We start from the raw sequence: 41915 nt of genomic DNA, 5'->3' as shown, positions 1-41915 counted from the left end.
CATCACTCACCACAAGATGTCCATTTATCGATGATGGACATCTAGCTGATACTCCATCCAGTCGTCAGAGCGGGACAACCGGACGGATACCTTCAAGCACAGCGTCAGTGCCATGAAGCCATGCCGCCACCATCTCCCGTGTTTGCGCAATGGATGTCTCGGTCCGCAGGGCGCACTCCCAGACTGTTCCGACCCGCCAGCCCGCCTCCCGAAGAGCGGACTGAACTGCCGAGTCTCGCACTACATTTGCATCGAACTTGGTCATCCAGAACTCCGGGCGTGTCGCTGGAACTGTGGCATAGCGGCAGCCTGCGTGGCGATGCCAGAAGCAACCATGTACAAAGATGACTGCGCGGTACTTCGGCATCATGATGTCCGGCTTGCCGGGAATGCCCTTCGGGTGCAGGCGATAACGAAAGCCGAGCGCATGCAAGGAACGACGCAGCGCCAGTTCGGGCTTCGTGTTCTTTCCACGGATCCCGGACATCATGCGGGAGCGGGCCTGACTGTCGACGATGTCGATCATTTGCCTCCTGGCTTCATCTGTCGGACCTAGTATACAGCCAGTGATCTGAATTCGAGAGGACACTGATTTGCCAGAGACTTTCGGCATAGTCGATCTGTTTGCCGGGCCTGGTGGATTGGGCGAGGGTTTTGCTTCGCTGCGTGTTGGCGATCATTCTCCGTTTCAAATCGGTATTTCGGTTGAAAAAGAGACATCAGCGCACAGAACGTTGACCCTGCGCGCATTTGTTCGCGCTTACACCCAAAAGCATGGGGCTTTGCCGAAGGCCTATATCGATTTCCATTCTGGCCAGTCAGCCGAACCGGACTGGTCTAAGATTGATGAAACTTCGTGGGATCACGCCATAAGTGAGGCACGTTGCCTTGAACTGGGTACCGAGCCTGCCGCCGAAGCAATCGACAGCGTCGTCGCCCGACTGAGACAGGACTTCGACGACACGGTCCTGATCGGCGGCCCTCCCTGCCAAGCCTATTCCTTGGTCGGTCGTGCACGTGCCAACGGAAAGATCGGATATGTGCCCGAAGAGGACGCGCGGCACTATCTTTTCCGCGAGTACATTCGCGTGCTGGACCGACTGCGCCCTGCTGCCTTCGTGATGGAAAACGTTAAGGGCATGCTGTCATCGACAATCGAAAGCCGGATGGTCTTCGAGATGCTGATGGAGGATTTGACCTCGCTCGGCACCGGGCATGCGCATCACTATGAACTCCGGGCGATCCGTCTTTCAGACGGCAAGGCAACGCTGCAGGAACCGAACAAGCCGTCCGACTTCATCGTGCGCGCCGAGGACTTTGGGGTGCCACAGCGCCGCCATCGGGTCATCATCGTCGGTGTCAGGTCAGATTTGGCCCACCGACTATCAGGCACAAGTATTACCGTTTCTGGCTCCAGACGCACAGTCAGCGATACGATTGGCAACATGCCGCCCTTGCGCAGTGGTATCAGCCGAAGCCCGGACGATCCGGTGGCTTGGAAGCGTGAGGTCGTCGACGCCGCAAAGTTTCTCGCCAGGGTCTACAAGGTCAAGGAGGATGACACACTCCGGCAGGCATTCCTCGCAGCGGCAATGCATGTGAAAAGTGGCGCATACACTCAACGCTCTGGAAGAAGCCTGCCTGTTGGGTACGGGACCTCTAACGACGAACTGATGCGTTGGCTCGAACGACCGGAACTGCAGGCCCTCGCCCAGCACGAAACGCGTGGGCACATGGCGTCAGATCTCGGTCGCTACCTATTCGCGGGGGTCTTCGGGGATCAGCGCCGGTACAGCCCGAAGGCGGCAGATTTTCCCCTCGCGCTAAGCCCCGATCACAAGAACTGGCACAGCGGTATCTTCAGCGACCGTTTCCGGGTTCAGTTGGCCCATGAGGCTGCAACAACCGTGACCAGCCACATCTCCAAAGACGGGCACTACTTCATCCATCCAGACCCTGCGCAGTGTCGCAGCCTGACAGTGCGCGAAGCCGCCCGACTGCAGACCTTCCCGGACGACTACCTGTTCCTCGGCAATCGGACGCAGCAGTACGTCCAGGTTGGCAACGCAGTCCCACCGTTCCTCGCGCGGCAGATCGCAGCGTTGATCCACGCATCCCTGACAAAAGCGGACACCCATACGACTTGAGGGCCAGTTTGACCGCTCTGCGTGGCTTGTAACGTCGATGTGTTCCCGCCAATGTAGATCACAGTCGCTCCACCAAGGGTTAACATGGCAGAAATTGTTGTTTCAAGACGGGCGGATGCGACCCCACACGCCGCAGCATTGATCGAAGGGCTGCGGGATATCGGGTATTTCCTTGAAACCGCCATTTCCGACATTATCGACAATTCAATTACTGCAGGCGCACATCGTATTCAGGTCATCACGGAAACCTATTCCGATGAACCCTACATCGCCATTGTCGATGACGGCGATGGCATGGCTGAGGATGAACTGATTGCGGCAATGCGGCCAGGCAGCAGAAATCCCCTCGCAGCCAGAGATGAGCCAGACCTTGGACGTTTCGGGTTGGGCCTCAAGAGCGCAAGCTTTTCTCAGTGCCGAAGACTGACTGTCATTTCCCGGAAATCCGGCCAGACCTCTGCCGCCATCTGGGATCTTGATGATGTTGCCGAACGTAACGAATGGGCTGTCCAGTTGCCCGATGATCTTGCGGGACTTCCTGCCGTCGAGCAGCTTGGCCCGACCGGTACTGTCGTCCTTTGGCAGAAACTTGATCGGCTGACCGGCGGCTATTCCCATAATGCCGCCAAACGCGCCGAAGTCATCAACCAGAGGATCGCTGAAACTGAACGGCATCTCCGCCTCGTGTTCCATCGGTTCATGGAAGAAGCAAAGCCCATCCGCCTCTTGCTGAATGGGCGTCTCTTGCAGCCGCTGGATCCCTTTGCCCGCAAGAACCCGGCCACAATCACGGATCCGGAAGAGAAGCTGACTTTGATCCGGGGCGACGTTGAAATCCAGAGTTTCACGCTTCCGCACCACAAGCAGATGAGCAAGGCGGACTGGGAGGATATCGGTGGCCCGGAAGGCCACCTGAAATCGCAGGGCTTCTATCTCTACCGCGGCAAGCGGCTGATCCTACACGGCGCATGGTTCGGCCTGTGCCGACAATCCGAAATCACCAAGCTGTCCCGCGTAAGGATCGACATTCCCAACAGCATGGACGCCGACTGGAAGATAGACGTCAAGAAATCCTCGGCGCAGCTGCCACCCATCGTTCGCGACCGACTGAAGAAGGTGATCGAACGCATACTGGCGGGATCCAAGCGCACCTACAGCAAGCGCGGTCAGAAGCTGGTCGATCATGAACGACTTCCGATGTGGCACAGGATTCAAGCCGACGGGCAAATCCGCTATCGACCGAATGCGGACCATCCTGCGTTTGCAGATTTTGCAGAGAGCCTGCCACCGGATTTGCGGCGCGGTTTCTTCAACTGCGTCTCTCTCGTCGGGGCATCGCTGCCCATCGAAACCCTTTTTGCCGACATGGCAGGAACGGCAGAGCAGATCGTCCCAGACCACGTGGATGAGGACGCGTTGAGTCAGGCAGTGCAGGCAGTTCTGACACGCATGCTGAAAGCGAAGAAAGACATGAAGGAAATCATTGCCTTGATGAAGGACAACGATCCTTTCCGATCGGCTTGGGAAGACACCCAGCGCATCATCGCGGCAACGATTCAGACGAAGGAAGACAAGTGAAGCCCCTCCTGAGCAGCCTTGAAGGCATGACGTCCATGTACATGGCGTCGCAACCTGCGCCCCATACCGCACAGTCAATCCGCGACATCATCACGCAACTGCGCAGCACGCCCATGTTTGCGGGACAGGTCGAAAACAGTGAAGCGGAAGAGCTCGCCCGTCTGATCGAGGAAAAGTACGGCATCAGCATGGGCCTCGGCGCCATTGTAGACGCAAAGGATTTTCGCCCTTGGCTGCACGACGCGCGGATCAATGGCGAGGTTGGTGACTTTTACTGGGGTAGGTACCGCCAGTTGTTGAACCTGAAAGGTCTGCCTAAGTCTGTCGTCAACGCAACAGATGAAGTGACAGACAAGGTTCTCGACCGGCTTGGCGACCCGAACAACACCAGTGCGTGGAGCCGCCGAGGCATGGTCGTCGGGCACGTCCAGAGCGGGAAAACACAGAACTATACAGGTCTCATCTGCAAGGCGGCAGACGCTGGCTATCGCCTGATCGTGGTGATCGCGGGCATCCACAACAATCTGCGCAACCAGACACAGGCCCGTATCGACGAGGGCTTCATCGGTCGAGATACCGGTCGGCTCGCCCATGTCAACAAAGCCCAGCGCCAGAAGCTTATCGGTGTGGGACAATTCGACCAGCGCGAATTCCCGGTTTCACTTACCAACACGCTGCGCGATTTCAACAAGGCGACTGCCACTACCAACACCAGCCAGATCGGGCAATACAACGTACCGGTTGTTCTGGTCATCAAGAAGAACTCCAGCACATTGAAGAACTTGCTGGAATGGCTGAAGGAGCATTCGGTCCAGCAAGGGACGCAGATGGTCAACCAGCCCATGCTGGTCATCGACGATGAAGCGGACAATGCATCGATCAACACGGCTTATGCACGCGACGAGGTCACGAGGATCAACGGCCAGATCCGCGAGCTTTTGTCGATTTTCCACCGCAGCTGCTATGTTGGCTATACCGCCACGCCCTTTGCCAACATCTTCATCGATCCCGACACCGACGACGACGCGTTGAGGCAGGATCTGTTTCCGCGCCATTTCATCATCGGCCTTGATGCGCCGTCCAACTATTTCGGAGCACAAAAGGTATTTCTGGACGCCCGCGACCGCCACATTCGTCTGATCGAAGACAATGAGGACATCTTCCCGATGAAGCACAAGATCGACCATCCGGTCGATGTGCTGCCTGGCAGTCTGGTGCAGGCGGTGCGTGCCTTCATCGTTTCGCGGGCGATCCGTAACGCGCGGGGCCAGCAGGCTGCGCATGCCTCGATGCTGATCAATGCCTCGCGTTTCACCGATGTGCAGGGGCGTTTAAGGTCGCAGGTGGCTGATATAGTTGGCCGCATCCGTGACGCTGTGGCTGTCGAGGCTGGCAAGGGCCGGGCGGCACTGAACAATCCCGAAATAGCGGCGCTGCATTCGGTTTGGCAGCAGGAGTACGCAAAAGAGGCTGACTGGGCCGATGTGCAACCACGACTGCATGAAGTTCTGGTTGCTGCCCGTGTGGTTGAAGTGAACGCCTCAAAACGCTCTCAGGCGCTTGACTACGACCAAGGAGGCGAACACGGGGTGACCATCATCGCGGTTGGCGGCTTCTCCTTGTCGCGCGGCCTGACGCTGGAAGGGCTCACGGTTAGCTACTTCCTGCGCAACTCGATCATGTATGACACGCTGATGCAGATGGGCCGCTGGTTCGGCTATCGCCCCGGCTACGAGGACCTGTGCCGCGTCTGGATTCCGGCAGATGGGGTGGGCTGGTACGCACACATTCACGAGGCGATGGACGACCTGCAGGCCCAGCTGAAACGCATGGAACTGGCCAAGGCGACGCCCGAGCAGTTCGGGCTGGCTGTGCGCAGCCATCCCGAATCGCTGATTGTCACGGCACGGAACAAGATGGGCACGGGTAAGGAATTTCCTGTCCGCGTGGGTCTTGCCAACAAACTGGTTGAAACCACCCGCATCCGGGCAGATCACGACCAGCTTGACCGCAACCGAAAAGCGGGAGAACGGCTTGCCGCAGAAATCTTGAAGCTGGGTTTGGGGGGCGAAGACCGATCGCGGGGGGCGCTGTTCAAATCCGTTCCGGTTGACCTCGTGCGTGAGTTTCTGGGGGTGTTTCGGACCGATCCGACCGATCCACTGACGGACCCCCGCCTGATGAACGACTATATCGACGCCCGCGGTGAGAGCGAATTGCGGACATGGGACATCCTGTTTGCAAGCGCCCAGAAGGATGATGTTGGCGCGGACAGTTTGGGAAATGGCCCAATGAAGCCGTTTGACCGATCGGTTGGTGCGGCCGATCTACGTCAGGGTGTGCTGGCAATCAGCGGTACGAGCCGCCGTGTCGGATCGCCCGGGGATGAGAAAGAAGGGTTGGGGCCGGAGGAACTTGCCAGCGCTGAAGTCGAATTCCACCGTGAATATCCTGAGAGTAAAACGCCCAGTTCCCTGCCCGATCGTTTCTTCAGGTACGTCAGGACGCGGCCGTTGCTGATCCTTCGCTTTGTCTCACCGGACGCACCCGATGACCTGCAAAGTCTGTTGCCGCAGGGCAACCTCTTGGCTTGGACAATCTCTTTCCCAAGGAGCGAGATTGAAGGTGGCACCGTGGAATACATCGTCAACACTATCCGCATGCGCGAGATGTTCGGCGAAGAGGAAATCGAAGAGGAGGCGCTCGGTGATACCGACTGACACGCCATGGTCTGGCCTCGAGGCCGGAAAGACAGACACAAGGCGGGTCGGTGCCGCCGCACGCTGGAACTGGTTCTGGGCTGTGATGCCCCGCGCTGACGTCTGTCTTCTGCTTCAGCTGACCGACTTACCGAAACCGGTTCCCGACCTGCCCAAACTGAAGAACCTCGAAATCAGGTTCCAGACCTTGCCGGGCGGCCCCATCCTTTACATTCGGTTGAAGGATAACGCCCAGATGGAGCTGTTCGAAACTCTTTGTCGCGACGTCATGGCGGCCGGTGAACTTGCAGAGACCGAAGCGGAAGCGCTGGAGCGCGCCATCGGGCGGACCTTCCGCTGGCACTATCTGCTGCGCGGCGGAAAGCTCGAGGTTCTGTCGGAGGAAGCACAGAAGGGCTTGATTGGGGAAATCGAGGTCCTGAAACTTCTGATCGCCAATCTCGGCCCCAAACCTGCCCTCACCGCATGGACTGGGCCCTCGGGCGCACCGAAAGATTTTGAACTCAAGGCCGACTGCATCGAGGTCAAAGCCCGTCGCGGCGCGTCCCAGCCTTTCGTGAAAATAACGAATGAGCATCAGTTGGCTGATGTGCCTGATCGTCGCCTATGGTTGGCTGTCTTGGCTGTCGACAAGGTACAGCAGCCTCATGGCAAAACGCTGACCGAACACGTGGCCGAAGTCACTGACCTTCTCGAGAGGACAGAGCCTTCAACCATCATGGATTGGGATCTGCACCTTGCCGATGTTGGGTACGACTGTCTGCACGACTATTCAGCATGGCGCTGGATCGTTTCCGCCCCAGTCTTTCACACCATTTCAGAAGGTTTCCCACGCATCTCGGCCCCAGTGCCACTCGGCGTTTCTACCGTGTCCTATTCCCTTGCGCTATCTGCCTGCGCTCCATTTCGAACCGACTGGGCCGATGTACAGGCTAACCTGATCGAAGAGGTGCAACCGTGACCGAACTTGACGAGTACCATCAGAGCCTCATGGCAGACATTCGCCGCGAAGCTGATGCCAGTGGTGTTTTCCCGGTCGAGGCGTTTTTCGACCGGATGACCGAGCGATTGACCGAAGCGGGCGAACTGGAAGTGGCTGATCGCGCATATTACCAGAGCGGCGATGGCGGTCACAAACTTCGTATCGATGGTTACGCAGGCGACCCACGCGACAGCGAAGGGGTCCTCGGCCTGATCATTTGCGATTTCGCTGACAGTGAAGAGGTTCAGACCTTCGGCAAGGGCGATGTGCCTCCGATCCTCAACCCGCTGATCCGTTTCTTGAAGAAGGCAAAGACCGAAGACTTTCGTGACGCACTAAACGAGGCGAACCCGGCGTTTCAGGTTTCCGACCTGATCATTGCGACATGGTCTCAGGTTACCAAGGTCAAGCTGATCCTGATTTCAAACCGCCAGTACATCGGCCGGGACGACACGGTGAAGTTGGCTGACTTGGGCGAGGTGCCGATAACCTGGTCGGTGTGGGATCTGGCACGTTTTGAGCGCTTTGACCGCTCTGGTCAGGCGCGCGAGAACATGGTCATCGACTTTGCCACGGACTTTGGCGCACCTCTACCAGCGCTCAAGGCTTCGCAGACCGGCGCTGCGTTGGAAAGCTACCTGTTGATTGTGCCAGGGGAGCAATTGGCCGCGATTTACGACCGTTGGGGCGCGCGCCTGCTCGAGGCAAATGTGCGGTCTTTCCTTCAGGCGCGAGCGAAGACGAACAAGGGCATCCAGAAGACGATCAAGGATGAACCCGAGCTCTTCTTCCCCTACAACAACGGCCTTTCAGCGACAGCAGACGAGGTATTATGCGTCCGAACCGCTGACGGATTGGCAATCGCATCGATCAGCAACCTGCAAATCGTGAATGGCGCACAGACCACAGGATCGATTCACAGTGGTCTGAAATCAGCCAAGGACCAACTCGCGCAGGTCTTTGTTCAGATGAAACTGACCGTTGTGTCCCCGGCCAAGTCTGAAGAAATCGTGCCTAAAATCTCGGAGTATGCCAACACGCAGAACAAGGTGAACGCGGCCGACTTCTTCGCCAACCACCCGTTCCACATCCGGATGGAGCAATTCTCACGCGATGTCATCTTCACAGCCCGCGACGGTGAACGTCATGACAGCAAATGGTTCTATGAGCGTTCACGTGGGCAGTTCATCAATGCGCGACCGAAGGTGAAGGGCAAGGCTCAGACGAGCTTTGACATTGAATTTCCCAAGGCACAGCTTTTCAGCAAGACCGATCTTGCAAAGTTCGAGTTTTCGGCCGCGGGCCAGCCCCATATCGTGTCGCGCGGCGCACAGAAGAACTTTGCAGAATTCGCGAAAGAGATTGGCGAGGCTTGGGCGAAGAGTGACACGAAATACGACGAACTTTGGTATCGGCGGCTGATTTCCAAGGCGATCGTCTTTCGCTGGCTGGAGACCGAGGTTCCGAAGCAACCGTGGTACGAAGGCGGCTACCGCGCAAACATCGTCACCTATTCAATGGCCAAACTGTTCCATGACGCTAACGGCGAGAAACAGGTCCTCGATCTGGATGCCATTTGGCGACGGCAATCTGTGCCAGAGGCAATGCAGCGTGCACTTCTTCTTGCCGCAGCAGAAGCTCATGATGTGATCACTCACCCTCCGGCCGGCGTCCGCAACATGTCGGAATGGGCGAAACAGCAGGCGTGCTGGAACGGCATGAAAGGCCGCACGCTAGCCTATGATGACGACTTCGAAACCTGTTTGACGCTGGTGGAAACAGCTCGAACCGCAAAACGCGACGAAAAGGCCAAGAAGGCAATGACTGAAGGCATCAACGCCCAGTCCGAGGTTGTAACGCTTGGGGCCGATTTTTGGAAAGACCTCCTCTTCTGGGGGCGCGAAAGGAAGCGACTCACACCGAAGGACCAGCAGATCTTGGAGGTCTGCGCATCTATCCCACGACGGCTTCCATCCGATCTGCAATCACGCCATGCACTCGACGCCCTTGCGCGCATGCGGGATCAGGGTTTCGGCGACGGTTGATCCTCGGCAAGCCCCCCACGGCATGGTTCCTCCCCGGCCCCGAACGTATGCGGGGGGGCGCAGCGCGGCGTTTCGCTAGCGACAGGCAGTTTCACCGGGGAAGCCAAGCGGAATCCACCTGCCGGTTGATCTTGGAAAAACTGACTCATTATCAAAGGCTTGGTGAATCACGATCTCGCCGTGCTGGATTCTTTTGTGGAATCCAGGGAATCCACTTTGCGGAAGCCACCCTGCCAGAAGCCTGCCAGCGGAAGCCACCTGCAGTGAAGCTGTTGAATCCGCTTCATTTTTTCATTTGACAAAGCTGCCCATCTTGACCTACCCCTTGATCATCGAAGAATTGCGCCCGGAGGACACCCCTCCCGGGCGCTTTCGTTTTTCCCCACATCGCGGACCCTGATCCTGACGTTGGCATCGCCCAGCGCGCATCGGCTTGTCCGCCTACCCGAGAGAGCCACCCCATGGACCTGGTCTTTGCGCCGAGCCAGATCGAGACCTGGCCGCTTGACCGGCTGCGCCCTTACGCCCGCAATGCCAAGATCCACGGAACCGATCAGGTCGCGAAGATCGCCGCCAGCATGGCGAAGTTCGGCTGGACCGTGCCCTGCATGGTGGCCGACGATGGTGAGCTGATCGCGGGGCATGGCCGTGTGCTGGCGGCGGCAATGCTGGGGCTTAAGGACGTGCCAGTGATCCGGCTCAGCCACCTCGACGAGGCCGAGCGCCGGGCCTACCGCATCGCAGACAACAAGTTGCCCGAGTTGGGCGAGTGGGACGAGGCCATGTTGCGCGACGAGATCGCGGGGCTGCTGGCCGAGGATTTCGACCTATCACTGCTTGGGATTACCGACGAAGATCTGGATGCCCTGTTGCGCGATCCCGATCAGGTGAATGGTGGTGCGGTCGAGGGTGAGGACGACATTCCCGAACCGCCGGTCACGCCGGTATCGGTGGCAGGCGACCTTTGGCAGCTGGGATCGCACCGGATGATCTGCGGCGATAGTACGGCGGCCGATGTGGTCGGGCGGCTACTCGGCGATGTGCGGCCGCTGCTGATGGTGACCGACCCGCCTTACGGCGTGGAATACGATCCGTCTTGGCGCAACCAGGCGGGCGCGGCCAAGACCAAGCGCACCGGCAAGGTGCTCAATGACGACCGTGCCGATTGGCGCGAAGCGTGGGCGCTATTCCCTGGCGACGTCGCCTATGTCTGGCATGGCGCGCTGCATTCCTCGACCGTGGCCGAAAGCCTGATGGCGGCGGGCTTCAACGTACGGTCGCAGATCATCTGGGCCAAGGACCGCCTTGTTCTGAGCCGAGGCGACTATCACTGGCAGCACGAACCTTGCTGGTATGCGGTGAAGAAGACCGGCAAGGGCCATTGGGCGGGGGATCGCAAGCAGACGACGCTGTGGCACATCTCGGGCAAGGATCAGGATGCCGCGACAGTGCATGGCACGCAAAAGCCAGTGGAATGCATGCGTCGCCCCATCCTGAACAATTCCAACCCGGGTCAGGCGGTGTTTGAACCCTTCATGGGATCCGGCACCACGCTTATCGCCGCAGAAACTACAAGCCGCGTCTGTTTCGGGATCGAGTTGAACCCGGCTTACGTCGACGTGGCCATCGAGCGCTGGCAGCAATTCACCGGTGCCAATGCCGTTCTGGCCGACACCGGCGAAACCTTCGCCGAGCTGAAGGCCAAGAGGCTGGCGGCATGAATGCGCCAATCCTGCCGGGCCGGATCGAACATTGGCCCTTGGCCCGGCTGAGGCCTTACGCCCGTAACGCAAAGACCCACGACGCTGATCAGGTCGCGAAGATCGCCGCCAGCATGGCGGAGTTCGGCTGGACAGTTCCGGTGCTTGTGGCTGCTGATGGCGAGTTGATTGCTGGCCACGGTCGCGTCCTGGCGGCGGCCCATCTTGGGCTGACGGAGGCACCGGTCATCATTCTTGGCCATCTGACCGAGGCGCAGCGCCGGGCCTGTCGCATCGCCGACAACAAACTGACCGAGTTGGGCGGCTGGGACGAGGCCCTGCTCATGCAGGAGTTGCAGGCGCTGCTGGCCGAGGATTTCGACCTCGGGCTGATCGGCATCCCCGAGGACGAACTAGACGCGCTGCTGGCGGATGGGGACGACCGCCCTTCGATTTCTGACGATGCGGCCGATGCCATCCCCGCCCCGCCTGCCGAACCCATCACCAAGCCGGGCGACATCTGGGTGCTGGGCAAGCACCGCCTATGCTGCGGCGACGCCACCGATCCAACCGCTGTTGCCAGGCTGATCCAGGGCGAACAGGCTACGCTGATGTTTACCTCGCCGCCCTACGCCCAGCAGCGCGACTATGGCGCGGCCAAGGAAAAGGTGGGCGATTGGGATGCGCTGATGCAAGGCGTGTTCATCGCAGCGCCGGTCACCGCTGACGCGCAACTGCTGGTCAACCTCGGCCTCGTGCATCGCGACAGTGAGTGGCAACCCTATTGGGAAGGATGGGTGGAATGGATGCGCAAATCTGGCTGGCGGCGGTTTGGTTGGTATGTGTGGGATCAGGGGCCGGGCTTGCCGGGCGACTGGAACGGTCGCCTCGCCCCATCACACGAGTTCATTTTTCACTTCAACCGCGCGCCCCGCAAACCGCACAAGACCGTGCCGTCCAAGCACGCGGGCGAAACCCTCGGCGGCGGTGGGCTGCGCGGGGCCGACGGCATCGTCCATGCCAAAACCGGAACCGGCAATGCGATCCAAAGCCACCGCATCCCGGACTCGGTGTTCCGCATCATGCGTCACAAGGGCGGGCTGGGTGCCGCGGGATCGCATCCGGCCGTGTTTCCGGTGGCGCTGGTCGAGGCGGTGCTGACGCGTTCTCGGATCCGGGCGATCTGATCTACGAGCCGTTCTGCGGCTCCGGCACCCAGATCGTCGCCGCAGAACGCGCTAGGCAGCGGTGTTTCGCGATGGAGCTTGACCCGGCTTATTGCGACGTGGCGGTGCGACGGTGGGAAATGGCAACCGGAAAGTTGGCGCTTTTGGATGACAGCAACGAAAATACTGATGACATGGAGAGGCTGCAGCAATGATAAATAGCGACTATCTCTGGCGAAATGGTGATCTGGTCCGAGCTGTTCCGATCCAGTGCGCCGATCTGAACCAAGCCATATCGCGGTGCGGCTTTCGGCCGGAACACACACCGGAGCCGGGAAAGGGCCGCTGGTACACTTGGCGGGACGTGGTGGCCATTGCTGTGGCGCAGGATTTGCGCCGGATCGGCCTTGGTCCTTTAATGGCATTTGGGCTTGTGCAGGAGCATCTGTCGCAGTTTCTGCGCGCCCGCATCGATCAGCCGGGCGACTGTGCCGGGGTCGTCTGGGTGATCTATCAGAGTGACGACCACCTCGAGATCAACACGCCTTGCAAGTTTATGCGCCATGCCGAAGACGTAAAACATTTGACGGCATCAAATGAAGGCGCGCACCTTGTCGTCAATGTGGGTCAGATCGCAGGCCGCGTCTTCCGTGACCTGCAAGCGGTTAGAGAGGGGCAAGCGCTAGCTCTTTCTGAAGAATTGAATTTGGCAGAAGCTGAAGCGATGCATCAGGCGATTTCCAGCTTGTAAACGGTCCCCCGTCCTTCAATCTTTTCTGCTGTGACCGGGAGAGCGAGCTTCTTTTTCAATACCCCTGAGATTGCACCGCGCGCGGAGTGACCCAGCCAGCCGGTAGCCTCTACGATCTCCGCGATGGACGCGCCTTGGGGCCGCCGCAGCATCTCGATCAGCATACCCTGTTTCGTCCCGGCGCGCTGCTTGGGCTGGGCGGCGGTGGCCTCCATTGGCGCGGGAGTCTTTGCGGCGTGTTTGCGGATGGCGACCACGCTCTTGACGACCACCGGCTCGATCCCGATGGCCAGCAAGCCAGCATCCGTCACGATCAGCGTGGTGCCATGCCCATCGCCGGTTTCGCGCCAGAGGGGTTCTCCGCGCCGGAGGTTGGCGTCGACCTCCTGCAGCCAGCCGTGTTCGATCATCTTGGTCACGGCCATCTTCGCCGCCGCCCCTGCCAGCCCTTTGGGCAGCGGCAGGGCGATGTTCTCGGGGCGCTGGGCCCCGGCGGTCAGGATAATGGACTGGGTTTCGGTCATTTTGGTCATGGCGGTTTCCACTATTGATCGTGCTTGGCAAGGAAGGCGGCAATGCGCGACATCAGGTCGTTGTGGCCATCGGCGTCCGTGCCGATGATCACGTCACCATCGTCGTCGCGGTCCAGATCGGCGATCTCGCGCAGCAGGGCGATGGCGTCGTCGCAGGCGGCGAGGCGTTCAGCCTCCCAAGCGGCGGCGATCGCGTCCTGTTCGATCTGGTGGCGCTGGGCGGGATCAAGCGGCATGTTCGCCCTCCTTGAACGCAGCGTCGGTGATCTGGCGCAGAAGGCTGGCGTAATGGTTCAGGGTGCCGACATCGCCCCAGTTGATCTCGTCGGGGTGGGTCTCGAAATGGTCGTCGCTCAGGGCCTTCAGCCGCTCCAGCATCGCGTCGATCTGGAACTTGGTGGTCATGAAGGCGTCGAGGGCTTTGGTGTTGTTGGTGGCGGCGCGGCGGGTGGTCATGGCAGGGGTTTCCTTGGCTGAGTTGCATCGTTTTCGTATAATCACCATCGCTCTGGCGGGGCGGCTAGTGTAGGTAAATCCGAGCAATATCAGTGCTTTCTGATTACACTCAGGGCACATCGGCTTGCGGCACCACATGCACCCATTGGCATCCGATCCACATGTAGAGATGCGCAAACTCCCATGTCGGGAGGGGCAGGATGCGCGGCGCACGGGGAGGGCTGAAGCAATCTAGCGCCTCGGCCGTGACTTGCCGGATTTCTTGGGCGGTGAGGATATCCTCCGGCTTCCAGCGCGCCAGCGCGGGCAGCATGTGGGCGGGATAGCCCTCGAAATGGACGTAGACATGCGCTCATTCCTCCGGCCCGATCTGGATGGCGATCTGCGCGCGGGTGCTCATGGTGCTGCCTCAGATCAACTGCAGGTCGACCAGCACGGCGCTGGCGGCGGCCAGCTGTGCAGTCGGCAGGTCGATCTTGATGTGCAAAAACAGGTCCGAGCAGTCGGCCTTGATCCCGCTCTCGCGGAGCGCGGCCTCGATCGCCTCGGCCACGACAGTCGGGCGCGAGCGGTCGAGATCGTCGGGCAGCGTGGCAATGTCGATGCGGATGGTAGTGGTAGCCATGGTCATGTCCCTATCCTCCTTCAGCGCTTGGTCGCGGCGGCGTGACCAGCGGCGTAAGCCGCTTCGAGTGCTGCACGGATCGCCCAGACCGCCACGTCGTGGAAGTCCAGACGGTCGCTGTTCTGGGTCTCCAGCGTCTCGATGCTGTGGAAATGCCTGGTGGCGATCTCCAGAAGCAGGGCTTCGCTGGGGCCTTTGGCGGGGGTGGTCTTGTCAGGCATGGCGTCGTCTCCAGGGGTGAGTTGCATCGTTTTCCTGCCACCAGAATCGCTCTATCGCGGAGTGTAATCAACTGAATAAGATAGCTATTTCTGTTTATTTCCAATAACTTGAGGTCCGTTCAATCGCCATGGAAGGTATGTCCGAGCGGGAGTATTCCGCCCATTCCGGCCTCTCGCGTGGGGCGATCCAGAAGGCGCGCCGCGCCAGTCGGCTGGTGGTATACAGCGACGGGTCGATCAACGCGGCGGCGTCCGATGTGCGCCGTGCCGATATGACCGATCCGGACCAGCAACGCCGCAGCACCGGCGGGGATAGCGGGTTCAGCGGTCCCGCCGACAGCTCGTCCTATCTGAAGGCCCGCACAGCGCTGACCGTCTACCAGGCGCAGGACAAGCAGCTGGGCATCCAGAAGAAGAAGGGCACGCTGGTGGATCGCGCCCGGGCAGAAGCGCTGGTCTTCCGGTTGGCCCGGCAAGAGCGTGACACTTGGGTGACCTGGCCGAGCAGAGTGGCGGCGCTGATTGCGGCCGAAGTGGCAGCGGAGGTGGAAAAACAGACCGGCGCGCCGGTGATCATCGAGGCCGCGATCCTGCAGAGGGTGTTGGAAGCCCATGTCAGACAGCACCTCGACGACCTTGCCGACCTCCGGGTCAGCCTCGGATAGTGCCGACACGACAAACGACGATCTGACCGCCGATCTCGATCTCGGCTTTGACGGTGCCGAGGACATCCTGCGCAGCTGGCGTAAGGGCATGCGGCCCGATCCGGACCTGACGGTGTCGGAATGGGCGGATGCGCATCGCTGGCTGTCCTCGCGCGGTGCGGCTGAACCGGGGCGGTATCGCACGGCCCGGGCGCCATACCTGCGCGAGATCATGGATGCGCTGTCGCCGCGGCACCCGGCGCAACGCGTGACTTTCATGAAAGCCGCACAGGTCGGCGCGACCGAGGCTGGTAACAACTGGATCGGCTTTGTCATCCATCATGCGCCGGGGCCGATGCTGGCGGTGCTGCCATCCCTGGAACTGGCCAAGCGCACCTCGCGGGGCCGTCTTGATCCCCTGATCGCGGACAGTCCGGCTCTGCGCGAACGGGTCAACCCCGCCCGGTCGCGCGACGCGGGCAATTCGATGCTGTCGAAGGAATTCCCCGGCGGCATCTTGGTGCTGACCGGTGCCAACTCGGCGACCGGCCTGCGGTCGATGCCCGCGCGCTACATCTTCCTCGACGAGGTTGATGCCTATCCAGCTTCTGCCGACGAGGAAGGTGATCCGGTCACGCTGGCCGAAGCGCGGACCACCACCTTCTCGCACCGGCGCAAGGTGTTCATGGTCTCGACCCCGACGATCCGGGGTCTGAGCCGGATCGAGCGCGAGTTCGAGGCATCGGACCAGCGCCGGTATTTCGTGCCATGCCCGCATTGCGGCCATATGCAGTGGCTGCAATTTGAACGCCTGCGCTGGGATAAGGGACGGCCCGACACGGCGGCTTATCACTGCGAGGGCTGCGAAAAACCCATCGCCGAGCATCACAAGGCGCGGATGCTCGAGCGTGGGGAATGGCGGGCAACGGCTGTATCCGCCGATCCGCATTCCATCGGGTTCCATATCTCGGCCCTTTACTCGCCCCTTGGCTGGAAAAGCTGGCAACAGATCGCGCGCGAGTGGCTGTCAGCGCAGGGCTCGGAGGAGATGCTGCGCGCCGCGCGCAATACGCTTCTGGGCGAGACGTGGGTGGAGTCTGGCGACGCCCCCGAGTGGCAGCGACTGGCAGAACGCCGCGAAACCTATGGCGGCGTGCAGATCCCGGTGGGTGGGTTGTTCCTGACGGCGGGCGTCGACGTGCAAAAGGACCGGATTGAGGTCGACGTCTGGGCATGGGGTCGCGGCCTCGAGTCTTGGCTGGTCGATCACATCGTTATCTCCGGCGGCCCGGACGATCCGGCATGCTGGGACAAGCTGACGGCTCTGCTCGGCCGCACTTGGGCCTGCGCCAATGGAGCAGTGATGCTGATCGGCAAACTCGCCATCGACACCGGTTATGAAGCCCCGGCCGTCTACGCTTGGGCGCGCAAGCAAGGGTTCGATCAGGTGGCCCCGATCAAGGGCCTTGAAGGCTTCAACCGCGCGACGCCAGTTTCGGGCCCAACCTTTGTCGATGCAACCGTCGGCGGCAAACGCTTGCGCCGCGGCGCGCGGCTGTGGTCCGTGGCCACGGCCACTTTCAAAACCGAGACCTATCGCTTCCTGAGGCTGGAGCGTCCCTCGGACGAAGACCGGGCGCTGGGCGCCCTCGACGCCCCCGGCACGGTCCACTTGCCCGACTGGATCGACACCGAATGGCTGAAACAGCTGGTGGCCGAGCAGCTGGTGACCGTGCGCAACAAGCGCGGCTACGCCCACCAAGAATGGCAGAAAATGCGCGAGCGCAACGAGGCCCTCGACACCCGGGTCTATGCGCGGGCTGCGGCGTGGATCATGGGCGCAGATCGTTGGGATGAGGCGACCTGGCGAAGGCTGGAAGCGCAGGCAGGGGTGGAAACCCGACCAGCTGCGCAGGTTGCGACCCCAACAGAACCCGCCGCGCCCGCCGCGCCCAAAGCCGGAACACCGACAACGCCACGGCGCAAACGCCGGGCGTACACACCGAACTTCATGAGGGATTGAGATGGACCTGGAACGAATGCGCGCCCTGTTGGCGGCGCTGCAGGAGGCTCGTTACGCGGGCGTCCGGTTGGTCAGCTATGACGGCAAATCGATCAACTATGGCTCGGACGCGGAACTGGCGAACGCGATCAGCGACCTGGAGAGCCGGATCGCCACGGCCACATCCGGCACCCCGCGTCGTCGGCGCTGGGGCACCGTGGCCACGAAAGGTCTGTGATCCATGGCGTTTGAAGCGTTCCGGCAACGCATCGGCTCGATCATCGGCGGGTTTGACGCGGCCCAAGCGCATCGTCGTCTGCGCGGGTTCCGCGCGTCCCGCGCACATGTGAACACGCTGATCGCGGCCTCGGGCGACACTATCACCGCCCGCGCCCGCTGGCTGGTACGCAACAACGGCTATGCAGCGAATGCCGTGGAAAGCTTCGCCAGCAATGTCGTGGGCGACGGGATCAAACCTTCGTCAATCCTCGCGGATTCGGCCAAGAAGGAAGAGCTGCAAGCACTGTGGTTGGCCTGGACCGACGATGCCGACGCCGAGGGCCTGACTGATTTCTACGGGCTTCAGCGTCGGGCGGCACGCGAGGTGTTTCTGTCGGGCGAGGTCTTCATCCGCATCCGCCCGCGCCGGGCCGAGGATGGTCTGTCGGTTCCCCTTCAGTTGCAGATGCTGCCCGCCGAGATGCTTCCCCTCGACATGAACCGGACCGTGCCCGGCGCAGGGCTGATCCGGCAGGGCATCGAGTTCGACGGCATCGGTCGCCGCGTGGCCTATCACTTCCTGCGCCGCCATCCGGGCGACCTGACCGATCCGGGGCTTGCGGGCGAAACCGTCCGTGTCTTGGCTGGCGATGTGATCCATGTGCTGGACCCGGTCGAGGCTGGCCAGCTGCGCGGCGTGTCGCGCTTCGCGGCCGCCATCGTCAAGCTGTTTACGCTGGATCTCTACGACGACGCCGAGCTGGAGCGGAAGAAGATCGCGGCGATGTTCGCGATGTTCATCACCTCCCCAGCGCCAGAAACCCCGCTGGAACCGACCGAGGAGGATCTGGAGGTCGAACCCGGCCAGGTCGTGCGCCTCGATCCCGGCGAGGATGTCTCCACCCCGGCCACGCCAGACTCGGGCGGCACCTACGAGCCATTCCAGTACCGGACCTTGCTGCAGATCGCGGCCGCGCTGGGCGTGCCCTATGGCTATCTGACCGGCGACACGGCCAAGGGCAACTTCTCGAACACGAGGATCAGCCTGATCGAATTCCGCCGACGCATTTCAGCGTGGCAGCACGGCGTGCTGGTCTATCAGCTTTGCCGGGCCGTCTGGGTGCGCTGGATGGACACCGCTGTGTTGTCGGGCGCGCTGGACCTGCCTGGCTATGACAGCCAGCGCCGCCAATATCAGGCCTGCGCCTGGTTGCCGACCAAATGGGACTGGATCGACCCGATGAAGGACGCATCGGCCGAGATCCTGCAGATCGAAGCGGGCCTGAAATCCCGCACCCAAGCGCTGGCAGAGCGGGGTTACGACGCCGAGCAGGTCGACCGGGAGATCGCTGCAGAGCGGAAGAGGGAACTGGCGCTGGGCCTCGACTTCCGCCGCCCCGGGTCACCCGCACAGGGGCCGGGCGAAAGCGGCAAGACGGACGAGGGCCCCAACGCTGAAAAGGACGACGAGGCCGACGACACCGGCGACGAAAAACCCGACCCCAAGGAGGGCGCATGATGCACCACGCGCAAATCGCCCAGCGCGCCTTCAACACGCCGTTGATGGTCGACCCGGCCAAGGCGCTGGCCTTCCTGTCCGGGCTGGGGCCGCGCATCACCGGACAAGAGATCACTTTCCAAGGGCTGGACGTGCAACCAGCAGAACAGGCCACGGCCGCCCTTCCCGCCCGCGCCTCGCTTTTCGGCAATGATCTGGCCCAGCGACATCAGCGCAACGGAAGCCAACCCTTTGCGGTGGTCGATGGCATAGCGGTGATCGAAATCGCGGGCACACTGGTGCACCGTGGCGCCTGGATCGGGCAATCGTCGGGCCTGACGTCCTATGAGGGCATCGCGGCCCAGCTTAAGGCGGCGCTGGCCGATCCCGGCGTGCGGGGCATCGCACTCGACATCGACAGCTTCGGTGGTGAGGTCGCGGGCGCCTTCGATCTGGCAGATCGCATCCGGGCGGCCCGGGCGCAGAAACCGGTCCACGCATTCGTCGCGGAACATGCTCTGTCTGCTGGCTATGTTCTCGCCTCCCAGGCCGACCGCATCATCCTGCCGCGCACCGGAGCGGTCGGCAGCATCGGTGTCGTGGCGCTGCACACCGACATGAGCGGTGCCCTCGACCAAAAGGGGATCGCGGTCACGCTGATCCACGCCGGTGCCCACAAGATCGACGCCAATCCGTATCAGCCCCTGCCCGAGGCCTTGCACGACCAAATGCAGCGCGAGTTGGAGGTGGTCCGTTTTCTCTTTGCAGAAACCGTCGCGGCGGGTCGCGGGGATCGGCTGACCCAATCGGCCGCATTGGCAACCGAAGCTGCCATCTTCCGCGGGGCCGATGCCATTGCCGCCGGTCTGGCCGATGATCTCGCCGATCCCGTCGCCGCATTCCACGCCTTCGCCGCCGCACCTCGCGGCACAACTTCCCCCAGCAGAAAGGGTCCGCAGATGGCCACCACGCCCACCGAAACCCCGACCATGGCACCAGTTGCAGCTTCTCTTGCGGCAATGCCTATGGTCGCGGTCGCACCCGCCACGCCCGAACCGCCGGTGAACGCGGCAGCGTCCGTCATCACCACCATGACCACCGACGCCATTCGCGCCGAGGCCGCCGAGGTGGCGCAGGTCTGCGCACAGGCCGCCCGGCTGGGTGTGACCATCGACGCGGCCGATGCCGTCACGCGCGGTTTGAAACCCGAAGCCCTGCGCGCCCGGGTCCTGGCCGACCTCGCCGCCCGCAGCGACGCGGCTGGCATCATCGCGACCGCTCCGGCTGCAGCGGCCAAGGAAAGCCCCATCGTGGCGGCCGCCAAGAAAACCGCGACCGACGCCAAGCGCTGAACCAGCGCGTACTTCGACCATCTTCCCCATCCCCCAAACCATGGAGACTTACCAATGCCCGTCCTGACGGAACCGCCCAGCATGGGCGATGTCCTCAAATATGAGGTCAACCCGAACTACACCCGCGAGGTGATCACCTTGCTGATTGGCACCAACTATCCCTCTGGAGCCGTCCTCGGTCGCATCACCGCCAGCGGCAAATACACCCTGTCCGCCGCCACCGGCGCGGATGGTGCGCAGGTCGCCGTCGCTGTGCTGCTTTATCCGGTGAACGCCACGCTGGCGGATGCGGTCGGCATCGTGCTGGTCCGTGGCCCTTCCATCGTGACACGTGCGGGCCTCGCCTACGAGGGCAGCGTCAACGACGCGGCCAAGATCACCGCCAAGATCGCCCAACTCGCCGCCGTGGGCATCATCGCCCGCGACGGCGTCTGATCCTCCAATCCCCCTTCATTCCCCGGAGCGCCCCATGACCCTTGTCCGAAATCCCTTTGACGCTGGCGGTTACTCGCTGGCCGAGATGACGCAGGCCATCAACATCCTGCCCAACCTTTACACCCGCCTCGGCCAGATCGGCCTCTTCCGCTTCGAGGGCGTCAGCCAACGCTCGGTGATCATCGAGCAATACGAGGGCGTGCTGAACCTGCTGCCCTCCGTCCCGCTGGGCGGTCCCGCCACCGTCGGCACCCGCGAGGGGCGCTCGATGCGCAGCTTCGCCCTGCCGTGGATCCCGCATGATGATGTGATCTTGCCGGGCGACATTCAGGGCCAGCCCGCGCTCGGCGTCTTTGATGGCGCCGACCCTCTGGTCGAGGTGATGAACCGCAAGCTGCAGCTGATGCGGCGCAAGCACGCCCAAACCCGAGAATACATGGAGATGAACGCGCTGCGCGGCATCGTGAAGGATGGCGCGGGCACCACGCTCTACAATTACTTCACCGAGTTCGGGCTGGCGCAAATCTCGGTGGATTTCCTCTTGGGCACGGCAGGGACCCTCGTGCAGGCCAAGGTCCGCGAGGTCTTGCGGGCAATCGAAGACAACCTCCTCGGCGAAAGCATGTCGGACGTCCATGCCCTCGTCAGCCGGGAATTCTTCGACAAGCTGATCGCGCATCCGAAGACCGAGGAGGCGTACAAGTTCTACGCCGCCACCGGAGCGCAGCCCCTGCGCCAGGACGTGCGCCGCAACTTCCCCTTCGCAGGCATCGTGTTCGAGGAGTATTCCGGTACCGTCACCCTGTCCACCAAGGTCACCGAACGGCTGGTTCCTGCGAACGAAGGCATCGCCTTCCCGCTTGGCACGATGGACACGTTCACGACCTATGGCGGCCCGGCCAACCTGCTCGAGGCGGCCAATACCATGGGCCTGCCGCTCTATGCGCGCCAGCACCTCGACGAAAAGGGCCGCTGGATCGACCTGATGACCGAGGCCTCGATCCTGCCGGTGAACAAGCGGCCGCGCATCGCGATCCGCATCACGACCTCGAACTGACGCGTCATGACCGTCTTCGCCGCCGCCGTGGACCGGATCTATGCCAACCCGTCCATGGCGGCGGCCGCAGTCTGGATTTCTGCCACCACGTCCGAGGAACGCCCGATCCGCGCCATCCGCCGCGCCCCGGATCGCATCACCGAATTCGGGGCTGGGCGGTTTGTCAGCGACAGCATGATGGTGGACGTCCGCGTATCCGACCTGCCCGATCCCCGCCCCGGCGATCTGATCGTGATCGGCACTAACAGCTTCACCATCCAAGGCGAGCCAGTGCGTGACCGTGAACGCCTGATCTGGTCGCTGGACCTGCGCCCATCATGAAATTGAAGATCGCGTTCGACCCCGACCTCGTCGCGCTGATGCAGGCCGAAATCGCCGCCGGTGAAAAGGCGGTGTCCGCCGCAATGCGCGAGGCGGGCACCTCCTTGAAATCAGCCTGGCGCGGCCAAATCACCGGCGCGGGCCTCGGCACCCGGCTCGGCAATAGCATCCGCCTCGCCAGCTTCCCGAAATCCGGCGACAGCCTGAACGCAGCCGCACTGGTCTGGTCAAATGCCCCGGTCATCATTGGCGCGCACGACACCGGCCCGCTGATCCGGTCAAAGGATGGGTTCTGGTTGGCCATCCCCACCCCGGCGGCCGGGAAAAGCACCAAAGGCGGCCGCATCACCCCCGGCGAATGGGAACGTCGCACCGGATTGCGCCTGCGGTTCATCTACCGCCGTCGCGGGCCGAGCTTGCTGGTGGCCGAGGGGAGGTTGGATTCGAAGGGTCGAGCCGTAGCGTCGAAGTCGAAAACCGGACGCAGCCTCGCGACAGTGCCGATCTTCCTGCTGGTGCCGCAGGTCAAGCTGCGCAAGAGGCTGGATCTGGCGCGGGATGCGGAGCGGGCGGTGGACGGTGTGCCGGGGCGGATCGTGGCAAGGTGGGTGACAAATTCGGACAGGGTCTGACGCTGGCTCGGCGATGTTCGCTTGATGGTTGCATTGTGGATCGCTAGCCTGATTCTAAACAGACAATGGAAGAATTCTCAAAATGATGCGCAATTTCCTCCTTACGCTGACGACGACGGCACTCATCGCATTTCCTGCCGGTGCTGATCCGTCGCAGCAAGAGGTCGACACAGCGCGTTCAGAATGCCGCGATGCGTTTCTTGCTCGGGATGCCGAAGCCTATATGGACGCTGCGGCATCAATGATCGCATGGGGCTCCTTGCAGAACGCGGATTGGTCGAGGGAGGTCGAGCTGTGCCTTGCTTTTGCCGAAGCAATTGAAGGCGCGAGTCTGGACACCGCTCGTGAAAGGGCGGCGGGCCTATCCGGTGTAGTCGGCCCGACCTCTGCCCCGTCTTCGGAGGTACCGGCACCACAGGCAGATGGGCCTGCGGCCGATACGCGGCTCGCAGATTATATTTCCCGGATCGGAGCAGATGGGGCAGACGTGGAAGCAATTGCACGCGAGATAGCGGCGGACACGACCTTTGCGCCACCTCCAAGTCCTGAACGTGATGCGCTTGAGGCAGCACTCAATGCATACGTTCGACCCATTCCCGCCGCGCAAGCCGAACGCAATTTTGTCGCGTATCAAGCCTTGGCCCGGGTAAACGGCGAAAACCAGACTTACACGGACAAGGCTGCCAGTTACGAACAAGCTATCGAAGCGGAACGTGAGCAGCTGCAAAGAACGGCCCGTGCGCTCGAGGGGCGACTGGTGCGAACGACGGCCGAGTTCGACGGTTCCTCATGGGCACGGCACCCGTCGTCCCCGCGCTTTCAAGATATCCGGAACTACGTGACGCTTTACTTGATAGAAGCTGGCTCCGGCCAGAAAACCCTGGAGCTGTTCTTCAACTACACGTCCCGTAGTGGCTGGCTGTTCGTCGAGAGCGCTTCGATCAACATCGACGGACAGACAACACGGGTGCCGGTCGGACAATGGTTGAGGGATAACGACACTGAGATTTGGGAATTCGCAAGTTTGCGAGGCGACACTGCTGTTACGCTTGCCCGCAGCATTGCTGAAGCGGATCGCGCTGTTATCCGGTTCAATGGGCAGCAATTCTACGATGATTACGTCGTGTCGGATGGGGACAAGCGTGTCATCCGAGAAATGCTGGCAATGTGGGATGTGATTTCCGCAGAATAGAATGTGATCCAAAGACTTGGCCAGTTACGGCCATTCAGCAATGAGCTGATTAATCTCCGTCAAAGCGGCGTTTGCCCGGCAAATGTGACATCAACAGTATTGTGAGCCATGCCCACCGCCCGTGAAACCGTTCTCACCGCGCTTCAGGCGCGACTTCAGCCGCTTGACGCCCTCGTTCTGCGTGACGAGGTGTTGCCCGAACGGATCCCGGTAACCGGTTTGATCATCCTGCGCGACGGCCAGCCGGGCGAGCCGGAAGTGACGCTGTCACCATTGCGCTACCACTATCAGCACCGCGCCGAGTTGGAGGTGGTCGTCCAGGCCCCGAATGGTCGGGCCAGCGCCTTCGATACCCTGATTGCCAGTATCGGCGCGGCGCTGGAAGCCGACCGCACGCTTGGCGGCCTTTGTGACTGGATCGAACCCGAGGCCCCGGCCTCCGCCGACCTGCCCATCGAGGGCGCGGCGGCGCTGAAGGCGGCGGTGATCACCGTCGTGCTGCATTACACCACCACCGGCCCCTTGGCCTGACACCCCCAACATCGAGGAGACCCCCATGGCACGTGCGCAAGGCGCGCGGGCGCAGATGGCGCTTGCGTATGAGACAGTTTACGGCACCCCGCCGGTGACTGGGTTCCGGTTGATGCCCTTCGCCCGGACCACGCTCGGGTCGGAGCAGCCGCTGCTGGAATCCGAACTGCTGGGTTACGGCCGCGATCCCCTCGCCCCGATCAAGGACGCGGTCACTGCCGATGGCGAGGTGGTGATCCCCATCGATGTGGAGGCCTTCGGGTTCTGGCTGAAGGCGGCGTTCGGCCAGCCTGTCACGAGCGGCACCACGCCTAAGACCCACACCTTTCAGTCGGGCAACTGGACCTTGCCCAGCATGGCCATCGAGACGGCAATGCCGGAGGTGCCGCGTTTTGCCATGTATTCCGGCTGCGTACTTGATCAGCTGACCTGGCAAATGCAGCGCTCCGGCCTGCTGACGGCCACCGCCCGGCTGGTCGCCCAAGGGGAAGCCATCGCCGCCGCGACAGCCGCAGGCACGCCAGCGGCGCTGGGCTTGCAACGTTTCGGCCATTTCAACGGCACGGTCAAACGCAACGGCAGCAGCTTGGGAAACGTGGTCTCGGCCGAGATCACCTATTCGAACAACCTCGACCGGATTGAGACCATCCGCGGTGATGGGCGCATCGATGGCGCCGATCCCGCCATGGCCGCCCTGTCTGGCCGGATCGAGGTGCGGTTTTCCGACACGGCACTGATCACCCAAGCCATCGACGGCACGCCTTGCGAGTTGGAGTTCAACTACAGCCTCGGGGCCAACGCCAGCTTCACCTTCACCGCCCACGCCGTCTATCTGCCCCGCCCTCGCATCGAGATCGCCGGGCCCCAGGGCGTGCAGGCGACATTCGACTGGATGGCCGCCAAGGCAACCAGCCCGGCGCGCATGTGCACCGCTGTCCTCATCAACACCCTTGCAGGATACTGATCATGATCCGACTGAATTTGACCGCCACGCCCGAATGGCTGGACCTCGCCCCTGGCCTTCGCCTGCTCGTCGGCCCGCTGACAACTGCCCTGATGGTGTCGGCGCGCGCCGATTCAGCCATCGAAGAATTGCCGGAAGGGGCGACGCAGGAAGCACTGGCCCTCGCGATGGCCAAAGCCGTCGCCCGCCGCGCTGTGCTGGATTGGGAAGGAGTGGGTGATGCCATGGGCACAATTGTGCCCGTCACCCCTGAGGCGATCGACGCCTTGCTGGAAATCTGGCCCATCTTCGAGGCGTTCCAGACCTTGTATGTCGCCAAGGGTCTGATCCTGGACGTTGAAAAAAACGTCTTCGCGCCCTCGCCGACTGGTCCTTCGGCGATGGCGACCGGTATTGCGCCGCCTGCGCGGGCCCCTGCCCCGACTGCCCCGCAAGACTGAACCGGCCACAGACCCCCGAGGGCTGGCAGGTCTGGGATCTGGTTGGCCGCCTTGGTGGCCAGCTGCGGGTCATACCCGGCGCGGTGCTGGGTTGGGACATGGGCGCGGCCTTGGCCATGGCCCATGCGCTGGGCATCGACACCCTGATTGCCGCCGAACTGCTGCCCGAGATCGAGGCGGTGATGGTGCGCAAACTGAACGAACAGATGGAAGGAGGCCGCGATGGCTGAAAAACGCGTATCCGTCCGCCTCGTGGCGGAGGGCGGCAGCCAGGTGCGCGCCGAGCTGGAAGGCATTGGCGATGCCGGGGCGCGCGGCTTTGGCCGCCTGTCCACCGAGATGGAACTGGCCAACACCCGACTGGCCAGCTTCGCCCGCAAGGCCGGGATCGCGCTGGCGGCGGTGACGGTTGCGGCGGCTGCAGCTGGCGTGGCGATGGTGCGGTCGGGCCTCGAGACCATCGGTGCTCAGGCCGATATGGCTGCCTCGCTCCGGACCACTGTTGAAAGCCTGCAAGTGCTGACTTGGGCTGGGGAGCTGGCAGGCGTGTCGATGGGCGAGATCGAGCAGGCGACCAAGAAGCTGACCACGCGGTTGTCGGAAGCTGCCGCAGGATCCGGATCCGCTGTGGGGGCCTTGCAGCGTCTGAACCTGACTGCTTCTGAACTTCAGGCCCTCCCGCTCGACCAGCGCATCGTCGCCATTCAGGAAGCCTTGAACCGGTTTGTACCGGAAGCGGAGCGGGCGGCTGTTGCATCTGACCTCTTCGGCGACAAGGCGGCGCTGGCGTTTCTGCGCATCGACCCGGCTACCTTGCGCGAGGCGGCGCAGGATGTGCGCGACTTTGGGGTGGCGGTCAGTGCGGCCGATGCCGCCCAGATCGAGCGCACCGGCGATGCCATCGCCAAACTCAGCCTGATCTGGCTCGGCCTGACCAACCGGCTGACTGCAGCAGTCGCTCCAGCACTGGAAAACATCGCCAACACACTGGCCGACATGGCGCGCAGTACCGGTCCCATCGGCATCGCGATCAATGCCCTCTTCGACAATATCGGTCGCCTGACCACCTATGCCGCCACCTTCGCCACGCTGATGGCCGGGCGCTGGGTCGCCGGTCTGGCGGCGGCAGCTTTGTCCGTGCGCGGCCTCGCCACCGGCCTTGTCATCCTGCGCGGAGCGCTGATCCGTACCGGCATCGGCGCCTTGATCGTTGGTGCGGGAGAATTGGTGTTCCAGTTCACGCGGCTCGTCGCGGGCGCGGGCGGGTTCGGGGCCGCGATTGGCGTTCTTAAGGATCTGGCGCTCGAGGTCTGGGATCGCATCGGCCTCGGCGCGGCCTCCGCCTGGTCAAAGATCGAGGCCAGTTGGGCAGGGCTGCAGGCCACGATCTATGGCGCGATGCAGTCGTCCGTCGAGGCTGTGACCAGCTTTGGCAACTCAGCAGCGGGCATCTTCAAGGGTGCTTATGAAGCCGTGAAGGCGATCTGGGGCCAGCTGCCCGGTGCGATTGGGGATTTCGCCTTCCAAGCCGCCAACGGCCTGATCGGCGGCGTCGAAGCCATGCTGAACGGCGTGGTCACCCGGATCAACAACTTCATCAATGGCTTGAACGCCGCGCTGGACCTTCTGCCCGATTGGGCAGTCGGCGAAGGTGGGGTCCGGATCGGCACGCTGGATCCAGTGGCGCTGGGCCGGATCGAAAATCCGTTTGCGGGATCTGCCGCTGCTGCCGGGACCGCTGCCGCCGAGGCCTTCTCGGCAGCGATGGCGCAAACCTATGTCACCACGCCCGATCTTGGCCTCACGGGGATGGCGGAAGAAGCGGCCGCGCGTGCCGAAGCCTATCGCGAGGCTTCGGGCATGTTGGCCGATGCGGCTTCGCGTCCGATGCAAAGCTGGCAAGCTCCGCAGGATGCGATGGCCGGGGCCGGAACCGAAGGCGAAGCTGCACTGGAAGGGGCAGCCGATGCCGCAGACCGGCTGGACGAGTCGATGACCGAGGCCGGGCGCGCCGCCGGTGGCGCTGGGGCGGCGGCTGCAGTGGGGGCCGAAGTGGCCAAGACGGGATGGGAAGCGGCTGTGGCCACGCTCGCTGACTATGCCGCGAAAGCCCGCGACATCGGAGGCGATATTGGCAATGCGCTGGTCAGCACCTTCACCTCGGCTGAAAACGCCGTGGGTGAGTTCGTGAAAACCGGCAAGCTGGATTTCCGCGACCTCGTTACCTCGATGATCGCCGATCTCGCGAAACTGGCGGCGCGGCGCTTCATCCTCGGCCCCATCGCCAATGCGCTGTCGGGCGCGCTGGGCGGCGCGGGTGGCATCTTCGCCAACATCCTGCATGCGGGTGGCATGGTCGGATCACCAGGCCCGGGTCGGATGGTCCCGGCCATGGCCTTCGCCGCTGCCCCGCGCCTGCATGCGGGCGGCTGGGCCGGGATCAAGCCCGACGAGGTTCCGGCGATCCTGCAACGCGGCGAGCGGGTTCTGTCTCGGCGAGAGGCAGCAGGTTACGGCCAAGGGCAATCCGCTGCACCAGCCGTCAATGTGACGATCAACGCCCGTGACGCCGAAAGCTTCAGGCAGTCCCGCACGCAGGTCGCGGCGGACATTGCTCGGGCGGTGTCGCTGGGTCGTAGGGGCATGTGATGGCGTTTCATGATATGCGCTTCCCCGACAATATCAGCCGCGGGGCACGTGGCGGGCCGGAACGGCGAACCCAGATCGTGGAACTTGCGAGCGGTGACGAGGAACGCAACGCCAGTTGGGCCAATTCCCGTCGACGCTATGATGTCGCGTACGGCATCCGCCGTGCCGATGATCTGGCGGCGGTCGTCGCCTTCTTCGAGGCGCGGAACGGTCGCCTGCACGGCTTTCGCTACAAGGATTGGTCCGATTACAAATCCGCCTTGCCATCAATGGCAGTCACCGCGACCGACCAGCAGATCGGCACCGGCACCGGCAGCCTGCAGAGCTTCCAACTGGCCAAACGCTATACCTCCGGGGCGCAGACGTGGGTCAGGACCATCACCAAGCCCGTCGCCGGAACCGTCCGCCTCGCGCTAGGCATGGTCGAGCAGATTTCAGGCTGGACACTGGACAGCACCACCGGCGTCATCACCTTCACCGCCGCCCCAGCAAACGGCGTCATCGTCCGCGCCGGTTATGAATTCGATGTGCCGGTGCGCTTCGACAGCGACACGCTCGACGTGACCCTCGACTTTGAGCGGCTGGGGTCGATCACCTCCATCCCCCTTTTGGAAATCCGCAAATGAAAAACCTCTCGCCGTCGCTGCAGTCCCATCTGGATGATGGCACGACCACCCTGTCTTGGTGCTGGCGGATCAGCCGCGCCGACGGCGTGGCGCTGGGCTTCACCGATCATGACCGAGTCCTCAGCTTCGACGGCACCGCGTTTGAACCGGAGAGCGGTTTTGCCGCCTCGGAAATCCGCGCTGGCTCCGATCTGGCCGTAGATGCACAGGATGCCACCGGCGTGCTGACCTCAGACCGCATCACGGAAACCGACATCCTCGACGGGCGGTGGGACAATGCGGCGGTCGAGCTGTGGCGGGTCAATTGGGCGAACACCAGCCAGCGCGTCTTGCTGCGCCGGGGTGCTGTGGGGCAAATCCGCCGTGGCCGCATGGCCTTCGTCGCCGAGGTGCGCAGCCTCGCGCATGTGCTGGGCCAGACCGTGGGGCGGACGTTTCAGGCGGGGTGCGACGCCCGCTTGGGTGATACCCGCTGCGGGATCGATCTGGAAAACGCCATCTACAAGGGTACTGGCGTGGTCACCGACCTCGTGCGCGACCGGGCTTTCATGGTGTCGGGGCTGGCCAGTTTTGAAGCGGGCTGGTTCACCTCCGGCACGTTGACTTGGACCAGCGGCGTAAATGTTGGACGCGTCACCGAGGTGCTGTCCCATGGCTTGGCCGATGCCATCGCCACAATGACCTTGCTGGAAGCTCCAGTGTTGCCCATCGCCGAGGGCGACAACTTGATCGCGCGCGCGGGCTGCGACAAGCGCATCGCGACCTGCAGCGCCAAATTCGCGAATGTCGCCAACTTCCGGGGTTTTCCGAACATTCCCGGTCAAGACGCGGTGCTGCGCTATGCCAGCCAAGACGGCGGGCATGAGGGGAATGTGCTGTGATGACCGCCGATCCCGCCTTGGTCATCGCCGTCGCGCGGTCTTGGTTGGGGACGCCGTATCACGATCAGGCCAGCCTTCGCGGGGTCGGCTGCGATTGCCTTGGCCTGGCGCGCGGCGTCTGGCGCGAGGCGGTCGGGGATGAGCCGTTCCCGATCCCGCCCTACAGCCGGGATTGGGGCGAGACCGGACCAAGCGAAGTTCTGGCGGAAGGCGCGCGGGCGATGATGCAGGAAATCACCACGGCCGAGGCCGGTCCCGGTGCCTTGGTCCTGTTCCGGATGGCCCCGCGTGCCATCGCCAAGCATGTTGGGATCATGTCCGCACCCGACCGCTTCATCCACGCCTATGAACGGCTGGGTGTGGTCGAGGAAGTTCTGACCCCGGCATGGGCGCGCAAGATCGCCTTCGCTTACCTCTTCCCCAAAGATTGAGACCTCACACATGGCAACCCTTGTTCTCGGTGCCGTCGGCTCCGCGATTGGCGGCGCATTTGGTGGTGCTATCCTCGGCTTTTCTGGTGCGGCCATTGGTGGCTTCATCGGATCCACCATCGGGTCGGTTGTCGACAACTGGATCGTGTCGTCGCTGGCTCCTGCGCAACGGATCGAAGGCGCGCGGCTGGACAGCTTGCGCATCACCTCCTCGACCGAAGGGGCCGTGATCCCGCGCCTGTTCGGCCGGATGCGCATTGGCGGCAACATCATCTGGGCCACGGATTTTCGCGATGAGGTCAACACCACCCGCCAGGGCGGCGGCAAGGGCAGCGGGCCCAAGGTCACGACGACCGAATACCTTTACTTCGCCAGCTTTGCGGTGGCGCTGTGTGAAGGCGAAATCACTGGCATCGGTCGCGTCTGGGCCGATGGCAAGGCGATGGACATGACCGGCGTGACCTGGCGCTGGTATCCGGGCGATGAGGTGCAGGCCCCCGATCCGTTCATTGCAGCCAAAATGGGTGCCGCCGAAACCCCAACCTATCGCGGCACCGCCTATGTCGTGTTCGAGGAGTTAAACCTCAGCGCCTTCGGCAACCGCCTGCCGCAGATCAGCTTTGAGGTGTTCCGGCCCCTCGCGGATGCCGACACCGCCGAGGGTCTGGTGAAGGCCGTCACGATGATCCCCGCCTCTGGCGAGTTCACCTATGCCACTGCCCCGGTCAAGAAGACCACAGGTTCCGGCGGCACGACCGTGGCCGAGAACCTGAACGCGATCACCGACACCGCGGACATCGTCGTCGCGCTGGACCGGCTGCAGTCGCTGGCCCCTGCCGTAGAAAGCGTCAGCCTCGTCGTGGCCTGGTTCGGCGACGACCTGCGCGCCGGGAACTGCAAGGTTCGCCCCGGTGTCGAGGTGGACACCAAGACCACGACGCCCTCGGCTTGGGTCGTGAATGGCGTCGCGCGATCGGACGCGTTTCTGGTCAGCCGCGACTCCGAGGACCGCCCGGTCTATGGCGGCACCCCTGCGGATTTCGCGGTGGTGCAGGCGATCCAGGAGATGAAAGCGCGCGGCTTGCGCGTCACCTTCTATCCCTTCATCCTGATGGACGTCCCACCCGGCAACACCAAACCGAACCCCTACAGCGCCAATGCCGCCACCTCGGGCCAACCGACCTTCCCCTGGCGCGGCCGGATCACCTGTTCCCCGGCAGCAGGCTTTGCGGGTTCGGTAGACAAGACCGCTACCGCCGCCACCCAAGTATCGGCGCTGTTTGGCACAGCCACGCCCGCGAACTTCAGCTTGTCAGGCACCACTGTCAGCTGGACCGGCCCGGTCGGCGAATGGTCGCTGCGCCGAATGATCCTGCACTACGCGCATCTGTGCAAAGCAGCCGGGGGCGTCGACGCTTTCCTGATCGGATCGGAAATGCCCGGCCTGACCACCATCCGCTCCGGCGCCAGTACCTATCCTGCCGTCGCAGCTTACAAGTCCCTCGCTGCGGCTGTGCGGACCATCCTCGGCGCTGGGCCCAAGATTGGGTACGCCGCAGACTGGTCGGAATACTTCGGGCACCACCCGGCCGACGGCTCGGGGGATGTGTATTTCCATCTCGATCCCCTCTGGTCGGATGCCAACATCAACTTCATCGGCATCGATAACTACATGCCGCTGTCAGATTGGCGCGACGGCTTCGATCATGCCGATGCGTCGCTGGCACCGGCGATCTACGACGGCGCATACCTGCAGTCGAACATCACCGGCGGCGAAGGGTTTGACTGGTTCTATGCCAGCGCTCTCGACAGGACGACGCAAACCCGCACACCGATCATGGATGGCGCGGCCGCAAAACCATGGGTGTTCCGCTTCAAGGATTTGCGCGCCTGGTGGTCGAACCCACATTTCAATCGCCCGGGTGGCCTGGAGAGCGGCACGCCGACGGCATGGGTGCCGCAATCCAAACCGATCTGGTTCACCGAGCTGGGCTGCCCGGCAATCGATCGTGGCACCAACCAGCCGAATGTGTTCTTCGACCCAAAGTCGTCGGAAAGCTTCACGCCGTATTTCTCGCGGGGATGGCGGGACGATGCGATCCAGCGGGCCTACCTCGAGGCGACCTACCTGTTCTGGGGTGCTGCGGCGAACAACCCGACATCGTCTGTGTATGGCGCGCGCATGGTGCATGTGCCGGAATGTGCTGCCTGGACATGGGATGCCCGTCCCTATCCGTTCTTTCCGGAACTGACCGATGTCTGGACCGATGGTCCGAACTGGCGGCTGGGCCACTGGCTGACCGGGCGGCTGGGTGCTGTGTCTCTGGCCGCGCTGGTACGGCACCTCTGCCTGCGCGCCGGGATGCCCGAGGAATTGATCGACGTCTCCGGCCTTTGGGGTGCGGTCGAGGGCTATGTCATCTCGGCGCTGGAAGCCCCGCGGGCGTCGATTTCCACCTTGGCCCGGCATTTCGGTTTCGATGCTGTCGAGAGCGAGGGGCGCATCAAGTTCCTGATGCGCGGTCGCATTGCCGGTCTGACCATCATTCCGGACAGCATGGTTGCAGCCGCCTCTGCGCAAGGCGATGTGATGGAACTGACCCGCGCGCAGGAAACCGAACTGCCGCAGGCCCTGAAATGGCAAGTGGCGCGGGCGGACGAGGACTATGACGCAGCCCAAGTCGAAGCACGACGGATCACCGTCGACACCACGCGCATTGCCTCGGAAAGCTTCCCGATGGCGATCCCGCCCGAAGAGGCAGAACGCCGCTGCCGTCGCGCGCTGATGGAGGCATGGGTTGGCCGGGAAAGCGCCGTGTTCCGGTTGCCGCCCTCGCGTCTGTCACTGGATCCCTGTGACGTGATCCTCTTGGACCACGATGGCCGCCTGACGGAAATGCGTCTGGTGTCCATCGCCGACTCCGACCTGCGCAGTGTCGACGCCGTGCGCCAGGACCGGGCAGTCTATGATCTGCCACCCGGAGAACCACGACCCGCCACTCTGTCAACACCGACGGTCTTCGGCGCACCCGACATTGTGCTGATGGACCTGCCGCGGCTGCGCGAGGATCAGCCAGCACATCGCCCAATGGTCGCTGCCCATGCCAAGCCGTGGCCGGGCGAAATCGCAGTCTATCGCAGCGCCGCAACCGATGGGTTTGCCCTGCTGACCACGTTCGGCACTCGGGCGCGCATGGGCGTGTTGGCAGCGGATTTCTGCACGGGGCCGGTGTCGCGCTTCGATCTGGGCAATGCGCTGGTGGTCGATCTCTATTCCGGCAAGTTGGAGAGCGTCACGGACATCACCCTGCTGGGCGGGGCCAACGCACTGGCCGTGGAAACCGGCGCTGGACAGTGGGAGATCGTTCAAGCCGGAAATGCTGAACTGATCGCGCCCGGACGGTACCGGCTGACCCGCCTGCTGCGCGGCCAGCGTGGCACCGAACAGGCCATGGTCAGCATGGTGCCGACCGGCGCGCGGGTGGTGGTTCTCGATACGGCTGTGGCCACGTTGCCCATCAGCGAGGCCGACCTCGGCCTGCAATGGAACTGGCGCATCGGCCCGGCGTCCAAGCCAGTCAGCGACGACACCTTTGTCGCCACCACCTTCACCCCAGAGGGCGCTGGGCTGCGGCCGTTTTCGGTCGCCCATGTCGAACAGCCTTGGCACATCGCTCGGACCCCCGGCGATCTGACGATCCGCTGGACGCGCCGGTCGCGGTCGCTGGCCGCCGACACCTGGGGTGCGGGCGATGTGCCGTTGGCCGAGGACGGTGAAGCCTACGAGGTGGAAATCCGCGATGGCGGGACAATCAAGCGCACACTGAACGCCTCCACGACCAGCGTCCTCTACACCGCCGTGCTGCAGACCGCCGATTGGGGCGCACCCTTCGGCCCCGGCCAATCCCTCGCCATCCGCATCTACCAGCTCTCGGCCTTGATCGGCCGGGGCGCTGGGCGATCCGTCACCCTCACCTTCTGAAAGCAGGATCATGTCCGACATCACCACCCACCTCCTGCTGCCCTACATCCTGGCATCGCAGGCGCAAAAGCATGTCACCCACAACGAGGCGCTGCGCCTGCTGGACGCCATGATCCAGCTTTCGGTGCTGGACCGCACGCGCACGATTCCACCTGCCAGCCCCGTCGACGGAGACCGGCACATCGTGGCGTCAGGCGCGACAGGTCTATGGTCGGGCTGGGATCTGAACGTGGCCTTCTGGGTCGACGGCGTCTGGATGCGCCTCGTCCCGCGCCCGGGCTGGCTGGCGTGGATCGCCGCAGAACAAGCCTTTGTTGTCTGGACCGGCAGCGCCTGGGATCTGGTCGGTGAACCGGTGGATGTATCGGATGCCGTCTTCAGTCTGGTGAATGATGCTGATCCGACCAAGAAAGCGCTGTTTTCGCTGTCAGGCATCACCACCGGAACCTCGCGCACCTTCACCCTGCCGAACACGTCGTCAGAACTGGCTATTCTCGCGGGCACGCAGACCTTCTCCGGCAACAAGACCTTCTCCGGCTCCCTGACGGCCTCGGGTGCTGTGTCCATCACCGGCACGCTGACCGCCTCGGGCACGGTCACGGTTTCGGCTGCGGCAGCCTCGATCGGCACCGCCATCACCGCTGCGACCTATGGGATGGGCATCGGGATCAATCCGACCGGCGTGACCAAGACCCTGAACCTCGGCACCGGCGGCGCATCCGGATCGACCACGGTCGTCAACATCGGCTCGGCGACCGCAGGCGCTGGCGGCACGACTGTGGTGAACACACCCACGGTCACCTTCGCAAATGCCGTCACGCAGGTCGGCATGCCCCAGGCCAACTTGACCGCCCAGCTTCTCGGGCTGGGGGGTGCCACAGCCGACAGCTTCAACCGCTTGTCGATGAATACCCCGGCGGTGCTTTTGAACAACGCAGGCGCAGGGATCGAGGCGACCGTCAACAAGGCGGCAGCCGGGAACGATGCGGCCTTCGCCTTCAAGACGGGGTTCTCGGTGCGCGCCTTGATCGGCCTCCTCGGCAACGACAACTTCAGCTTCAAAGTCAGCCCGAATGGATCGACGTTCTTCGATGCCATCGTTGTGGATCGCACCAATGGTCAAGTGGAGCTGCCCCAGCCAACCGTGCTGCCCGGGCTGAACGCTGCCCCCACCCCACCGCCCTCGGGCAAGACCTCGATCTACGCACGCAACCGCGCCGGGGCCCCATGGATCGATGTGATGCGCCCTTCGGGTCGGGATTTTCCGCTGCAGCCGCATTTCGGGGTTAATCGGATCGCCAACTGGGCGCCATCGATCACAACTACGATCACCACCGAAGGCCTCCCGATCACCAACGTCGGCACGGTCTCGCATCCGACGTTGGCCGCGACGAACCTAGCCGCCAGCATGCGGCGCTGGCGCCTGACATCGGCGGCTGTGGTGGATTCAGTCGCCGAACAACGCTCGGCCGGTTGGGCTTGCTGGCGAGGGAATGCGGTTGGACTGGGCGGCTGGGCCTTCGTCACCCGGCTTTCCCTGACGACCCTGCAGGCGACCGGCATGGGGTTCTTCGGCCTCTACGGTTCCATCGCGGCGCTGGCCGTCAACCTGACGCTGGCGACAGTGATCAATGCGGTCGGGATTGGCTTCCAACGGGGCACCCATGCCAACTGGCAGATGGTGACCAATGACGCCACCGGCGCGCCGACCCTGACAGACCTCGGCGCACCCTTTGCCATCGTGCTCGGCGGCGTGCTGACCCTGTTCATCGCGGCCCCGCCGAATGGATCGTCGGTCTGGGTGCGGGCGGTGAACGAGGTGACGGGCGCGGTCTTTGAACAGGAAATCACCGCCGACCTGCCCGCCAACACGCAATTCCTGTCACCCCGCTTCTACCTGAACACCGGCGCGACCGCCGCCGCCGTCGCCTACGACTGCGCGGGCCTCTATCTCGAGACCGATTACTGAAAGGACCATCATGACCGAACGGACCACCATCCTGCAGGAGGTCGGCGAGGCCTTCCGCGAAAACGGCCTGACCGCCGCCATCACCGCGCTGGTCGGCGGCAGCCTTGCCATCGCCGCCACCGTAACCCGCAAAGCCTTCACCAACGAGGCGATGCTGGAACGCCTCGACCGCGAACTGCACCTCGAGCGAGAGCGGATCGATAAACAGCGCGCCGAAGACCGCAAGGCCGATGCGGACCGGCTGGAGCGCATCGAGACCGACATCCGCGCCATGCGCGACGTGATGTTCGAAGCCTTCCAGCGCGGCCGTACCGACTGACGATCAATGAGCCACCAGCAACTCTGCCACCCCACCCGCCCTCGAGGCGGGTTTTGCATTTCTGGAGAACTACCATGCCAACCACGACCTATGCCCATTTCCGCGACGTGCCTGAAGCTGCCTGGCGCTGGCCCAGCTTTTCCCCGGCCGAGATTGCTTGCCGCGGCACCGGCGCGATCAAGATTAACACCGAAGCCATGGACAAGCTGCAGTCACTGCGCAACCGCCTCGGCAAGCCGCTGATCGTCCGTTCTGGTTATCGCAGCCCCAGCCACAACCGCGCCGTCGGTGGGGCACCGGCATCAAAGCACATGCTGGGCACGGCGTTCGACATCGCCATGTCGAACCACGATCCAGTGGCTTTCGCCGAGGCAGCCCGCGCCGTGGGTTTTCTCGGCTTCGGCACCTATCCCCGCTCGGGCTTTATGCACATTGACCTCGGGCCCGCACGGTCCTGGGGCGAACCCTTCGCTCCCCGCGCAACGCCCTTCGTGCCGGAACTGGCCCCCGCCCGTGAGGTCTTGGCCGACAGCCGCACGCTGAAGGGTGGCGGGGCAGCTGGCATCGCGACCGTCGGTGCGGCCGGTGTCGAAGTCGCGCAAGATGTACTGGCGGAAACCCAATCCTCCATCCTGCCCTTGGTGCCCTACCTCGACACCCTGCGCTGGGTGTTCATTGCGGTGGCGCTGATTGGCATCGCCGTCGCAATCCACGCGAGGATCGACGACTGGAAGCGGGGCCAGCGCTGATGAGTTGGCTTGCCTCGATCCTCACCAACGGCCCGGCGCGCAAAGCGCTGGGCCTGCTGCTGGTCGCCCTTACCATCGCCCTGTTCCTGCTGAACCTCCGCCGCGCCGGTGAACGCGCCGGTCGGCTGGCCGAGCGCCTTTCAACATCGGAGAGAACCCATGAAGTCCAACGCCAGATGCTGGACGCAGCCAGCCGCCGCCCCACTAATCGCGATGCTCTGGCTCAGCGCCTGCGCGACGGTCAGTTCTGACGCACTGGCACCCTGCCCGCCAGTCGTCGATTACAGCGTCGCCGATCAGGCGGGCGCCGCAGCCGAGGTTGAAGCCCTGCCAGACGGGGCGATGGTCGTTCGAATGCTTGGCGAATATGCCGTCCTGCGCGACCAAGCGCGCGCTTGCAGATGAAAACGGGCCGGGCATGTGGTCCGCGGGAAGCGCCAGACGCCTTGCCCGCAGAGTGAAGCCTGGCCCGTTTTACGGATTCACGGTTTCAAGGAGCGGCAGGGATTCGCTGCGCGGGAATGATGTCATGTGCCGCAATGTCCTGTCGCGGGTGGAAATGGGAAGAAGTAAGCACCTCGGGGCCTGTTTGCGGGGAGTCACGAACTGTCAGTCACGCGCCGAACGCACTTGCACAGCGATCGGTGCGACTTTCGAAAGCTTCCCAAATCAGCCAGACTGGACTACGGTTCGCTGAAAACGAAAATCGGCAGGGGTCACGCGGTGTCAAATGCAAAACAGATACTGGCGATGCTGAGGAGCCAAGCCGAGGGCGATCAAGAACAGTTTTACTCCATTGCGCTACAGGTTGCTGCGGGAGAAGCGCGTCAGGGCCATCGCGCCACCGCCGAAGAAATTCGCGCTGCCGTCGACGCGGCGCGGTCCCAACGGGGCGCCAAGTCTTCTGTCCCGATTTCCTTCTCGCGGCCGCGTGGCGATCTTGACAGCCTGTTGGACCTGAGAGAGCCGGGGATCCGGCTTGCCGATGTCGTGCTGAACACCTCCGTCAAGGGGCACCTCGATGCTGTTGTCCTTCAGCAGCAGCGTAGAGACTGGCTGAGGGAACATGGCAAGACCCCCAGTCGCCGTCTGCTGTTCGCTGGGCCACCCGGCTCTGGCAAAACAATGACCGCGGAAGCGCTGGCGGGGGAACTGCGATTGCCGCTGTTCGTCATCCGCCTCGAAAGCCTCATCACCCGATTTATGGGCGAAACAGCTGCGAAGTTGCGGCTCGTGTTCGACGAGGCGCAAAAACGCAGAGGGGTTTATTTGTTCGATGAGTTCGATGCCGTCGGCAGCAATAGGTTGGCGACGAACGACGTGGCCGAGATGCGGCGTGTGCTGAACAGCTTCCTTCAGTTCATGGAAGAACCTTCTGCCACTGACAGTTTGCTTGTTGCTGCAACAAACCATCCATCTCTCCTCGACCGCGCCCTGCTGCGGCGCTTCGACGAGGTTTTGCGGTTCGAGATGCCCAGCACTGAAGAGGTCCGGGCGATCATCAAGACCCACCTTTCGCCGATGAAATATCCCAAGCTTGTCTGGAAGACGATTGAACTGTCGGCGGATGGGCTTAGCCAAGCAGAGATTGCCCATGCTGCTGGCGAAGCGGTCAAGGAAGCCATTCTTTCAGAACGAAATCAGATTTCTACGGCCGACTTGACCCGCCAACTGCAGAAGCGGCAAGGCATGAGAACGGTATTCACCGAGGAAAAGGGGCACCTTGGCTGAGTACGAGCATCGCCACATTGATCTCAGTGGGCTTGCCGTGGTCCGCGACTATAAATCCCCCGGAAGCAACGCGCGGCAGAGAACACTCCAGCGGATCCGCGAGGAGCACGGTCGCCAGATCTTCGCCGAACTTGGTTCAGCGTTCGATTTGGCAGATCGCGGACGGGATGCCTTAGAACTTCCCGTTGGCGCACTGCCGCCAGATGGCGTCTATCTCGAGGTTGAACTGGCCCCGTCAGTGGGGCCAACGACGCTTGAAAAGAAAAAAGAAGGTACTCGCCAAGGCGCTGTGACGATTTCTGCGACTGGCGCACGCCGCATCGCGCTCTTCGTGCCGGATGATAGCCGTGATGTATTTGAAGCGGTCTTCCGAGACTACGCGTTCAAAGAGGTCGAAGCGGGTGCGGCGGCACCGAAAAAATCGCGCGTTGAACCGGTGGAGCATATTCGTACCGCTCGCCTTCAGACCTTCTGGCGAGATGACCCTTCTGCACTGCCGGAAGACCCGCAGGTGGAAATGTGGTGGGCACTTTGGTGCTTCAAAGATCGCCTCCAGCGTGTAGAGGATCTCGCATTTCGGCTCGGGCTGACCATTGGCCCCGATGACACGCGCCTGCAATTCCCGGAAGTAATTGTCCTGCCCGTCTACGGCCGGCGCGCAGCCATCGAGCTTCTCCTCTTTTCTACGGGAGGCATTGCAGAGATCCGGCGGGCGACGGATACACCCACCGTTTTCACCGACGAACTTTCAGGGATGGCCAACGCTTTTGTTGATGATCTGGCCGAGCGGATTACTTGGCCCGGCCGAGAGGTCCCTGCCGTCTGCTTGCTCGATACGGGCATCAATCGGGGACATCCGCTAATCGAACCCGCCCTGACGCCGGGCGACATGCATGCCGTGATTTCTTCTTGGGGTGTCGATGACCACAGTGAAATTGGCCATGGATCGGGCATGGCGGGTCTGGCACTGCACGGTGATCTGACGGCACCGTTGGGCGATACATCCCGGCCGACCATGGCGCACCGCCTTGAATCTGTGAAAATACTTCCTCCAGATGGCTTCGAGCCGAACGACCCGTTTTCCTATGGTGCCATCACGACCTCGGCCGCTGCGCTGCCGGAGATTGCGGCTCCAGATCGCGTAAGGGTCTATTGCATGGCGGTCACGAACGAGAACCGGTCGGGCGCAGAACCGACGGGTTGGAGCGCCGCACTCGATCAGATCAGTTCCGGTGCCGATGCGGTTGAAGAGGGGCCCGACCACATTCGGCGGCTGTTTGTTCAGGCAATCGGCAATATCGGAGACAATTCGCGGGCCGAGGAAATCGCTGATGGCGATGCGTTCCCAGGGGAAGATCCCGCACAGGCTTGGAATGTGCTGACGGTGGGCGGAACCACTCTCAAATCCGACATCGCCGAGCGTGCCTACCGGGATTGGTCTGGGTGGTCGCCGCCAGGAGATCGCAGCCCTTACAGTCGGACCACCGCGCTCTGGCGTCCAAGCCAGTCTCCGATAAAGCCCGAGATCGTTCTGGAGGCTGGGAACCGTGCGCTAAGTCGATCTGGGGCCGAGGCCCTGTCTGGCCTTCCCTCCCTCTCACTGCTGACGACTTCCAAAGCCGCTGGAATTCATCCTGTCACGCCTTTCTGGGCAACGAGTGCCGCAACGGCGCAAGCCGCGAGGATGGCTGCGCGCATCATGGCTGAATATCCGGCATACTGGCCCGAAATGGTCCGCGCGCTGATGGTGCATAGCGCGCGTTGGACACCACACATGCTTGCCGAGTTCGATGGGAGGCCGGGAAAGCTTGAACGGAAGAACTTGGCCAGAAAGTACGGCTATGGAGTGCCTGACCTTCGCAGGGCGCTGGCATCGGCGAGAGACGACCTTTCCTTGGTCGCGCAGCGGCATATCCAGCCTTTCCGGACCGACGGCGGAAATGTGCGGTTCGGCGACGCGCACGTTTATCGTCTGCCTTGGCCTCGATCCGTCCTTGAAAGTCTTGGGGATGAACGAGTCCGTCTGAAGGTTACCCTTTCGTACTTCGTCGAACCCAACCCGAGCTTCGCGAGCGCAATCGACCCGGCCAGGTACCAGTCGTTCGGCTTGCGCTTCGATCTGAAGCGGGCACGGGAAACGGACGGGAATTTTCTACGTCGGGTTAATAAGGACGACCGTGGCGAGGACGATCCACGCCCGATCAACGAAGACAACGACGGTTGGTTTTTTGGCCCGAAGTCGATTTCAGCAGGTTCAATCCATACAGACATCTGGTAAGCGCCGTCCCCGTCCCATTGATTTCCAGGGTTCCGCTGCGCTGGTGGAGGAGCGAGTTTCCTTTTGATGTTTCAGAAGGAGATTGCAGT

The 41915-nt window shown here is 62.7% G+C and carries 39 protein-coding genes and 1 pseudogene; 33 read left to right on the top strand and 7 right to left on the bottom strand.

The features are described 5' to 3' along the window. Window positions 1-64 precede the first annotated feature (64 nt). Window positions 65-526 (bottom strand): very short patch repair endonuclease, encoded by a 462-nt coding sequence (locus BMX16_RS14560; RefSeq protein ID WP_089905095.1) that lies wholly within the window; start codon window positions 524-526, stop codon window positions 65-67. 67 nt (window positions 527-593) lie between these two features. On the opposite strand from BMX16_RS14560, the gene BMX16_RS14555 reads away from it, so the two are divergent. The 8 genes and pseudogenes from BMX16_RS14555 to BMX16_RS17370 all read left to right on the top strand — a co-directional run bounded on the left by BMX16_RS14555 (window position 594) and on the right by BMX16_RS17370 (window position 13089). Further along, on the top strand, window positions 594-2147 hold the full coding sequence (locus BMX16_RS14555; protein ID WP_089905093.1) for a DNA cytosine methyltransferase: 1554 nt from the start codon (window positions 594-596) through the stop codon (window positions 2145-2147). Window positions 2148-2231: 84 nt separating this feature from the next. Next, window positions 2232-3725: an ATP-binding protein gene (locus BMX16_RS14550; RefSeq protein WP_089905091.1), complete on the top strand. Its 1494-nt coding sequence runs from the start codon at window positions 2232-2234 to the stop codon at window positions 3723-3725. Further along, entirely contained in the window at window positions 3722-6445 is a 2724-nt protein-coding gene (locus BMX16_RS14545; protein WP_218139911.1) for a Z1 domain-containing protein, read from the top strand. Before BMX16_RS14550 ends, BMX16_RS14545 begins: the two co-directional genes overlap by 4 nt. Beyond that, entirely contained in the window at window positions 6432-7406 is a 975-nt protein-coding gene (locus BMX16_RS14540) for a PD-(D/E)XK motif protein (RefSeq protein ID WP_089905089.1), read from the top strand. The genes BMX16_RS14545 and BMX16_RS14540 overlap by 14 nt, the downstream gene beginning before the upstream one ends. Further along, the gene (locus BMX16_RS14535) at window positions 7403-9472 is read left to right on the top strand and encodes an AIPR family protein (RefSeq protein WP_089905087.1); all 2070 of its coding nucleotides are present in this window, start codon (window positions 7403-7405) and stop codon (window positions 9470-9472) included. The genes BMX16_RS14540 and BMX16_RS14535 overlap by 4 nt, the downstream gene beginning before the upstream one ends. Window positions 9473-9933: 461 nt before the next feature. Beyond that, window positions 9934-11193: a site-specific DNA-methyltransferase gene (locus BMX16_RS14530; RefSeq protein WP_089905085.1), complete on the top strand. Its 1260-nt coding sequence runs from the start codon at window positions 9934-9936 to the stop codon at window positions 11191-11193. Then, window positions 11190-12553: pseudogene (locus BMX16_RS14525) on the top strand (site-specific DNA-methyltransferase). The gene BMX16_RS14530 and the pseudogene BMX16_RS14525 overlap by 4 nt, the downstream one beginning before the upstream one ends. Then, the gene (locus BMX16_RS17370; protein ID WP_143058049.1) at window positions 12550-13089 is read left to right on the top strand and encodes a hypothetical protein; all 540 of its coding nucleotides are present in this window, start codon (window positions 12550-12552) and stop codon (window positions 13087-13089) included. Before BMX16_RS14525 ends, BMX16_RS17370 begins: the two are co-directional and overlap by 4 nt. On the opposite strand, the gene BMX16_RS14520 is transcribed toward BMX16_RS17370, so the two are convergent. The 6 genes from BMX16_RS14520 to BMX16_RS14495 all read right to left on the bottom strand — a co-directional run bounded on the left by BMX16_RS14520 (window position 13068) and on the right by BMX16_RS14495 (window position 14924). Further along, window positions 13068-13622 (bottom strand): DUF3489 domain-containing protein, encoded by a 555-nt coding sequence (locus BMX16_RS14520; RefSeq protein ID WP_089905097.1) that lies wholly within the window; start codon window positions 13620-13622, stop codon window positions 13068-13070. The two genes, BMX16_RS17370 and BMX16_RS14520, sit on opposite strands and share 22 nt — an antisense overlap. Before the next feature lie 11 nt (window positions 13623-13633). After that, window positions 13634-13858, bottom strand: coding sequence for a hypothetical protein (locus BMX16_RS14515; RefSeq protein ID WP_089905083.1), 225 nt, complete (start codon window positions 13856-13858; stop codon window positions 13634-13636). Further along, window positions 13848-14078 carry a hypothetical protein gene (locus tag BMX16_RS14510; protein ID WP_089905080.1) on the bottom strand — a complete coding sequence of 77 codons (231 nt, stop codon included), beginning with the start codon at window positions 14076-14078 and terminating at the stop codon, window positions 13848-13850. The genes BMX16_RS14515 and BMX16_RS14510 overlap by 11 nt, the downstream gene beginning before the upstream one ends. A gap of 109 nt (window positions 14079-14187) precedes the next feature. Further along, window positions 14188-14391 carry a hypothetical protein gene (locus BMX16_RS14505; RefSeq protein ID WP_245731587.1) on the bottom strand — a complete coding sequence of 68 codons (204 nt, stop codon included), beginning with the start codon at window positions 14389-14391 and terminating at the stop codon, window positions 14188-14190. Window positions 14392-14487: 96 nt separating this feature from the next. Continuing rightward, window positions 14488-14703 (bottom strand): hypothetical protein, encoded by a 216-nt coding sequence (locus BMX16_RS14500; RefSeq protein ID WP_342707826.1) that lies wholly within the window; start codon window positions 14701-14703, stop codon window positions 14488-14490. 20 nt (window positions 14704-14723) lie between these two features. Further along, window positions 14724-14924, bottom strand: coding sequence for a DUF6900 domain-containing protein (locus BMX16_RS14495; RefSeq protein WP_089905075.1), 201 nt, complete (start codon window positions 14922-14924; stop codon window positions 14724-14726). Window positions 14925-15052: 128 nt separating this feature from the next. On the opposite strand from BMX16_RS14495, the gene BMX16_RS14490 reads away from it, so the two are divergent. From BMX16_RS14490 to BMX16_RS14370, 25 genes are all read left to right on the top strand, one after another. Next, window positions 15053-15589 (top strand): hypothetical protein, encoded by a 537-nt coding sequence (locus BMX16_RS14490; RefSeq protein ID WP_089905073.1) that lies wholly within the window; start codon window positions 15053-15055, stop codon window positions 15587-15589. Then, window positions 15537-17591, top strand: coding sequence for a phage terminase large subunit family protein (locus BMX16_RS14485; protein ID WP_245731586.1), 2055 nt, complete (start codon window positions 15537-15539; stop codon window positions 17589-17591). The genes BMX16_RS14490 and BMX16_RS14485 overlap by 53 nt, the downstream gene beginning before the upstream one ends. Window position 17592: 1 nt before the next feature. Next, window positions 17593-17808 carry a phage head-tail joining protein gene (locus tag BMX16_RS14480; protein ID WP_089905069.1) on the top strand — a complete coding sequence of 72 codons (216 nt, stop codon included), beginning with the start codon at window positions 17593-17595 and terminating at the stop codon, window positions 17806-17808. A gap of 3 nt (window positions 17809-17811) precedes the next feature. Beyond that, window positions 17812-19308 (top strand): phage portal protein, encoded by a 1497-nt coding sequence (locus tag BMX16_RS14475; protein WP_089905067.1) that lies wholly within the window; start codon window positions 17812-17814, stop codon window positions 19306-19308. Next, entirely contained in the window at window positions 19308-20639 is a 1332-nt protein-coding gene (locus BMX16_RS14470; protein ID WP_177174684.1) for a S49 family peptidase, read from the top strand. The genes BMX16_RS14475 and BMX16_RS14470 overlap by 1 nt, the downstream gene beginning before the upstream one ends. A 54-nt stretch (window positions 20640-20693) precedes the next feature. Then, complete coding sequence (locus BMX16_RS14465) at window positions 20694-21074, top strand: head decoration protein (protein ID WP_089905063.1); 381 nt, start codon at window positions 20694-20696, stop codon at window positions 21072-21074. Between the two features lie 34 nt (window positions 21075-21108). Beyond that, complete coding sequence (locus tag BMX16_RS14460; RefSeq protein WP_089905060.1) at window positions 21109-22131, top strand: major capsid protein; 1023 nt, start codon at window positions 21109-21111, stop codon at window positions 22129-22131. A gap of 6 nt (window positions 22132-22137) precedes the next feature. Continuing rightward, window positions 22138-22452, top strand: a complete 315-nt coding sequence (locus tag BMX16_RS14455) for a head-tail joining protein (protein ID WP_089905059.1) — start codon at window positions 22138-22140, stop codon at window positions 22450-22452. Then, on the top strand, window positions 22449-23084 hold the full coding sequence (locus BMX16_RS14450) for a DUF6441 family protein (protein WP_089905057.1): 636 nt from the start codon (window positions 22449-22451) through the stop codon (window positions 23082-23084). Before BMX16_RS14455 ends, BMX16_RS14450 begins: the two co-directional genes overlap by 4 nt. Window positions 23085-23166: 82 nt before the next feature. Beyond that, complete coding sequence (locus BMX16_RS14445; protein WP_089905055.1) at window positions 23167-24276, top strand: hypothetical protein; 1110 nt, start codon at window positions 23167-23169, stop codon at window positions 24274-24276. A gap of 108 nt (window positions 24277-24384) precedes the next feature. Continuing rightward, on the top strand, window positions 24385-24807 hold the full coding sequence (locus BMX16_RS14440; protein WP_089905054.1) for an acyl-CoA transferase: 423 nt from the start codon (window positions 24385-24387) through the stop codon (window positions 24805-24807). Window positions 24808-24832: 25 nt separating this feature from the next. Beyond that, window positions 24833-25771 (top strand): phage tail tube protein, encoded by a 939-nt coding sequence (locus BMX16_RS14435; protein WP_089905052.1) that lies wholly within the window; start codon window positions 24833-24835, stop codon window positions 25769-25771. Between the two features lie 2 nt (window positions 25772-25773). Then, on the top strand, window positions 25774-26211 hold the full coding sequence (locus BMX16_RS14430; RefSeq protein WP_089905049.1) for a hypothetical protein: 438 nt from the start codon (window positions 25774-25776) through the stop codon (window positions 26209-26211). Further along, the gene (locus tag BMX16_RS18365; protein ID WP_425434039.1) at window positions 26208-26441 is read left to right on the top strand and encodes a DUF7697 family protein; all 234 of its coding nucleotides are present in this window, start codon (window positions 26208-26210) and stop codon (window positions 26439-26441) included. Before BMX16_RS14430 ends, BMX16_RS18365 begins: the two co-directional genes overlap by 4 nt. Continuing rightward, complete coding sequence (locus tag BMX16_RS14425) at window positions 26434-28860, top strand: phage tail tape measure C-terminal domain-containing protein (RefSeq protein WP_089905047.1); 2427 nt, start codon at window positions 26434-26436, stop codon at window positions 28858-28860. Before BMX16_RS18365 ends, BMX16_RS14425 begins: the two co-directional genes overlap by 8 nt. After that, complete coding sequence (locus BMX16_RS14420; RefSeq protein WP_089905045.1) at window positions 28860-29486, top strand: DUF2460 domain-containing protein; 627 nt, start codon at window positions 28860-28862, stop codon at window positions 29484-29486. The genes BMX16_RS14425 and BMX16_RS14420 overlap by 1 nt, the downstream gene beginning before the upstream one ends. After that, entirely contained in the window at window positions 29483-30367 is an 885-nt protein-coding gene (locus BMX16_RS14415; RefSeq protein WP_089905043.1) for a DUF2163 domain-containing protein, read from the top strand. The genes BMX16_RS14420 and BMX16_RS14415 overlap by 4 nt, the downstream gene beginning before the upstream one ends. Then, window positions 30367-30798 carry an NlpC/P60 family protein gene (locus tag BMX16_RS14410; RefSeq protein ID WP_177174683.1) on the top strand — a complete coding sequence of 144 codons (432 nt, stop codon included), beginning with the start codon at window positions 30367-30369 and terminating at the stop codon, window positions 30796-30798. Before BMX16_RS14415 ends, BMX16_RS14410 begins: the two co-directional genes overlap by 1 nt. 10 nt (window positions 30799-30808) lie before the next feature. After that, window positions 30809-34780 carry a baseplate multidomain protein megatron gene (locus BMX16_RS14405; RefSeq protein ID WP_089905040.1) on the top strand — a complete coding sequence of 1324 codons (3972 nt, stop codon included), beginning with the start codon at window positions 30809-30811 and terminating at the stop codon, window positions 34778-34780. Between the two features lie 10 nt (window positions 34781-34790). Next, entirely contained in the window at window positions 34791-36749 is a 1959-nt protein-coding gene (locus BMX16_RS14400; RefSeq protein WP_089905038.1) for a DUF2793 domain-containing protein, read from the top strand. Window positions 36750-36759: 10 nt separating this feature from the next. Continuing rightward, window positions 36760-37068 carry a hypothetical protein gene (locus tag BMX16_RS14395; protein ID WP_089905036.1) on the top strand — a complete coding sequence of 103 codons (309 nt, stop codon included), beginning with the start codon at window positions 36760-36762 and terminating at the stop codon, window positions 37066-37068. Window positions 37069-37142: 74 nt separating this feature from the next. Then, the gene (locus BMX16_RS14390; protein WP_089905034.1) at window positions 37143-37817 is read left to right on the top strand and encodes a YcbK family protein; all 675 of its coding nucleotides are present in this window, start codon (window positions 37143-37145) and stop codon (window positions 37815-37817) included. After that, window positions 37817-38068, top strand: a complete 252-nt coding sequence (locus tag BMX16_RS14385) for a hypothetical protein (protein WP_089905033.1) — start codon at window positions 37817-37819, stop codon at window positions 38066-38068. The genes BMX16_RS14390 and BMX16_RS14385 overlap by 1 nt, the downstream gene beginning before the upstream one ends. A 472-nt stretch (window positions 38069-38540) precedes the next feature. Further along, entirely contained in the window at window positions 38541-39548 is a 1008-nt protein-coding gene (locus BMX16_RS14375) for an AAA family ATPase (protein WP_089905030.1), read from the top strand. After that, complete coding sequence (locus BMX16_RS14370; RefSeq protein WP_089905029.1) at window positions 39541-41826, top strand: S8 family peptidase; 2286 nt, start codon at window positions 39541-39543, stop codon at window positions 41824-41826. Before BMX16_RS14375 ends, BMX16_RS14370 begins: the two co-directional genes overlap by 8 nt. Window positions 41827-41915 lie beyond the last annotated feature (89 nt).

Source organism: Loktanella fryxellensis, from assembly GCF_900110065.1.
GTDB classification, from domain to species: Bacteria; Pseudomonadota; Alphaproteobacteria; order Rhodobacterales; family Rhodobacteraceae; genus Loktanella; species Loktanella fryxellensis.
The sequence above is the reverse complement of the archived record's forward strand: the minus strand, read 5'-3'. Positions and strand labels throughout refer to the sequence as shown.

Excerpts from the sequence above, each read along its gene's own strand:
- BMX16_RS14465 (WP_089905063.1), top strand. The coding sequence starts at position 20,694 with ATGCCCGTCCTGACGGAACCGCCCAGCATGGGCGATGTCCTCAAATAT.
- BMX16_RS14435 (WP_089905052.1), top strand. The coding sequence starts at position 24,833 with ATGGCACGTGCGCAAGGCGCGCGGGCGCAGATGGCGCTTGCGTATGAG.
- BMX16_RS17370 (WP_143058049.1), top strand. The coding sequence starts at position 12,550 with ATGATAAATAGCGACTATCTCTGGCGAAATGGTGATCTGGTCCGAGCT.
- BMX16_RS14515 (WP_089905083.1), bottom strand. The coding sequence starts at position 13,858 with ATGCCGCTTGATCCCGCCCAGCGCCACCAGATCGAACAGGACGCGATC.
- BMX16_RS14530 (WP_089905085.1), top strand. The coding sequence starts at position 9,934 with ATGGACCTGGTCTTTGCGCCGAGCCAGATCGAGACCTGGCCGCTTGAC.
- BMX16_RS14385 (WP_089905033.1), top strand. The coding sequence starts at position 37,817 with ATGAGTTGGCTTGCCTCGATCCTCACCAACGGCCCGGCGCGCAAAGCG.
- BMX16_RS14470 (WP_177174684.1), top strand. The coding sequence starts at position 19,308 with ATGCACCACGCGCAAATCGCCCAGCGCGCCTTCAACACGCCGTTGATG.
- BMX16_RS14455 (WP_089905059.1), top strand. The coding sequence starts at position 22,138 with ATGACCGTCTTCGCCGCCGCCGTGGACCGGATCTATGCCAACCCGTCC.
- BMX16_RS14405 (WP_089905040.1), top strand. The coding sequence starts at position 30,809 with ATGGCAACCCTTGTTCTCGGTGCCGTCGGCTCCGCGATTGGCGGCGCA.
- BMX16_RS14460 (WP_089905060.1), top strand. The coding sequence starts at position 21,109 with ATGACCCTTGTCCGAAATCCCTTTGACGCTGGCGGTTACTCGCTGGCC.
- BMX16_RS14400 (WP_089905038.1), top strand. The coding sequence starts at position 34,791 with ATGTCCGACATCACCACCCACCTCCTGCTGCCCTACATCCTGGCATCG.
- BMX16_RS14450 (WP_089905057.1), top strand. The coding sequence starts at position 22,449 with ATGAAATTGAAGATCGCGTTCGACCCCGACCTCGTCGCGCTGATGCAG.
- BMX16_RS14480 (WP_089905069.1), top strand. The coding sequence starts at position 17,593 with ATGGACCTGGAACGAATGCGCGCCCTGTTGGCGGCGCTGCAGGAGGCT.
- BMX16_RS14485 (WP_245731586.1), top strand. The coding sequence starts at position 15,537 with ATGTCAGACAGCACCTCGACGACCTTGCCGACCTCCGGGTCAGCCTCG.
- BMX16_RS14510 (WP_089905080.1), bottom strand. The coding sequence starts at position 14,078 with ATGACCACCCGCCGCGCCGCCACCAACAACACCAAAGCCCTCGACGCC.
- BMX16_RS14520 (WP_089905097.1), bottom strand. The coding sequence starts at position 13,622 with ATGACCAAAATGACCGAAACCCAGTCCATTATCCTGACCGCCGGGGCC.
- BMX16_RS14475 (WP_089905067.1), top strand. The coding sequence starts at position 17,812 with ATGGCGTTTGAAGCGTTCCGGCAACGCATCGGCTCGATCATCGGCGGG.
- BMX16_RS14445 (WP_089905055.1), top strand. The coding sequence starts at position 23,167 with ATGATGCGCAATTTCCTCCTTACGCTGACGACGACGGCACTCATCGCA.
- BMX16_RS14500 (WP_342707826.1), bottom strand. The coding sequence starts at position 14,703 with ATGGCTACCACTACCATCCGCATCGACATTGCCACGCTGCCCGACGAT.
- BMX16_RS14425 (WP_089905047.1), top strand. The coding sequence starts at position 26,434 with ATGGCTGAAAAACGCGTATCCGTCCGCCTCGTGGCGGAGGGCGGCAGC.
- BMX16_RS14430 (WP_089905049.1), top strand. The coding sequence starts at position 25,774 with ATGATCCGACTGAATTTGACCGCCACGCCCGAATGGCTGGACCTCGCC.
- BMX16_RS14395 (WP_089905036.1), top strand. The coding sequence starts at position 36,760 with ATGACCGAACGGACCACCATCCTGCAGGAGGTCGGCGAGGCCTTCCGC.
- BMX16_RS14410 (WP_177174683.1), top strand. The coding sequence starts at position 30,367 with ATGACCGCCGATCCCGCCTTGGTCATCGCCGTCGCGCGGTCTTGGTTG.
- BMX16_RS14550 (WP_089905091.1), top strand. The coding sequence starts at position 2,232 with ATGGCAGAAATTGTTGTTTCAAGACGGGCGGATGCGACCCCACACGCC.
- BMX16_RS14490 (WP_089905073.1), top strand. The coding sequence starts at position 15,053 with ATGGAAGGTATGTCCGAGCGGGAGTATTCCGCCCATTCCGGCCTCTCG.
- BMX16_RS14390 (WP_089905034.1), top strand. The coding sequence starts at position 37,143 with ATGCCAACCACGACCTATGCCCATTTCCGCGACGTGCCTGAAGCTGCC.
- BMX16_RS14420 (WP_089905045.1), top strand. The coding sequence starts at position 28,860 with ATGGCGTTTCATGATATGCGCTTCCCCGACAATATCAGCCGCGGGGCA.
- BMX16_RS14495 (WP_089905075.1), bottom strand. The coding sequence starts at position 14,924 with ATGCCTGACAAGACCACCCCCGCCAAAGGCCCCAGCGAAGCCCTGCTT.
- BMX16_RS14560 (WP_089905095.1), bottom strand. The coding sequence starts at position 526 with ATGATCGACATCGTCGACAGTCAGGCCCGCTCCCGCATGATGTCCGGG.
- BMX16_RS14505 (WP_245731587.1), bottom strand. The coding sequence starts at position 14,391 with ATGCTGCCCGCGCTGGCGCGCTGGAAGCCGGAGGATATCCTCACCGCC.
- BMX16_RS14440 (WP_089905054.1), top strand. The coding sequence starts at position 24,385 with ATGCCCACCGCCCGTGAAACCGTTCTCACCGCGCTTCAGGCGCGACTT.
- BMX16_RS14415 (WP_089905043.1), top strand. The coding sequence starts at position 29,483 with ATGAAAAACCTCTCGCCGTCGCTGCAGTCCCATCTGGATGATGGCACG.